Below are 56,113 nucleotides of genomic sequence, written 5' to 3'. Positions count from 1 at the left end.
GGATGAAGCACGCAATAAAGCAAATCAAGAAGTGAAACAAAAAACTAGAGAAGCAGAAAACATTTTACAAGAATTGCGAGATATGAGAGATAAATCTGGCGCTGAAGTAAAAGAACATGAATTAATTGAACGCAAAAAACGTTTAGATAACCAATATACTGCAGAATCCATTAAACAGAATGTACAGAAAGAACGTCATGATAAAATAGAAGTAGGTGACGATGTTAAAGTATTATCGTATGGACAAAAAGGTGAAGTCATTGATATTGCTAGTGATGAGGAAGCGATTGTTCAGATGGGTATTCTCAAGATGAAAATAGAAATTAAAGATTTAGAGAAACTAGATAAGAAAAAACAACAACCACAAAAAGTCGTGCCAAGAACCAATAGATCTACTATAAAAATGGATTTAGACTTACGTGGTTATCGTTACGAAGAAGCTATGATAGAATTAGACCAATATCTTGATCAAGCAGTTTTATCAAATTATGGTACAGTAAATATTATTCATGGTAAAGGTACTGGTGCGTTACAAAAAGGTGTGACAGAACATTTGAAACGACATCGTTCAGTCGACAACTTTAGGACAGGTATGCCTTCAGAAGGTGGATTTGGTGTTACTGTAGTGACATTGAAATAAGGAGGAAACATATTGGATAATTTTGATATGTATAAGCTTGCTAAAGTATTAATCGTTATTTCTGCTTTAACATTTATAGCAGGTATCGCTTATTTAATTTTCTTATAAGGAGAAGTGTCATGATAAAAACTAATATAGAACAAAATGTTTTGTTTATTGAACTTAATAATGGCCCTGTAAATGTTTTGAACGAAGCGGTTTTAAATCAAATTATAGGAGCTATAGAAGAAATAGGATTTGGCAATGATGTTAAAGTAATAGTAATTAAAGGGAATGAGAAATGTTTTTCAGCTGGAGCAGATATCAAATCATTCCTTGAACTATCCAAGCATGAAAGGTTAAATTTAGCTTCGACAAGTGCAAAACTATTTAGATTGATTAAAACATGTCACAAACCAGTAATTAGTTCTATTCACGGCGTATGCTTAGGCGGAGGTTTAGAATTGGCTTTAGCATGTGATATGAGAATTATAACGAATGACACTAAAGTAGGGTTACCAGAAGTTAATTTAGGTATTTTTCCTGGATTTGGTGGTGTGAGAAGGCTATCCGCAATGATAGGTCAACATAAAGCACTTCAAATCGCATTAACTGGAGAAATGATAAAGCCTGAAGATGTATCACATTTATTTAATGATATTGTTGAACAAAATGAATTAGATAATGTAATGAAAGAGTTAGCCTTTAACATAGCGAGTAAATCATCAGATTCTATTAAAGTAATTAAGCAAATGTCTAATCTGGATATATCATTAGAAAGTGATCAAATTGAGGAAAGACATTTTGTAGATATCATTGAAACAGAAAATGCTCAAGAAGGAATTGACGCTTTTATTTCAAAAAGAACACCTAATTTTAAGTGATTGATTAACAGTACATCATGAAGTACAATACAGTGTGAGCAAACAACATGCATCGGTCTATGAACCGTGCTATACTCACTATATCATTAATTATCAAGGAGGATATTTCCTATGGCATTAGTAAAAGCAACTGATTCAAACTTTGACGAACAAATTAAAGAAGGCGTTAATTTAGTAGATTTCTGGGCACCTTGGTGTGGACCTTGTAAAATGATTGCACCAGTATTAGAAGATTTAGCTAAAGACGTTGAAGGTAAAGCAAATATAGTTAAATTAGATGTTGATGAAAACCAAGAAACAGCAGCTAAATATGAAGTGATGAGTATTCCTACATTAATCGTATTTAAAGACGGCGAACCTGTTGATAAAGTTGTAGGTTTCCAACCTAAAGAACAACTAGAGCAAGTTTTAGCTAAACATTATTAATCTTAAATCCAATCATCAGGCTGGGACATTAATCAATGTCTCAGCCTGATTTGTTATATTGGCAATAGATGACTGACTGGCTTACTAATGCGTTCCATTAACGTTTTATCAATACTAGTTAGAATTGCTAGAGTGGGAGTATGAAATCTTATTTAAAAATTAGATTTTTATCCTACTCTTTTTACATTGTAAATAGAACGTATGTTTTGGTAGGCAGACGATTTATTGATATAATAATATTAAAAAGTTATAAAGGTAGGTGAATTTTGTGGAAGACTACCAAAAGAAAATTAAACAAAAACTAGAAGTTATACCTACAGAACCTGGTTGTTATATTATGAAAGATAGACACAATTCAGTAATATATGTTGGTAAAGCTAAACGTTTAAGAAATAGGGTTAGAAGCTATTTTACGGGAGCACATGATGAAAAAACAACACGTTTAGTCGGGGAAATAAGAGATTTCGAGTTTATCGTAACTTCTAGTGAAATAGAGTCTTTGTTACTAGAATTAAACTTAATTAAGAAGCATCAACCACGATATAATATTTTATTAAAAGATGACAAGAGTTATCCATTTATTAAAATAACAAATGAAGAACATCCACGTTTACTCGTAACACGCACAGTAAAGAAAAATTCAGGTAAATATTTTGGCCCTTATCCAAACGCATATGCAGCACAAGAAACTAAAAAGTTATTAGACAGAATATATCCACTTAGAAAATGCGTTACAATGCCTAATAAAGTTTGTCTTTATTATCATATCGGTCAATGTCTAGGTCCATGTGTTTATCCGGTTGAACAAGCTCAATATCAACAAATGATTAAAGAAATTACTGACTTTTTAAACGGTGATGATAAAACGATAGTGAATGATCTACACGATAAAATGAATGCAGCAAGTGAAGCATTAAAATTTGAAGAAGCAAAAGAATTTAGAGATTTAATTAAGCATATTGAAATGTTGAATTATAAACAAAATATGATGTCAGCTGACATGACAATGCGAGATATCTTCGGTTATTCAGTAGATAAAGGTTGGATATGTATCCAAGTATTTTTCATTAGACAAGGTAAACTAATTGAAAGACAGGCTTCTATGATTCCAATTATTCAAACTGCTGAAGAAGAATTCTATACATTTATTGGTCAATTTTATACGTTGAACCAACATTTAACACCGAAAGAAATTCACATTCCAAAAAATCTAGACAAAAAAACAGTAGAGTCTGTTGTTGATTCAAAAGTTATTCAACCACAAAGAGGTAAGAAGAAAGAAATGGTAGATTTAGCAATTAAAAATGCTAATATTTCATTAAATAATAAATTCGAATTAATTGCTAAAGATGAATCTAGAACAATTAAAGCTATTGAGGATTTAGGAGATTCAATGGGGATACAAACACCTATTAGAATAGAAGCTTTTGATAATTCTAATATACAAGGTGTTCATCCTGTTTCTGTTATGATTGCTTTCGTAGATGGAAAACCAAGCAAGAAAGATTATCGAAAGTATAAAATTAAAACAGTTGATGGACCCGATGATTATAAATCAATGCAAGAAGCAGTTCGAAGACGTTATACGAGAGTATTAAAAGAAGGTTTACCAATTCCTGATTTAATTATAGTCGATGGTGGTAAAGGACACATGTCTTCAGTAAGAGAAGTTTTAGAAAATGAACTAGGCTTAGATATTCCAATAGCAGGGCTTAGCAAAAATGATAAACATCAAACTTCTGAGTTATTATATGGTACGCAAGCAGAAATTATACCACTAAAGAAAAATTCTCAAGCTTTTTATTTATTACAAAGAATTCAAGATGAAGTTCATAGATTTGCTATTACATTCCATCGATCAACAAGACAAAAAACTTCTTTAAAATCTGTATTAGATGAAATAGAAGGTATAGGACCAAAACGAAAACAAAATTTATTAAAACATTTTGGTTCAATTAAAAAAATGAGAGAATCTAATGAAGAAGAATTTATGAAAATTGGATTGCCTCAGAAAGTCGCCCACAACCTAAAAGTAAAACTTGATAGTAAAGAGTAATATTACAATAGAAAATCCAATTATATGGGTATGAGAATAATTCTCATACCCAAAATCTTATGTAATAATGTTACAATATACATGTAATGCTCATTGTGTTTTTTTTAATACACATGTAATCGTTTTCAGTTATAAAAGAAAATATAGACACAATCGAGTTATAGATTAAAGTTAGGGGGGACTTCTTTTGGCGTCAAGCGAAAATCAGTTTATTTTACGTCGTATCCATTCAATGTTAGGTGTAATTCCTATAGGAATATTTTTGATTCAGCATTTGGTAATTAACCATTTTGCAACTATTAGTCCAGAGGCATTTAATAAAGCTTCAGACTTTATGTGGCATTTACCATTCAAAATCGTTTTAGAAGTGGTAATAATTTATATTCCTATATTATTCCACGCTATATATGGATTATACATAGCGTTTACAGCTAAAGAAAATGTAGGCAGACAATCATTATTTAGAAACTGGATGTTTTTATTCCAACGTATAACAGGTGTTATCTCGTTTATATTCATTGCTGTACACGTTTATCAAACGCGTATACAGGCAGCATTAGGACATCATATTGATTTTGATATGGTTTCAGATATATTATCTAATCCTATTTCAGTAACGTTATATGTTATCGGCGTATTAAGTGTTATATTCCATTTCTCAAATGGTTTATGGTCATTCTGTATCACTTGGGGGATCACACAATCGCCTAAGTCACAACGCTATATGACTTATGTAACATTATTCGTATTTATCGTTATTAGTATTATTGGCTTAAGAGCTATATTCGCGTTCGTATAAGATTTATACTTTTTAGGGGAGTGACAATTTTTATGGCAAACAACAAAATTATTGTTGTCGGTGGTGGTTTAGCTGGTTTAATGGCAACAATTAAAGCTGCGGAAAAAGGTGCACATGTTGACTTGTTCTCATTAGTACCAGTTAAACGTTCACACTCTGTTTGTGCTCAAGGTGGTATTAATGGTGCAGTTAATACTAAGGGTGAAGGTGACTCTACATCTATTCACTTCGATGATACTGTATATGGTGGGGACTTCCTTGCTAACCAAACACCGGTTAAAAGAATGACTGAAGCAGCACCAAGTATTATCCACTTATTAGATAGAATGGGCGTAATGTTTAACCGTACACCTGAAGGTCTTTTAGACTTCCGTAGATTTGGTGGAACATTATATCATAGAACAGCTTTTGCTGGTGCAACTACAGGACAACAATTACTATATGCATTAGATGAACAAGTTAGAAGATTCGAAGTACAAGGTTTAGTAACTAAATACGAAGGCTGGGAGTTTTTAGGCATTGTTAAAGATGACGAAGATGCAGCTCGCGGTATTATAGCTCAAAACTTAAAAACTGCTAAAATAGAATCATTTGGTTCAGACGCTGTTATTATGGCAACAGGTGGACCTGGTATTATCTTTGGTAAGTCAACAAACTCAATGATTAATACTGGTTCAGCTGCATCTGTTGTTTATCAACAAGGTGCTAAATACGCGAATGGTGAATTTATCCAAATTCACCCTACAGCAATTCCGGGCGATGATAAATTAAGATTAATGAGTGAGTCAGCTCGTGGTGAAGGTGGCCGTATTTGGACTTATAAAGACGGTAAACCTTGGTATTTCTTAGAAGAAAAATATCCTGACTATGGTAACTTAGTACCACGTGATATCGCAACTCGTGAAATATTTGATGTATGTGTAAACCAAAAATTAGGTATTAATGGCGAAAACATGGTATACCTAGATTTATCACATAAAGATGCTCATGAGTTAGATGTTAAACTTGGTGGTATAATTGAAATATATGAAAAATTCACTGGTGACGACCCTCGTAAAGTCCCAATGAAAATATTCCCAGCTGTTCACTATTCAATGGGTGGCATATGGGTAGACTTTGATCAAATGACCAATATTAAAGGTCTTTTCGCTGCAGGAGAATGTGACTTTTCTCAGCATGGTGGTAACAGATTAGGCGCTAACTCGTTATTATCTGCAATTTATGGCGGTATGGTAGCTGGTCCTAACGCAATGGAATACGTTAAAAATATCGAAACTTCATATACAGAGTTAGATGAAGAATTATATCAAAAACGTATTGACGAAGAACAAGAAAAATTCGATCACTTATTAAATCTAAAAGGTACTGAAAACGCATATAAATTACACAAAGAGCTAGGCGAAATTATGACGGCGAATGTAACAGTTGTACGTCATAATGACAAACTGTTAGAAACAGATAAGAAAATAGTAGAATTAATGGAAAGATATCAAGATATTGATATGGAAGATACGTCAACTTGGAGTAACCAAGCTGTATTCTTTACGCGTCAATTATGGAACATGTTAGTGCTTGCTAGGGTTATTACAATTGGTGCATACAACCGTAATGAATCTCGTGGTGCACATTACAAACCAGAATTCCCTGACCGTAATGATGAAGAATGGTTAAAAACTACAATAGCACAATTCAGAGGAGCTGAAGAGGCACCTGAATTTTCATATGAAGATGTTGATATTAGTCACATTGAACCTCGTAAACGAGATTACTCACAGAAATCTAAAGGAGGTAAATGATAATGGCAGACTCTCAAACAGTTGAACAAAATGCACAAGGACAAAATCAAGAAGACAAAACAATTACATTAATCATAACTCGTCAAGAAAATGACAAATCACAGTCATATGACGAAAAGTTTGTGATTCCATATAGACCAAACATGAACGTGATTGCAGCATTGATGGAAATCCAAAGAAATCCTGTTAACTCAAAAGGTGAGAAAACGACACCTGTGACATGGGATATGAACTGTCTTGAAGAAGTATGTGGTGCATGTTCCATGGTTATTAACGGTAAAGCGCGTCAATCATGTTCTGCAATAATTGATCAATTGGAACAACCTATAAAGCTTGAGCCAATGAAAGCATTCCCAGTAGTTCGTGATTTACAAGTAGATCGTTCTCGTATGTTTGATAACTTGAAAAAAGTACAAGCTTGGGTTCCAATCGATGGTACTTACGATTTAGGTCCTGGACCTCGTATGCCTGAGAAAAAACGACAAACAGCATATGAATTATCAAAATGTATGACATGTGGTGTTTGTTTAGAAGTATGTCCTAACATAAACGTAAATAATAATTTTATGGGGGCACAAGCTATTTCTCAAGTACGTCTTTTCAACTTACATCCAACAGGTAGTATGACAAAAGACGAAAGAATTAAAGCGTTGATGTCTGACGGTGGTATTCAAGAATGTGGTAGTTCACAAAACTGTGTGAATGCTTGTCCGAAAGGTATCCCATTAACTACATCAATTGCTTCAATGAACAGAGAAGCAACATTCCAAATGTTTAAATCATTCTTTGGTTCAGATCACCAAGTATATTAATATTATATATTAGTGCTGTGACATCATTGTCCAGTTTATATAAGCCAGTAAAAATTCTTGTATTTTTGAATTTTTACTGGCTCTTTTTATGCTTTAATATAAGGATGTTTATCTATACTAATAAGGCTTAATCAACGCATTTCATTAACTTCAAGTTATTTGATATGTTATTATAAAGTGTATAAGTAAGAAGTTGAAAAGAGGTACCATCGATTATGGAAGATATTACGAAACAGATTGAATATTCTCTAAGACATATTGTAGAAAGAACAAAATATACAGCGAGAACACAATTAAAACTTTATGATATTTCACCACCACAATTTATAACATTGCAATGGTTATATGAAAATGAAAATCTTACTATAGGTGAATTATCTAAAAAATTATTTTTAGCATATTCTACGACAACAGACATCATTGATAAATTAGAAAAGAAAGAGTTAGCAATGAGGATTCAATCTGTTGATGATAAAAGAGTTTTCCATGTTAAATTACTAGAAAAAGGCGAGCATTTAATTGACGAAGTGATTCACGCAAGACAAAGATATACTGAAGAATTATTGTCTGTTATGAATGACGAGGATAAAATCAAATTTAATGAAGCTTTAGATATCATGTTAAAAAGAATGAGAAGTGAAGACCAATGAACAAACCAATAGGCGTGATAGATTCAGGAGTCGGAGGCTTGACAGTAGCTAAGGAAATTATGAGACAATTACCAAATGAAACAATATATTATTTAGGTGATATTGGTAGATGTCCTTATGGTCCGAGGTCGAGAGAAGAAGTCAAAGAGTTTACTATACAGCTTGCTAATTTTTTAGTTAAAAAAGATATTAAAATGTTAGTTATAGCGTGTAATACAGCTACAGCTGTAGCATTAAAACCTTTACAGGAATTACTGTCTATACCAGTTGTAGGTGTAATAGATCCTGGTTCAAGAACTGCTATAATGACAACAAAAAATAATCGTGTTCTTGTATTAGGTACTGAAGGTACTATTAAATCTGAAGCATACAGAAGAAGTATTAAGACTATAAACCCTCAAGTAGAGGTAAAAGGCATTGCTTGTCCAGGATTTGTACCATTAGTTGAACAGATGAGATATAAAGACCCGACGATTACAAGTATCGTTATCCATCAGACATTGAAACAATGGAGATATGATGATTCAGATACAGTAATTCTAGGTTGTACACATTATCCATTGATTTATAATCAAATCAATCAATATTTTGATGGTGAAAAGTCTGTTATATCATCTGGTTTAGAAACAGCAAGGGAAGTAAGTGCGTTGTTAACTTTTAGCAATGAACATTCTTATTATACGCCAAACCCACAGCACAAATTCTTTGCCAATGGTGATGTTGAGCACATTACACGAACGATAACAGAATGGTTACATATAGAAAATGTAGAAGTAGAAAGAATAACATTGTAAGGGGAGACTACTATGAAAGACATTATAATAGCATCAAATAATAAAGGTAAAATTGAAGATTTTAAAGCGATATTTCCTAAAGCAAATGTGACAGGTATATCAGAAATTGCACCAGATTTTGATGTAGAAGAAACAGGTACAACTTTTGAAGAGAATGCTATCTTAAAATCAGAAACAGCTTCTAAAGCATTAAATAAAATTGTGATAGCAGATGATAGTGGATTGTCCGTTGAAGCTTTATACGGTGAGCCAGGTATATACTCAGCACGTTACGCTGGTGAACCTAAAGATGACCAAGCTAATATTGAAAAATTATTATCTAACTTAAAAGATAAAGAAAATAAAAATGCTGAATTTATATGTGCTATTGCTGTAAGTGAACCAGGAAAAGATACAGTAACTTATGTAGGAAAAGTACAAGGAGAAATAATAGATGAACAAAGAGGAGAGAATGGATTTGGTTATGATCCAATATTCTTTGTGCCATCGTTAGATAAAACTATGGCAGAGTTAACTGCAGCTGAGAAAAGTGCAATTAGCCATAGAGGAAATGCTATTAAACTTATGAATGAAGATATAGGGGAGCGATTTCAATGAAATGGATAATTGTTAGTGATAATCACGGAGAACAAGGTATACTTCATGAATTATATGACTATCATAAAGATGCAGATTTATTTTTACACTTAGGAGATTCTGAATTTAATTATGATGACAGTGAATTAAGTTTATTCAAGCGTGTAAAAGGGAATTGTGACTTTGACCCTCAATTTCCAATAGAAAATAGTGGAGAAATAGACAATATTAAATATTTCTATACACACGGGCACAGATATGATATTAAATCAAATAGAGAAGTTTTAAGTGCACATGCAGCAAATGAAGGTGCTCAATTTGCATTTTATGGTCATAGTCATGTTGCATTATGTGAATCTATAAATGGAGTATATTGTATTAATCCTGGTAGTATATCGCAAACTAGAGGAGATTGGGAAGAAACATATGCGATTTTAGAATTCGATGAAAAAAGAGAAAATGTAAATTTATCATTCTTAAATAGAGATCATAAAGAACTAGAAAAACAATCACTAGCTCTGTAATATACTTTAAAAAGATATAATATGATTTGTAAAAATTTAGTATAAATGAATAGTTATAAATAAAACATGAGATATTCAAGAGAATATCTCATTTTAATTACAATTAAAGAATAAACTTTCATTTGTAAAATAAATGTTTTATAATATGACTATTAATTCACAGTATATTTAAAAGATTTACAATTAATCAAAATCGGGAGCGGGTATAAATGGAAAGAACGCGTGTAACATCACTTATAAACAATGAAAAATTTTGTATAAATAAAGGTGAAGAAGATGAAGTACATCGTAATGAAAATATATACGTATTAAGCGCTTATGGACTTGTACATGCAAGTATAGTAGAAATCTTTGAAGATCAATCAATTTGCAGAGCAGATAAAGAAAATACAGTTAAAATAAATGATATCGTACTAACAGATTAATAAAAAAATCAAAATTTCACAAAAAGAGTGTAATAATACCTCGAAAGCGATTTAATAAACCTTTTTCTTTTTAAAAAGTATTGATTAAACTGCAGCAATTAGATATAATTATTCTTGTGTTAATAAATGAGTTAATAAATGTCCTGGTAGCTCAGTAGGATAGAGCAACGGCCTTCTAAGCCGTCGGTCGGGGGTTCGAATCCCTCTCAGGACGTAATTTGCCTATTTCCCGTTGTATCTCGTGTCTATAAACGTTGATATGACGGGATTTCTTTATATATGGATATACCTCGTTATATTCGGTAACTACACCAGAACTACACCAAAACTACACCAAGCTATAAAACTTTTAAGGCTTCTACTGCCTTTTTATTCTCTTCTTCGAAACTTTCTTCTAGTAGGTGCGAATACACTTCTAATGTTACTTTTATATTTTTATGGCCTAACCTTTTAGAAATATAATGTATAGATACGTCTTTGGATAACAAATAAGAGCAGTGAGTGTGCCTTATAGCATGTGTTGTAATTTGTTTAATACCTAATCGCTCACAATAGCCTTTTAAAGCCTTGTTTACTGCATTAGTACTTATACCATTACTGAATACATAACCGTCCATTGTAGCTGGTCTATGTTCCAATACTTTATATATATGGTCCATATCTTTTTTTGATACTTCTACTGTTCTAGGTGATGTAGTTGTTTTCTGTTCATTGATATAAATCGTTCTTTTGAATCTATCTATATAATCATATTTCAGATTGATAGCGCCGGAAATTCTACAACCAGTAACGACCATAATAAATAGTACTAATGATGAATCAGTATATTTTGTTTTCAATTCTTTCTTTAGATCTGAATATTGTTTTAAAGTAATAAATTTATCATCCTCATGTTGTGATTGGTTTTTACCAACATATTTTATTTTATATGTGAAGTTCTTTTTAAGTATTCCTTCATATATAGCATCATCTATTGAACTTCTTATTTTTCCATTCAATTTTCTAACTGACTCATCTGTATGTGTTTTAGCGAATTCATTTATAAATTTTTGATATTTCACTTTAGTAATATCTTTTAAAGGTGTTCTACCAATAGTAGCATTCTCTAAATGGTTCATTATTGTTGTGTATGATACATACGTTTTTTTACTCACATTTGGTTCCTTGTAAGTTTCAGCCCATTCTTTGAAATACTTGTGCAAAGTTACGTTATTGTCAAATTGAAAACCATCTAGTAAATCATTCTTAGCCTTTGTTTCAGCTTCTACTGCTTCACGTTTAGTTGTAAAGCCACTCTTTCTATATGTTTTGCCTTCGTGACCAAAAGCATATTGCCATGTACCACGTTCTTTTCTTTTTGTTACTGTCATTTCACGCCACCCTTTCTTAGTACAACTTGTACTGCTTCCTTAATATGGTCTGGTACAGGATAAGTAGCTGGATCTATCTGTTCACCATATTTGTTAAATACTCGAACCTTTTGTTTTAGCTTTGGTATCTTTTTCATAATTACACCTCCTTATAATAAAACCTCACGTGTTAGGTGAGGTGGTTTATTAATCTATTTTTGCTAATTCTTCTTCCATTTCTTCTTCAGTCATTAAACCAGCATCTATCCACGATTGGTATCTCTCTGCCATTTGGTCTTTTTTAGTTTCACCATTTTGGATTCCTTTAGAACTTTCATATGCAGCTTGTGCTGAACCTTCTGATACTGTTCCTTGTGGTATTACACCGTTAGAAACTGCACTGTTATATGCTTGAACCTTTTGTTCTTCACTAAAGTTACCGTTTAAAACGTTTTGCAACTGTACTTCATCAGTAATATTTGAAGTATTTACTTCTTCTTGCACAGGTTGTTGCTCTTGTGTTTGTTCTTCTGCTGTTTCTTCTTCAACTGATTGTGGCTCTTCTGTCGTATTTTCTTCTGTTGATTCTTCTTCAGTTTTCGGCTCTGATTTTTCAGTAGTTTCCTTATCTTCTTTTTTAGTTTCTTTCTTCGTATCTTTTCTTTCTGTCTTTTTTGTAGTTTCTTCTTTAGATGTACTTTCTTCTTTTTGTCCACATGCCCCTAATACTAATAAACTTGCGAATAATAAAAATAATACTTTCTTCACTCGATACTCTCCTTTATAAAAATTATTTTTCTTCACCTAACATATCGTAAAATTGTTGAGGTATTTCATCTTGATTTCTTGTTTTAGCAATTTTATTGTCATTTATATAATAATGGAATACAACACCATCTGATACATCATATAAAGATTCTGGATTATTTGGCCAGTTATCGAAGTTGATATCATCTATTGTTTCTTTAGAAACATAAGCAACTATTGCGACTATTTTTTCTTCGTTTCCTTTTTTATCTTCGAATTCCATAACATCTTTGAAGATTGCACCATTATCTATTTTTTTGTGGTCTTTTTTAAGTTTGTTACTCATTTCCATAGAAAAATGTTTTATAGAAGAATTTTCACTGAAAGGCATTCCTCCATCTCTTTCATACACGTCATATCCATCTTGTTTGTTGTGTTTAATGCTTTCTTTCTTTTTTTCTTTTTCTTTTGGTTTTTCTTTTTCTTTCTTCTTAGGAGTAGACTTTTCTTTTGGTTTTTCTTTTTTCTCTACACTTTGTTTTGTTGGTTCTTCAGATTGCTCATCTTCACTATCAGAAAAATTAGCAACTATAACTAAAACAATAATTGCACCAGTTACAAACCATCTAGTTTTATTATTCCATTTTTTAGAAACCCACATAAGTATTAATCCAACTGGAAATAAAATAATTAACATCAAAATTACAAACCAATTAGAAAAATACCATTTTTCATTTTTCATTACACATTCTCCTTTGTTATGTTGAACACTTCACGTATTAGGTGAGGTATATCATCAATCTAAATTATCTATAGCGTATTGTGCTTCTTCATTTGTATATTTATCTCCAGCATCAGAAGTTAACTGGTCAAATAATTCACTATCAGACATAGGCATAATGTCTTGGTAATTTTCAGCGGCTTTTAAAGCATTTTCTTTATAGTCCGCTTTTAAGTTATCTATAGCGTATTGAGCAGCATCCTCCGGATATTGGTCCCCAGCACTTGATGTTAATTGGTCAAATAATCCAGCTTTTGACATCGGCAGAATTTCTTGATAATTTTTAGCGCTATTTAACGCATTTTTATATTCTCTACTTACTTCATCATCATTATTATTATCTTCTTCTATTGTTTCGGAAGTTTTATCACTTTCACTTTCGATAGAAGTATCTGAATCGTTATAATCAATTTCTTCATCTTCATCAACTTCTTGATTTTCTTTTTCCTCAGTACCTTTTTGAGTAGTTTCAATAGTATTGTCAGATTCCTCAAAATCATCTCCAACAAGTATTACAGCACATGCACTAAAAATAATCACTAATATGATAAAAGCTCCTAAACATCCTCCACAACCCCATAGCCATTTTTTCTTATTAGAACTATTTTTTCCTTGGTGTTCTTGGAATTGTTCTAATTCTTCCAATCGTTCTTCTTTCATTCAAGATTCTCCTTTACTTTATATTTATATATTCAAACACCTGTAAAGGTTCGAATTTAACAACATAACCTTCATGATAGGTGGATAAACCAAACTTCATTTTATAATGTTTTAGTGTTTCAATTACGCACGATTCTGTTACTTCAAAATAATTTGCAAGTTCATATAGATTGTGTACGCCATTTTTATAAGCAGAAATAATACCGTCTAATGTGATTAGTAATTCATAACCATATCGACGGGCTTTTAATTCATATTTTCTATTCATTAATATTTTTTGATTTGTAATATCACCGTACGTCAATTCATGGTGCCCGATTTCTTCTGCTAAAATTTCATGCTTTTTTATAAGATCTAATTTGCTTTTTATATAAATTGTACCATCGAAATATAATCCGCTTTGAAAAGAGGGTAATAATCCTGTTTCCTCAATTTCAACTTCAGCTTCATGGTTTATTAAAAGATTCTCATATCCCATATTATCACCCTTTTTTATAAACTTCTTCAAAATATTTAGTAATTTCAAATTCAAGAATTAATTTAGTCATTAATGGATTGCTTTCATACTCTTCTTGTAATTCTTTTATTTTATCTATTAACAAATCTTCTTTAGTTTTTCTCATCTATTTTTTCTTCTTTTAATAATTTCAATGAATTGTTTAACCTCTTCTAATTCTTCTTCTGACAATTCTTCTTTATCAAAATGAGCTGCCGCTGTATACTGTTCTTCTTGTTCATCAAATCCCATAATGTATGAAGGAGAAACTTTCAAAGCTTTTGCTAATTTTACAATCTTATCTCTCTTCATATTTTCAATATCGCCGGTTTCCCATTTTCTAACGGTTGATTTTCCAACTCCGACAATATTACCCACTTCTTCTAGCGTTAGTCCTAACTCAAGTCTTCTTGATTTTATGTCTGGTTTCATAATAATTGCCCTCCTAATTGGTATGTTTCAATTATAATATTAAAGTTTCCTAAAAGCAACACTTAAATAGGAAATAACTCAAAAAGTTTCTTTTTAAGACACTTTAGTGTTGACATCTTATTATATCAACGGTAAGATAAATGTATCCTTTAAGACACAAAGGTGGTGACAAAATGCATCCGAATAAATTAAAATCTCATATGGCTTTAAAAGGAATATCTGTAAATGAACTATTAAATCTTATTAATGAAAAAGGCGTGAAGATGTCTAGAAACTCATTTTATAGACGAATGAACAAAGTTCATGAATTCGATAGAGCGGAGATATTAGCGATAGTCGAAATATTAAAGTTATCTGAGGAAGAAATGCTAGATATTTTTTTTAAACAATAAGTGTCCTAAAAGAAACTTAAAGGTGACGGATACTGAAAAAGTAAGGAGGGATAACCAATGTATACAAAAACTTGGTGGAGCATGGAAGATTTAATGAATGAAACGGGTCGTACTAGAAATTGGGTTAAAGATAATATTTTAAAAGTACCTAAATTCAGAAAAGAAATTGAAAAGTTCGCACATTATCCAATAAACAATAATGATCAATATCGTTTCGTAGGTTCTGAAATGCGAAAGTTCTTAGAAGATAATTTCAAAGAAATATTTGAAATGGAGGCAACCAAATGAGATATACAGCAACTTTAATGAGTGAGTTTGTCATAGCACTAATCGCAATATGGATATTCGACAATATCTTCTTAGCAGGACTGATAACAGTAATGGCAACATTCCTTGTATATCACGTATGGGATTCATTCTTCAACATGATTGAGGATGAAAAATTAAAAGAAGTGGAGGGGAAGTAGGATGGAAAACAAAATAACAATGACTATAGATTCTCAAATAAATATTAAAAACCGTAACGAACTCGATGAACTGTTAGCGGCAATGCAAGAGAATGTTACGGAATTAAACGCAAATCTTGATAAGTTAGAAAACTTTAAGTTCGACATTAGTTTTGAACAAGTAAATAAGGAGGAGAAGTAAATGGAAATTAAAAAGAAAGATTTTATAGGTATGCCTGAAGGAATGGAAGGTTTTGATATTAAAAATTGCTCTATAAGTTTATCTCATGATACATGGGACGATTCATATTCCGTATCGATAAAAGGACTTAGCGGTTTTCTTTTTGTCGAAAAACATGAATACGATTTTTTATTAAAGTTATTCGAAATTAACGAAGATGAGAATAAATAAAAAACTCTCACTGTTTGCAGACAGTAAGAGTAAAACGCATTATAAATTTTACTTACTTAAATAATACAACTAATCAAGGAGGTTATCAAGTATGCATCCATTAAATGTATTGCAACGTGTGAATAAAGAAGTGTTTCAATTCTTACACTTACATGGTTACACGTTCGAATACACGATTGATAACTATTATTCAGATATAGTTATCAAAATAAGAATTGATTTCCAAGATGAAACATACAAAGACGGTTTCATACTTGATGAAAAAGAATACGCATTTTTTAAAGCACGTATTGATGAACGATTTTTAAATGAACCAGGACGTTATGAAAGAGTGATGTCGTAATGGCAAAAGAAACAATCACATATATTATTTCGAAAGATAACTTATGGGTTACGAACAGACCTTCAAAAAGTGTTCCAACAATCAAATATTCTACTTCAAAAAGTGACGCTAGGAAGTTTGATGGTTTAGACGACTTAAGTATTGATTTAACTGGTCATAGAATTTTTAAACTTACACACATTGAAATAGATGAAGAGGAGGAAATTAAACTTGAGTAATTTTAATATCAAGAATGCAAAAGATATCACATTAGATAAATCAACTTACATGATATATGCGAAGCCTGGTACTGGTAAAACTCACACATTAAATTACTTACCTGGCAGAACATTATATCTAAATGTGGATAAATCAGAAAGACCGTTGAAAGGTAACGAAAACGTAGATGTGTTGGAATTTAACACACATGATGCTTGGAAAGAATGGACGGAACTAATGAAGTGGTTTAACGATAATAAAGAAATTGTAAATCAATATGACACAATCGCAATTGATAATATTTCAGAATTATTTAGATCAATGTTGGCAAACTTAGGACGCAACGGTAAAAACGAACGTGTACCAGAGATGTCTCATTATCAAAGAGTAGATTTCTTCATTATAGATAGTTTTAGATTTTTACAATCATTAGGAAAAAGGCTTGTATTCATTGCATGGGAAACAAACTACGACTTTTACACACCTGCAGGACAACAAATAACACAAAGTGTGCCAGACGTTAGAAAAACTATTCGAGATAACATCGCTGGATTATGCCAAGTCGTTGCAAAGTTAGTATTCAATGAACAGTCCGGTAATCGTGGTTTTATTTTAATGCCTTCAAACAACGTGTTTGCTAAGAACCAACTGGATGATAGAGAGCATTGTTTACAAGAAGATTTATTCAAAATTGGTGATAGCGATGATACAACTTCGTGATTATCAAATCGAGTTAATCGATGGCGTCTATCAGTCGATGGGCAAAGGTAATAAAAATATTATGGTGCAATCTCCTGCAGGCAGTGGTAAGTCAGTCACAATGTCAGAGATTGCTAAGAGAGCAACAGACAAAGGCAATAACGTGCTATTCGTTGTGCATCGCAGAGAATTAGTAGAACAAATAAAAGGTACGTTTATAGCAAATAATGTCGATATGAACTTGTGTCACGTTGGCATGGTACAGACAGTTTCAAGACAAATAAAAAACAATAAAGTAAAACAACCATCTTTGATATTAGTTGATGAAGGACATCATGCTTTAGCAAAAACTTATCAAAATATCTTTGATGAATTTCCAGATGCTTACGTTTTATCTTTCACTGCAACCCCTTGGAGGATGAGTAATAAAGGTTTCACAGAAGTATTTCAAGATTTGATATTAGGTAAATCTGTTAAATGGTTAATTGATAACAACAGATTAGCACCATATAAGTATTATTCTGTGAATTTAATGGAAAACATTCAACTCAAACACAATGCTACAGGAGAGTTCAGTAACACATCAATTGAAGAAGCCCTACAAAAAACAATATTCGGCGATGTGATAGAGAATTATCAGAAGTTTGCAGAAGATAAAAAAACGATTGTCTACACGCACAGTGTTGAGATGAGTAAGAAAGTTGCAGATAAATTTAATGCATCTGGATACAAAGCAATGCAAGTAGACGGTAAAACGCCTAAAGCTGAACGTGAATTAGCAATGAAATTGTTCAGAAGTGGCGAAGTAAAAATATTAGTGAATGCTGAATTATATGGAGAAGGTGTGGACGTACCGGATTGTCAGTGTGTAATTCTTTTACGACCTACAGAATCACTCACACTCTTTATACAACAAACGATGAGGTCGATGCGATATCAACCTAATAAACAAGCAATCATTATTGATCACGTCGGTAATTACTCAAGACATGGTTTACCCGATAGCGAGCATGATTGGTTAGAACACTTTAAAGGTTCTGATAAAAAATCAAATCAATCAGACGGTATACCTGTTAAAGAATGTGAATCATGTTACGCCGTTATCCCATCTGCTTATACAGTTTGTCCAGAGTGTGGCGAAGAATTTAAAGCTGAAGCTACGGACTATCACATTGATGAGTCGAGAGAGTTAGAAGAAATTACAGAAGAAAATATTATTAGGTTGAATTTCAAAGAACCTAAAGATTGTAAGAACATGGAAGAATTATATCAATTAGCAAAAGATAGACAATACAAACCCGGATGGGCATATTATCAAGGGAAATTATTAAATTTAATTTAAATAAAAGGAGAAATTAATTATGACAAACTTTACTTTAGACATGAACGATACTTTTGAAGGTGGCATTAAAGACGGTAAATACGAGGTAGTTATTACTAAATTTGAGGAAAGTGCAACACAATCAGGAACAGAATTTGTAGACGTACGATTAACAGTTAGAAATGATATTGATCAACCATATAAAAATCAAATCGTATTCCATCGTATTTGGAAAGCGAAAGCGACAGGTAAATATAATATGAAATTCTTTAACACAATTGGTGCAGCAGCTCAATTACAACAAGGCAAACAATATTCATCAATCGACGAGCTATTCCAAGACTTCTTAGGTAAACCGGTATTAGTTGCAGTTAAGAATGAAACATCAGAATACAACGATAAAACATATGAAAATTTAAATGTTAAGCGTTGGGAGAAAACAAACTTCCCAGAATTAGCACACAAATTTAAAACAGAAGAAGGTTCTAATCCTTTTGCAACTCAACAACAACAAGATGATACTGATTATCCGTTTTAAGAATAAAGGAGGCACTACCAGTGTACGAAAAAATTCCATATGAATTAACAGAATTAAATCATTGGTGTTGCTTCAAGATTGAAATGGGGGCTAATGGACGTTTAACAAAGCGTCCATACAACCCTAATAATCATGAAATGGCAAAGTCCAATGATGAACGTACATGGGTGAGTTTTGAAGATGCAGTAAGTCAGTCCGGAAACTATGATGGGATTGGCTTTTTCTTTAAAGCACCATATGTAGGAATTGATATAGACGATATAGAAAATGAAGTGAAAGAATATTTAAATAATCCAGATGCAAATAACATCATTTCAGAATTTATAAATGTGTTAGAAACATATGCAGAAATATCACCATCTGGAAAAGGTATTCATTTAATTACAAAAGGTAAATTACCACCTAAAGGCAGACGTAGAGGTAACGTGGAAATTTACGATGCTGGAAGATTTTTCACTATGACCGGTAAACAAATTGGTGGTTATAACTTTATAGATGAAGATGAATACGGTCAATTAAGTTTCTTACACAATAAATACATTATGAAACCAGAAACTGAAAAGCAAACACAAAACTTAACTAAAGGTTTCGGTAACGATTTAGGTATAGAGCAAATTATTGATACTGCTAAAAAGTCTAAAAATGGTTTAAGGTTTTCCACTTTATTTGAAGGAGATTGGTCACAGTTCTATGACTCACAGAGTGAGGCAGATATGGCATTCACAAGTGACTTAGCTTTCTGGACTGCACGTGATCCATACAAAATGGATACAATATTCCGTAAGTCTGTTTTATACAGAGATAAATGGGACGAGCAACGTGGCGATGACACATACGGCAACTTAACAATCAGTAAAGCAATCGAGAGTTGTCAGAACGAATTTATACCAGAAACAACTGATACAGATTTTCAAATTTATATAATGGACGATGCAGTGAAACCAGCTAAGAAAGATAAACGCTATTCATACGATGATACGGGGAACGCAGAACGTCTTAAAGATTTATTCGGAGATAACATTAGATATAACTATACTTCCAACGCATGGATGTATTATGACGGGAAACGTTGGAAACATGATGATACAGGAAAGATGAAGATTCTAGCCGATAAAGTTGTAAATAACATGAAAAATGAAAAGTTGTTTATTGCTGAGGGTGTAGACGAAGAAGAAATGAAGAAATTCAAACACAGGCATTGGAAAGACTCTCGTAACCACAATAAGAAAGTAAACATGATGAAAGAGTGTGAACACTTACTACCTGTGCAAAACAATGATTTTGATAAAGATTTCAATCTATTCAATGTACAAAATGGTTACATCGATTTAAGAAGTGGACAGTTAATTGATCATGATAGAAATAATTTCTTTACTAAAATTTCTAACGTTGAATTTACAGACAAAGCAGACTGTCCTAAATGGGAAGAATTTTTAAACGATATTTTTCTAGGTCGACAAGATTTAATAGATTTCATTCAAAGAGCAGTTGGGTATTCATTATCTGGTTACACAACAGAGCAAGTGTTATTTGTCTTACACGGTAATGGACGAAACGGTAAATCAGTATTCATTGAGGTATTAAATGAAATATTCGGTAACTACGCAACTAACATTACACCACAAGCCATTATGGCTAGTAAAATGGGCAACAATTCTGGTCCGACACCAGAGATAGCCAAACTAGATGGCGCTCGTTTTGTGACGACTACAGAGCCTAACGAAGGCGATAGATTTGACGAAGGTTTATTAAAACAAATCACTGGTGGCGATAAAATATCAGCACGTAAATTACATGAAAATAGTTTCGAATTTACACCTCAATTGAAATTATGGATGGCTACCAATCACAAACCATATGTACGTGGTCGTGATGAAGGTATATGGAGAAGATTTGTCATTATACCTTTCGAAAAACAAATACCTTTAAACGAAATAGATAAAGATTTAACAAAGAAATTAAAGCAAGAACTACCAGCAATCATTAAATGGTGTGTGGATGGTTATCTGGAATGGCAACGAATAGGATTGTCAGAGCCAGCAATCATTAAAGAGCAGAGAGATGAGTATCGTACAGAAATGGATTCGATCGCTGCATTCATAGATGAGTGTTGTGAAGTTGGTACTACTGGAAAAATTAAAAGCAGTTTAATGTTCGCCGCTTATGACGAATGGGCGAGAGAGAACAACCAGTACAGAATGACCAATACAAAATTCGGTATTGAAATGAGTAAGAAGTTTAAAAAAATAACATCGAATGGTGTTCATTATATCGGTGTTGGATTGTTGGATGATTATAATCCTAACAAAATACAATTGAAACTTTAAAAATGGAGGGGTTGTGGAAGGGTTATGGAGTAGTTTTATAAAAACCCTTCCGTCTTAAAACCCTTGATATAACTTACTTTATTACTCTTATATTTATTAATTGGAATAGTTGGAATAGTTATATAAGAAATAAACATATATAAAAATATAAGTTATATATAGTAATACAAACTTAAAAAAGGGTTCCAACTATTAAAAACTAATCCAAACCGTTGGGAGAGTAAGAGTTAACCCTTCCAACATAATAAAATAACCTTTCCAAACCCCTCCAAAAAGGAGTAGTAAATGGAAAAATCAGAGAATTTAATACAATCAGAGATATTAATCGAAGTAAATAAACGTGGACATAGATTATGGAGAACGAACGCTGGAAAGGTAACGACTAAAGATAACAGAATAGTCAAACTAATGCCGAAAGGTTATCCAGACTTAACTGGATTTAGAAAGTCAGACGGGAAGTTCATAGTGATAGAAGTTAAAAACGCAAGAGGTCGATTAAGACCAGAACAGATTAAATTTAAAGAATTCATTGAAAAGCAACCAGTCATCTACGGTGTAGCAAGAAGTGCAGAAGAAGCAATTAAAATTATCGAGGAGTGATTAAGTGAAACAGACTGAACGACATATAGGTATGGACGTTATAGCAAAAATAAGAGTGGAAATGTATGTGCCAGCTACTAGCGATGAAGAGGCAGAGAAGTACATCGAAAATTTAGCAAAGAATAAAATGTCAGATTTGATTGAAGGCAAAATTAAAGAACTTGATCCAAATATTCTTTGGATTGATTAAAGGAGAATGAATGATGAGCTTATACAGACATTACGCACCAGTCATTGACTGGACGGAAAAGAAAACAAAGTCCGTTAAATATAAGAAAGCAGAAGTTAAACCAGTAGCAAGAAGTAAGTACTACAACACATTATTTTATTCATGTTTTAAGGGGTGGGAATGATGGCGAATAACAGTTCGAGAGAAGAATTAATTTATATGTATATTCGTTTAGCAAAGAAGAAAAGACATGCTGATGAACAAGAAATATTTGAAATGTTAGAAGAATACTGTTTACCGAAAATACACGATAGCTACACATACTATTACGAGTTGTATAAAGAACAAGCGAAAGTACCATTCAAAACGTTTTACTATCGTTACTATTATTGCCGATTTGATAAATGGGATGCGTTAACACTTAGTAAGAAAGAAGCACAACGTGTGAAAGGTAAAAGACATTCCGAATCCATGAAAAAAAGATATGCAGCTAAAAGAGAAGTGGATAACGAAACAGAAGAAGATATCATACGATTCATTAAAAATGACTTACCACTTAACCCTAGACAACTTAAATACATTGAAAGTAATACAGAGTTTGCGAAGAAACTGAAGAAAGAAGGTATATGCTGATGGAATTCAAAGCAGGCGATAGAGTGCATGTGACGAGGTTGAATACTAATGAAGTAGATTTTTATGCGACTTTAAAAGATTATAATGATGGACACCCTTTTATCTTAAGTAATTGTAGTGACGGAAGATTTGAATGTTGTTCTGTATTCAAACCAAACACAGGGGAAGTCGGATTAAATAGGTGGGACTACTACGTCCTAGCAGAAGATGAAGAAGATACGGAAGAGCCAGTTATTCAACGCACAACAGACCCAGTCAACCATCCAGATCATTATAACTATGGTGAGATTGAGATTATAGATTTTATAGAACAGGTAACTCAACACTACAATTCAGACGTCGCTTATCACATTGGTAATGCTATTAAATATCTTGCACGTAGTCCACACAAAAATGGTAAGGAAGATATTGAGAAAGCCCGTTGGTACATTGAGCGTGCATATCAGAAGTGGAGTGATTAAATGAGACTATTAGAAAGTTATCACTTATACAATTCAGAAGGTAAAAAGATGTTTACAGTGATACCTGGTAAAGATACAAACACTTTACTGGGCATGCCGCATACAGCATTTGTGAACCAAGAACACCACTTCACAGAGAGTGAGTTAAGACAATTTAAAGCAGCACATAATTTGAAGTTGGAAGAAGAACTGAATGATCAGTTAAGTATATTTGATATATAGGAGGAAACAATATGCCGACAATAAAACGAAAAGTAGAGATGAATTTACCACAGTTGATTGAGTGGTTGTTAGAAAGTGGGAAGAGTGAGTGTATTGTGATTTCAAATATGAATAATATTGTTCAATTAGAACCTTATGGGGTGATTAGATTTTCTCAAGAAAAGTTTTATCCAGAAGAAACTTTCACAGTCGAAGTCGAGGAAGAATTAACGGAAGATACAGTGATAGATGAAATGTTACTGGTTTATGATAATGGCGTCACACATATAGCAGAAAATAAGAATTTAAGTTTTATAAGTAAAAGTAATTTAAAATCTGCATACTATATGAACGATGATTTAAGACTAATATTAATTTGGCGTGACGGAAAGTTGGTGGAGTAGATGTACAAAGTTGAATACACACAATATGACATAACTAAGTTAGAGAATGAACGAGATCAGTTTCAACTAGAAAGGGACTCACTTATCAAAGATGTGGAGAAGTTGAGGGAAGAAAAGGCAGCAATAGAAATGTACTTGGATGCAATTAAAACATATAAACCAATGTATGAATGTGTGAATGATAAATATAAATACCTAACTAACTATATCAAAGATAAAGCGTTACACAATCCAAGTGTAAGTAGATACATTGATCTGGTACATGTAATAGACGGATTAGAGAGGGAATGAGTGATTATGAAGAATAGAGAATATAAAGATACTTGGCATAAACTCAAAGATGAATTAATTAGTGATTTCTACAAAGAAACTGAACGATTAGAAAGAATTTCTAAAAATCCTAATAATAAAATTTCAGCATATATTCATGGCAAAGCTGAAGGGCAAAGAAATCAAACACTTTCACACTTGATGAAAATGGAAGATTTAGACGGTACTTGTTACTTTAAAAATTTACTACATGACATGAATAGAGAGGACGCAAACAATGAATAACTTAAACATCAAATTACTATCAGATAACGCAACAACACCAACTAGAGCGAATCCTACTGATTCTGGATTAGATTTATATATATCAGAAACAGTAAGTATACCACCAAAAACAACTATGATAGTTAAGACTGATATAGCAATTGAATTGCCAGTAGGATATGAGGGACAAGTTAGACCACGTTCTAGTACATCACTTAAAACTAAATTACGTGTAGCTTTAGGAACAATAGACCAAACATATCATAAAGAGATTGGAATCATCACAGACAATATAAGTGATAAACCAATCACAGTAGAAAAAGGACAAAGATTAGCACAGTTAGTGATTGCACCAGTGCAATATCCAGATGTAAATGTAGTTAAGGAGTTCAAGTATGAATCAGATAGATCAGGTTACGGAAGTACAGGAATATAAGGATAAGGGTGGCGAAAGCTCCCTAGACATCCTAGAACGAGTGAGAGAGGTTTTGGGAAGATAACCCACACTACTAGAGGAGGAATAAGGGATGGAAATAAAATTTGCTATATTTACAAAAAATAACAAAGTAATAAGATTAGCAGAAGCAGATATGCTTGAAGACGTTGCAAATGATTTGCTAAATGATTATTCAAAAAATATAGACGATTTCCCAAATGCTGAGGATGTTTTTCATTTCTTATCATCTAAAGGAATAAATACAGCTAAAGCTACAATTAATGTAGAAGAATAATAAGGAGGACACGCAATGAAATATTTAATCACATTATCACTAGCAGCATTAACACTATACGCATTTGTTAAACGCACATATAAGTATGCGAGCGTTCAAGATACAGTAGAGCCACCAATAGATTATGAAAGTACACAAAGTTATAAGGATAGCGAAGTGTGGTTTAGTGGAGTTGGTCGATATTGATATTCGCAGCAACACTATTTGTAGTAATTGTATTAGCACTAATTATTATGGCAGTAATGGAGGAGTAATCAAATGAGTAAATTATATATGTTTAGCACGTCACACTGTACGAAGTGTCCAGAAGTTAAGGAAGCATTAAGCAAGAAGGAGGTAGAGGTAGAATATATAGATGCAGAAGAAACACCAGAACTAGCAATGAGATATTTGGTCATGAGCGTGCCGACAATTGTCAATATAGATAATGCAGATAAATACTGGGGACAGGAACAATGTTTAGCGTTTGTGAATACGTTATAGGGAGTGTGAATAACATGTGGATAATTCTAACAATACTATTAGCGATAACATGTATGTGGTTGATAAAGGTTAATAAAGATTTGGTAAGAACTAATGAGGGACTATTAAATAGATTGGTAGATAGCTTACACGACTATGTAATGTTAGAGAAAGATATAAGGAACAAGGAGGACAACGAATGACTAAGATGAAGTATGGTTTAAGATTATCAACAGTTAGAAAGTTAGAGGATGAACTATATGATTATAAGAACTATGACAAAAGACTAAATGTTTTAAGAGAAGACATATTCAATCCATGGATACCAACTGATACAAATACAGGTGGAGAACATAAACCAAGTAACGCATCTATAACAGAGATGAGAGTTACCAATTACTTAACTGATATAAGAATAGCTAGACTTAAAGAGTTGTCCATTGCAATAGAGAGAGTATACAATACTTCATCAACTAAAGAGAAAGACTTCATAAAGAACTATTACTTCGACCAGCGAGGACGTTCACACATACAGGTATGTAATGACATATTCATAGGAGAAAGAACAGGACATAGAATCAAAGCTAAGGTTATAAAGAAATTAGCAGAGGAACTAGGAGAATGGTAAGTGGCAGTTATGTGGCAGTTTTTGATACCTAATCGGTGTTATTATGATAGTGTAGAAAAGATTATAGATAACAATTAACCAAACAATTACTTACTCCTTTCTAATATTATTTAATCAGATTATCTATAGTCAATCACAAGGGTTGTACTCATTCGAGTATAGTCCTTTTGTTTTGCTTACTGAAGCTGAAGGGATTGTGATCCGTTATGTTGATAACATATCTGGACTGATGAGCCTAACTCATAAGGTGGTTGATGTATGTGTTAAGTAAACAAGAATGTAGAATCTTCTACAATGGTATGGAGTGGCGTAACATGAATAGTTATATAAAGGATAGAGATAACTATGAATGCCAAGAGTGTAAGAGAAATGGTAAGGTGTCACTCGATATATATGAGAAGAATAAGAATGACAGGAAGAAGATAAAGCTTGTGGTTCATCATATTAAAGAGTTGAAAGATTATCCAGAACTTGCGCTTGATGAAAATAATTTAGAAACACTTTGTGTTGATTGTCATAATAAAATTCATGGCAGAAATTTTAAAACAAATTTTAAATATCGAGAACCAAAATGGAAAGATGAAACTTGGTGACACCCCCGGTCTTTTAGGTTTGCCTAAAAAATTTTTGAGGGAACCGGTGGAGGGTAGTCGACTCCGTAGATTAATTAAAAATGAATATACGTTAGGGGGGTACTAATGAAAAACGAAAAAGCACTCAAAGAGTATTTACTCGGTAAAATAGAGCAAGAAAACCCTATTCAATTAGAAAAAGTGGATAGATATATAAATTTATTAAAAATATTTTATAAGCTGGATGACAACATCAAGGAACATGGAACAATGGTTGAAACCGTTAATGCCTCCCAAACGTTTCTGAAAGCTAATCCAGCTGTAGCAGAGAAGAATAAAATTAACGGTTCATTACTAGCGATTGAAAAATCGTTTGGTTTTGATAAGGAACAAGACGAAATTGTTATTCGTCGTGACTTATTAGAATGATCAATAATAAATATATTGATGAATATATCGAATTATGGGAAACAGGAAAGATAAAGTTAAATAAAGAACGTATTTTATTAATAGAATATATCAAAAAACATGTTTTAACAAATGATGATTTATATTTTGATGAAAGACAAATCGAAAATTTTATCAAGTTCACTGAAAAATGGTACTTCCCATTGCAACCATTTCAAAAATTCATAATACCTTTTGTATTTCTGTTCGAAAAAGAAGGAGACTTCTTATATTTCGAGCAGTTTTTTATTACTTTAGGACGTGGTGGAGGTAAGAACGGTTTAATCACTGCTTTATCTAACTATTTCATATCATATTTACATGGTATACCAAACTATGACATATCAGTTGTAGCTAATTCAGAAGACCAAGCAAAAACTTCCTTTGAAGAAGCTTATAACATGATTGAACGCAATGAGTTAGAAGATATGTTTTATCTTACTAAATTAGTTATAACAGATAAGGAAACTAAATCGAGATTCAGATTTAGAACTTCAAACGCTGGTACTAAAGATGGCGGACGTGAAGGTTGCGTTATATATGATGAGGTACACCGATATGAAAATAGTGAAACGGTGGATGTATTTAGTTCTGGTTTAGGTAAAGTAGAACACCCACGTGAATTCTTTATAGGAACAGACGGATATGTTCGTGAAGGTTTCCTAGATAAAATGAAGGAACGTTCATTATCACTGTTAAAAGGTGAAACAACAGACGATAGAATATTCCCATTTATATGTAAGTTAGATGATCCTAAAGAAGTTGATAATCCAGATATGTGGGAAAAGGCTAATCCAATGTTTAGTAAACCAATGAGCAAATATGCGCAAGGTTTATTTAGGAAAGTTAAAAACCAATATAACGAAATGACGTTTAGTCCAAGTAAAAGACAAGAGTTTATGACAAAACGTATGAACCTACCAGAAATTGACTTGGAGAAAGTTGTTGCACCTTGGGAAGATATATTAGCTACAAATAGAGAATTCCCAATACTTGAAAATAAACAATGCATAGGTGGTCTTGACTACGCAAGTATTAAAGACTTCGCAGCAGTTGGTTTATTATTCAGAGATGGTGATGATTACATTTGGAAAACACACTCTTTCGTAAGAAAAGGCTTTTTAGATGTTGTTAAATTAAAACCACCTATTTATGAATGGGAACGAGATGGCTTATTAACTATTGTTGATGAACCATCAATAGACCCAAGGCATATAGTAATGTGGTTTGATGAAATGCGTAAAACTTATGGTCTAGAAAAGGTTATTGCAGATAATTTTAGGATGGATTTATTAAGACCACTGTTTGAAGAATACGATATAGAAATAGAAGTGATTAAAAATCCGAGAGCTATACAGTCTTTATTAGCACCTAGAGTAGAAACAATGTTCGCTAATCATAATTTAATTTATGGCGACAATCCACTCATGAGATGGTACACAAATAATGTTGCAGTCAAAATAAAACCTGATGGCAATAAAGAATATATTAAGAAAGATGAAGTCAGACGAAAAACTGATGGGTTCCAAGCATTGGTACATGCTTTGTATCGTGCAGATGAACTATTAGAAGAAGATATTACCGACAGTTTAGACTTTCTTAACGCAATAGACTTTTAGTAAAGGAGGGGAGTAAATGGCAGGATTTTTTGAAAAGATATTTGGTCGTCATGAAGAAGCTAGTTGGATGTATGATTTAGAATTTTTTCAAGATACAACAACAAATGCTTATTTAAAGAAAATGGCGTTACAAACTAATATTGAATTTTTAGCAAGAACAATTTCACAATCAGAATTTAGAGTGATGAATAAAAATAAATCTGTTAGAGATAAAAATTGGCATAAATTAAATGTTAGACCAAATACTGATTTATCTTCATCTGATTTTTGGCAAAAAGTAGTTTATAAACTTATTTATGATAATGAAGTGTTAATTGTGATAAATGATACTAGAGATTTATTAGTAGCAGATAGTTACGATAGAAACGAATACGCACTTTATCCAGACAAGTTTAAACATGTGATGGTTAAAGATTTTGAATTTGAGCGTTCGTTTGATATGGACGAAGTAATTTATCTAACTTATAACAATGAAAAATTAAGTTCATTTGTAGAAGGTCTGTTTGGAGATTATGGCGAGATATTTGGGCGAATGATTAGTGCTCAAATGCGAAACAATCAAATCAGAGGTATTGTGAATGTCGATTCATCTAAAAAAATGGATAATGAAGAAATTGAAAAAATGCAAAGCTATGTTAATAAAATTACAAATTCGTTTAGTACAAATGCTGTAGCAGTAGCACCATTATCAAAAGGTTTTGATTATCAAGAAGTATCCGGTAATGCTAAAGCAGGTTCGGCAAGTTTTGATGATCTAACAAAGTTAAAGAAATCATTACAAGATGATGTGGCAAAAGCAATAGGTATACCTCCGGCTTTAATTAATGGTGAATTAGCAGATATGGATAACGCAATGGAATCTTATATTAAATTCTGTATTCAACCATTAATCAAGAAAATAGAGGATGAGTTGAACGCTAAATTGTTTACTGAATCTGACGTGATCAATGGCAAGTCTATAAAAGTTGTTGGCATTGACAAAAAAGACCCATTAGAACACGCTGAATCGGTAGATAAGCTTGTTTCTAGTGGTACTTTTACTAGAAACCATGTAAGAGTCATGTTTGGAGAAGAACCTTCAGAAGACCCAGATATGGACGAATATTTATTAACGAAAAACTACACACTAGCATCGGAAGGTGGTGAAAATGATGAAGATTAACGTAAAAGGCGCTATTATTTCAAACAATGACAAATGGATATATGACATGTTAGAAATGGATGCTACTTCACCAAAAGATATAGTCGATGCGCTACCTTCTAATAATGAAGATATTGAGGTTATCATCAACAGTGGTGGTGGAGATGTTTTTGCCGGCAGTGAAATCTATACAACTTTAAAAGATTATGCAGGTAATGTAAACATTAAAGTAGTTGGAGTTGCTGCAAGTGCTGCATCTGTCATAGCAATGGCAGGTAATCATATTGAAATGAGTCCTACAGCTCAAATGATGATACACAACGCTAGTACAATGGCGTTTGGTGATGATAGAGCGATGGCATCAGCAAGCGAAATGTTAAACTCTGTGAATAGAGGTATCGCAAATGCTTATATTGAGAAAACAGGAAAGTCTGAACAAGAAGTATTAGACTTAATGAACCAAGAAACATGGTTTAGCGCTCAAGATGCTGTAGATTTAGGATTTGCAGACAGTAAAATGTTTGGTGAGGATACTCCTAAATTAGTTGCAAATTCCGGTCAAATGTTATCAAATGATGCAGTGAATAGAATTGCAACGCTTATGAGTAAAACACCAGAAATCAAAATTGATGTTGACGCAATAGCAAATAAAGTAATTGAAAAATTAGATGAAAAAGAACCTAAAAATGTTGAGTCAGAGATTAGCAAAATTCAATCTCAAAAACAAACACCTAGGTTCTTTTTTTAATACACAAAAATAAGGAGGGTCATAGAATATGACTATTAAATTATCAGACGATTTTAAAACAGCTCGTCAAGAATTTTTAAATGCCATTCAAAATGGTGAATCAGAAGAAGTACAAGCAGAATTATATAGTGGAATGATTAACGAATTATTTGAAGAAGCTAGAAAGCAAGCAAAACAAGAGGCTGAAACAGTTGCTTCATTACCTACACAAGACAGTAAGTTGACTGCTCAACAACGCAAATTCTTTAATGAAATCAACACAGAGGTTGGTTATAAAGAAGAAAAATTATTACCAGAAGAAACGATTGATCGTATCTTTGAAGATTTAACGACTGAACATCCGTTACTAGCAGATTTAGGTATTAAGAATGCTGGATTACGCCTTAAATTCTTAAAATCTGAAACAAGTGGCGTAGCAGTTTGGGGTAAAATCTTTGGAGAAATTAAAGGCCAATTAGATGCTGCATTCAGTGAAGAAACAGCTATCTCTAACAAATTAACTGCTTTTGTAGTATTACCTAAAGATTTAAAAGACTTTGGTCCTGCATGGATTGAGCGTTTCGTTCGTTTACAAATTGAAGAAGCTTTTGCAGTTGCTTTAGAAGCGGCTTTCTTAAATGGTACTGGTAAAGAACAACCTATCGGGTTAAATCGTCAAGTACAAGAAGGTGTATCAGTAACTGGTGGAGAATATCCAGAAAAAGAATCAGAGGGTACATTAACATTCGCTGACCCTAAAACAACTGTTAAAGAGTTAACTCAAGTATTTAAATTCCATTCAACAAATGAAAAAGGTAAATCAGTTCAGGTTAAAGGCAATGTAACAATGGTTGTTAACCCATCTGACGCTTTTGAAATTCAAGCACAATACACTCATTTAAATGCAAATGGTGTGTACGTAACAGCTTTACCTTATAACTTAAATATTATTGAGTCTGTAGCACAACCTGCTGATAAAGTATTAACTTACGTTAGAGGTCGCTATGATGGTTATTTAGGTGGCGGTATTAATATTCAAAAATTCGAACAAACATTAGCAATTGAAGATATGAACTTATATACTGCTAAACAATTTGCTTATGGTAAGGCAAAAGATAATAAAGTAGCTGCAGTTTATGACTTAGCGATTGATAAAGGCGAAGATACGCCCTAAGTCGCCCCAAAACGTTGAAGTAACAACTAACGCTAAGTCTGTTGTTATATCAGCAGAATAGGGGTTGATTAAATGATTACTGATAAACATGTTGAGCAATTTAAGGAAGACATGAGTATCTTTCATAAATCACAAGATGAAAAGTTTAAACGCAATTTAAGTTCATCTTATAGAGCAATACAGAATTTATGTGGTCCTTTTAATTTAGATAAAGATGAACTAGGTAAAGAATTAGTTTTTGAAAGAACAAGATATATGAACAATGATCAACTTGAATTTTTTGACGATAACTTCTCTACAATGATTAATGATTTTGGTATAGAAAACAAATTAATGGTGGGTGATATAGATGAACCAAGTGAGCTTTAATATAAAAAAGACTGTTTCTGGTGACTATAGAACCCCTGTTACCTTTTATGAATATAAAGACACAAGTCCTTATCCGGGAGAAAAAGAAAAAGAGAGACTTTATTTCTGTTTAGCAGAAATGTACAGTTTGTCAGTAAAAGATATGGAAATATTAAACGTGAGTACTTCTAAAACAGGTATGACAATCGTTATTCCAGATGCTTTAACTGATTATATACCTCGTTATAACCATGTTGTAGAAGTAGATGATTTCAGACTGGAACATAAAATGTATAACATTTTAGAGTTTAGACTTAATCAACCGGATAAAGGACAAATTACTATTGTGTTAGGTAATAGGCCATATGAGCGTTGAAGTAAAAGGTGTTAAAGAACTCATTAATCAATTAGAGAAAAAGTTTGGCGCAGAACACACAAAACAAGTGAGTGACAAAGCTTTAAAAAGTGCTGGTGGACATTTCGAAAAAGAATTAAAGAACGCTTTTGTAAGTTTTGAGGATACAGGAGCATCTAAAAATGAAATAAAACTATCTGAACCAATGAACATAAATGGTGTAAGAGGTATTAAAATTTATTGGGAAGGCCCAATGGATAGATATCGACTTATACATTTAAATGAGTGGGGTTACAGACGTAATGGCACTAAGTATTACCCTAAAGGTCATGCTGTTATTGCTAAAACGCTTAAGAGTTCTGAAAAAGTCTATAGAAACATCGTTAAAGATGAGATAAGGAAGAATTTACTATGAATATTTTAATGTATATACGTGAGTTGCTATTAAATGATCCATTCATAAAATCTCAAGTCGATGAAAGAATTCATTTTTATAAAGTCGGTGAAAATACTGATACTTCTCAACCATTTATAACGATTACACCTATTGATGGAGAACCAAGCACTTTTGTTTCGGATAAGTATTTATCTGAAACTTTTTTTGTGCAAGTTGACGTTGAAACATATAAACATCAAAAGTCTTTAGATATTGCAAATAGAATTAGAAACATATTATGGGTGAATGGTTTCAAACAAAAAGGAACAGAATTTGATGAGCCTTTTGAAGAAACAAAAAGATATGTTCTTGCAAGAAAATATTTAGGAATACCAAAAAACAAATATTACAAAGGAGAGCCTGTTGAATAACGTGCTCTTTTTTTATTCCAAGGAGGAAATAAATTATGCAAACATTCGGATTTAAACGCTTATTAGTTGGTGTATTTGATGAAGACGGTAAAAAAGTTGAAAAGAAATTAACGTGGGAAGATGCTGACGGTGGTACTGTAAATCTTAATATTTCCGGACTAAATCCAGAATCAGTTAAATTCCGTGCTTCAAATAAAACAGTTTGGCAAAAACGACAAGGTACTGATGAAGTTAAGTCTGATATGGACTTATTCAATGTGCCTACAGAAGATTTAAATACTGTTTTAGGTAGAGATGTAGACGGAAAAACTTCATGGGTTGGCGATGATACTCGTGCACCATATGTAGCAATGATTGGTGTATCAGAAAATCCAGTTACAGGAGAACCTATTTATTGTGCCTTAACTAAAGGTACATTAGGACTTGAGTCTATTGAAATGAAAACTACAGAAGAGAAAATCGAAGCACCTGAACCATTGAAGCTTGCTGGAGATTGGATGGGACGCACTATTGATGGTAAATCTCGTACTATTGGTTTCCATGAAGGTGATGAAGGAGCAGACGAATTCATTAGCACTGTGTTTGAAGGGCTAGAAGAAGAACCAGAAACACCCTAATAACCCCCAAAATGTAGTAGTGGATGCTGATACTAATTCGGCATCTATTACTGCTGAATAGGGGCAATCATTAAGGAGGTAAAAGAATGGCTGACACACTAAAAGTATACAAAGGCGATGATGTAGTAGGCACTGCTGAACATGGTGAAGATGGTAAAGCTAAAGTAACAGTTGACGGCTTAGACGCTAATACTGATTACGCTGCTGGTACTTACCAAGTATCATTTTCTAATGAGAATGGTGAATCAGATAAAGTAGACGTACCATCATTCAAAACAAAACCTATCGCAGTAACAGGCATAACAATTGCACCTAAAACTGCAAGCGTTGATGTAGACACAACAACTAAATTAAATAGTACGGTTGCACCATCAACTGCTACAAATAAATCAGTATCATATAAAAGTTCTGATGAAGCAGTCGCTACGGTATCAAGTAACGGTACAGTAACTGGTGTTGCAGAAGGTGACGCAACTATTACCGTTACAACACAGGACGGTAATAAATCAGATACTGCAACGATAACAGTTAACGCAGTTGAAGAGCCAGAACCGGAACCAGAACCAGAAGAATAACAATATAGAGGGCTTTATGCCCTCTTTTTTATTTGCGCAAATAAAAAACAAAACATCGGAGGAATATAAATGATTAAATTTGAAATTAAAAACCGTCAAACAGGTAAGAAAGAAGCTTATGAAAAAGAAGATATTAGTTTAATGGAAGCAGAAAGATTTTATGAGTTACAAGATAAACAAGAAAAAGAAAATGAAAAAGCTAGAAAAAAAGCAATTGAAGAAATAGAAAAAGAACATGGCAGTGAAAATGATTTTGAAAATCAAGATTTTTATTTCCAGTTAGTACAACAAAAATATTTACAAATTGTAGATGCTAAAAAATTAAGACAAATGGAACGTGAATATTTTGTAAGTTTATTTGCTGACCAAGGATTAACTGAAGACGACATATTACAAAGCATGAGTACAAAAGTTTACAACAAAATTTCTAAGGAGATATTTCGAGAAATCTCTGGAGAAGATGAAGAAAGTAATCAAGATGAATCAGAAGAATTGGGAAAGAACGGAGAACAATCACAATAAAAGACGTTTTATCGAATTTCGATAAAATCAGACACATTTGTGCAGAAAAGTATGGGTGGGATTTTAAAACAACTAATCAACAACCGTACTTACTTTTATTGAAGATGTTGAACTCAACTAATGATAAAGAAAATAGTCCTAAAAAAGAAACCAACAATCCTAAACAAGGTGGAGTCATAACAGGAAATGGATTAAAAGCGTTCTTTGGTGGATAGAAGGGAGGAATAAACTTAATGGCTAATGAAAGAATGGAAGGCTTAACTCTGGAGATGAAGTTAGACTCTATAGGTGTTAGTGAAGGGCTAAAAGGTCTTAAAAGAGAGTTAGGCGTTGTAAATAGTGAGATGAAAGCTAACCTATCAGCTTTTGATAAATCTGACCGTTCTATGCAGAAATACCAAACACGTTTAGATGGTTTGAATACTAAGTTAACTGTACAAAAGAAAATGTATAACCAAGCTAAACAAGAACTAGAAGATTTGAATACTAGCTATAAAAATGCTGGGACAGAAATTAAAAAAGTAGAAACCCAACTATCCAAACTGACTGATGAACATAAAAAGAACGACCAAGCACTAAAAAAATCAAATGATGAAATAAAAAAATCAAATGATGGACTTAAAAAGGCTAGAATGCAACAAAAAGTTGTGAACGATGAAAAAACTAAAGCTAAACAAAAGTTAGATCAATTAAGACAAGCAGAAATGCAATTACGTAATTCTGGCAAAGCGACAACAGACCAAATTAAGAAAGCGAGTAACGCAACAAAACAACAAAGACAAGTACATCAAAATTTGGTTGAACAGTACAAAAAAGAACGTGCTACGGTTAAACAATTATCAGATACACATAAGCGACTTAAAGGTGAAAATGATAAAGTTAAACAATCTTATAAGCAGTCTAGTGCAGAACTAAAGAATACACAAAATCAACATAAGAAGTTAAATAAAGAAATTCAAGATTATACTAAAAACCAAGCTGAAGCAACTAAAAAAATTAATAATGAAAAAGCATCATTAAATAATCTGGAAAAAGCTATTGAAAAAACTTCTAATGAAATGAAATTGTTCAACAAAGAACAAGCATTAACAAATAGTCATTTTACTAAAACAGCTGATAAGTTTGATAAGTTAAGTGATTCTTATTCACGTTTTGGAATGGGCTTACAGAGTGTAGGACGTAACATGTCTATGTATGTAACAACGCCAATAGTTGGAGCGTTAGGATATGCAAGTAAATTAGGTGTTGAATTTGATGATTCTATGCGTAAGGTACAAGCGACTTCTGGTGCTAGTGGTAAACAGTTAGACCAACTAAAAGCAAAAGCACGTGAAATGGGTGCTACTACAAAATTTAGTGCTACAGACAGTGCAGAAGCCTTAAACTATATGGCACTTGCTGGTTGGAAAACAAATGACATGGTAAAAGGTTTACCAGGTATTATGAACCTAGCAGCAGCGTCTGGTGAGGACTTAGCGCAAGTATCAGATATTGTAACTGATGGTCTAACGGCATTTGGTCTTAAAGCGAAAGATAGTGGTAGATTTGCAGACGTTCTAGCAGCTGCTAGTGCTAACGCCAATACAAACGTATTAGGCATGGGCGAAGCGTTTAAATATGCTGCACCAGTTGCAGGTGCTTTAGGCTATACAATAGAAGATACTTCTATAGCTATTGGTCTTATGAGTAATGCAGGTGTTAAAGGTCAAAAAGCTGGTACGGCTTTACGTACAATGTTTACAAACTTAGCTAAACCGACAAAAGCAATGAAGAACCAAATGGAAGAACTAGGTATAACGATTACAGATAGTAACGGTGAAATGTTGCCGATGCGTGATGTACTAGATCAACTAAGAGAAAAGTTCAGTGGTTTATCGAAAGACCAACAAGCTAGCGCAGCAGCAACTATATTCGGTAAAGAGGCTATGTCTGGTGCTTTAGCAGTAATTAACGCTTCTGAATCTGATTATACTAAATTATCTAAAGCAATAGATAAAAGTGAAGGTTCTGCAACTGCAATGTCCAAGACAATGGAAAGTGGACTTGGTGGTTCATTAAGAGAACTACGTTCAGCTGCAGAAGAATTAGGATTATCTATCTTCGAGAGTGTTCAACCTGCTTTAAAAGGCATGGTTAGTGGACTGAAAAACACTGTTGATTACTTAAATGGATTACCTAAAGGCGCTAAATTAGCTGCAGTTGGTTTTGGTGTTATAACTGCTGCAATTGGACCTTTACTACTTGGTACAGGTCTATTAATCCGTGGTATAGGTTCTGCTATGAAAGGTTATGCTGGATTAAACAGAGTAATGGCCAAGAATAGTGTCGAAGCTGGTATAAATGCTGCAGCACATTCTGCTGCTGGAACATCAATGGTTAAAACTACTGCCAAGAACAATAAAGGTTTATCAAGATTTACAAGTTTAATTGGTTTATCAGGTAAAAGTACTGGAAAACTAAGTACAGTTTTAAGAGTGGGTTCAAAAGGTTTAGGGGTATTCGGACTAGCTATTACTGCAGTTGCTGGTACATTAACGTATGCATATAAAAACATTGATTGGTTTAGAAGTGGAGTTCAAAGCTTAGGTACTTTTCTTAAAGAAGTTGGTAGTTCGATAGACTGGTCTTGGATAAGTGATTCTGCTAAATGGTTTAAAAAGGCTGGTAGTGCAACTAAAGATTTTGGAACTAAACTTTTAGAGTTAAATCCTTATATGCAACTAGCGAAATTGTATTTTGGAAAGCTAGATGATGCTGTTAGTAAATCAACTGATACTGTTGATATATATGGCGAAGGTGTTTCTAAAGGAACCAAAAAAGCGCTTAGTAAATATACCGATTTGTCGGAAAAAGCGAAAGTGAAGTTAGAAGAAATACGAATAAGCCATGATGTTATTGGTAAAGAACAGTATAAAACTGTATCTGATTTATATTCTAATATTAATAAAGAAGTAGAAAATCAGTTAGAGCAAAGACACGATAAAGAAATTGGTAAGTTAACTAAACTCTTTAAAGAATCTGACGCTCTAAGTGGAAAAAGAGAACAAGAAATTCTACAAAAAACCAAAGATGCTCATCAAAAAGAACTTGATGAAACTCAAAAAGTAAATGATCAGATTCAAGAAATTTATAAAACTGCTAAAGATGAAAAACGTGCTTTAACTGAAAAAGAAAATGAAAAAATTGCTAGTTTACAATCTCAATTAGATATAAAAGTAACCGAATCACTAAGTAATGGAGAGAAAGAACAAAAGGTTATTCTCGAAAGAATGAAAAATAATCAATCAGCTTTATCTATGGAAGCAGCATCTAACGTTATTAAAGAAAGTGCTAAATCTAGAGATAAGTCAATTGGAGACGCTAAGAAAAAACGTGATGATGTTATAAAATGGGCTATTGAACAACGTGATGAAGCTAAAACTTTATCTAAAGATGAAGCAGATAAAATAATAAAAGATGCTAACGATAAATATAAGGAATCGAAAGATAAAGCGAAATTACAACATAAAAAAGTTGTTAGCGAAGCACAGAAACAAAATAAAGGCGTTAAAGAGAATATAGATTCTCAAAACGGTCATGTACTATCATCTTGGGAGAAAACTAAAAATAAAGTTAGTAAACACGCTGGTAAAATGGCAGGTTCAGCTATAGGTAGCTTTTTAAGAACTTCTAAAGGTGCGACGAAGTGGCTAGGTAAAGCCACAGGTACTGCTGTAAGCAAATTCAAATCAATTTCTAAAGGAGCAGGAGATTGGTTAGGAAGAGCTGCAGGTACTGCTGCTGGTAAGTTTACAAGTATTAGTAGTAGTGCAGCAAAATGGCTAGGAAAAACTGCTGGAACTGCATTATCCAAATTTACAAATGTATCTAGTAGTGCTGGTAAGTGGTTAGGCAAGACCGCAGGAACAGCAACAAGTAAATTCACTACGGTGTGGAACTCTGCAAAAGATAGATTTAACAGAACTAGAGATAAGGCTGAAAGTTCTACTAAATCTGTTAGTAAAAGTGCTGGAAAATGGTTTGGTAGCGCAGCTGGAACAGCAAAATCAAGATTCGGTGAAATTTGGGGAAGTGCTAAAAGTAACTTTACCAATGTTGCTGAACATGGTTGGAATAAAGCAAAGTCTACTTATAACGGATTCAAAACATGGCTTGGCAGAACACTTAAATATATTCGAGATATAGGTTCAGATATGGGACGCGCAGCATCTGATTTAGGTATCAAAGTAGCTAATAACGCTATTGAAGGTCTAAATAAAATGATTGCTGGTGTTAATAAAATATCTGTTGCGATAACTGGGGACAACCTTATTAAAACTATCGATACTATTGGCAGTGCTGGTACGTTAGGAAGAAGATTATCTACTGGTACAGTTGGTAGTGATGTTTCAACTGATTCAGATGGTGCTTTAAAACAAGCTACTATGGCAATTGTGAATGATAAAGGACCAGGAAACGGAACAGGTGGTTTCACACAAGAAATCATCGAACGTAAAGATGGTTCTATGTATATGCCGAAAGGTAAAGATGTACCTGTAATGTTAGAGCCAGGTTCAAAAGTTCATAGTGGTAGTGTAACGCAACAATTAGCAAAATTAGGGTTATTGCCTAAGTTTAGTACTGGTACACCTAGAAAGAAACGTTTAGACGAACAGTTAGTTGGTGCATTTGGGAAGTTAACAGGTAAAACAGTAGGACATGGTGCAGAAGCATTAGATGGTATTGGCACACTTACTGATAAAGCCAAAGGAGAAGCAGGAAAACAAGTAGGAAAAGCTTCTGCTTTTGTATCTAAATCAGTTAAAGATGTTTGGGATTTTGTTGATAAACCTAAAGAATTAATCAAAAGAGTAATGAACGACTTTGGTGTTAACTTCAAAAGCATTCCAGCACATACTGGTGAGTTAGTAAGAGGCGCTTATAAGAAATTAAAATCAAGTCTGGCTGATAAAGTTACTTCTATGTTTGATGAATTTGGCTCATCTGGTGGCGGATATAACCCATTCGCAGATTGGCCTATAACACCTGGCCGTGGTTGGAAATCTGGAGGACATGCCGGTATTGACTACGCTGTACCTGCTGGAACGAAGATTCCTTCTCCAATAGATGGTGAAGTTATTCAAAGATGGTTTTCTCCGTATGGAGGAGGTAATGAAACTCAAGTCTATGATGGATCTAAATATACACATATATTTATGCACCAAAGTAAACAAATCGCTAAAAAAGGGCAACGTATTAATCAAGGAGACACGATTGGTTTAGTTGGTAATACAGGTAATTCATTTGGCGCTCACTTACACTGGCAAGTTAACAAAGGAAAAGGTTTCAGGAATAACCATCCAGACTCTATTAACCCATTAGATTGGGTAAAAGAGGCAATGGCAGCAGGTGGTGCAGGTGGAAAAGGTGCAGCTTATGCTAGAAAAATTATTAAACAAGCACAAAATATATTAGGTGGACGCTATAAATCACCTGCTATCACAGAACATATGATGAAACTTGCTAAGCGTGAATCTAACTTTGACCCGAAAGCGGTAAATAATTGGGATAGTAACGCTCAAAGAGGTACACCTTCTAAAGGTATGTTCCAAATGATTGAACCAACATTCAGAGCAAACGCTAAATCTGGATATAATAAGTTTGGTAATACATTACATGAAGCAATATCATCATTACAATACATTGTAAGAACTTATGGTTGGGGAGGTTTCCCGAGAGCAGCATCAGCAGCTTACGCAAATGGTGGTATATCATCCACTCATAAGATTGCGCAAATTAGTGAAGGTAACAAAGCAGAAGCAATTGTACCATTAACTAAACGTACAAGAGCAATACAATTAACTGAACAAATTATGGATTATCTTGGTATGGATACAGGAAAATCTAATGTAACAGTTAATAATGATACGAGCGTGATGGAGAAGTTGTTGAAACAATTAGTATCCTTGAATGACAAGTCTAATAGACAGACAGATGTCATTATTCAATTAATGAAACAGATTCCAGAAGGTACAGATATTAGTAAGTTAGAACCTATGATATCTACTTTACAAGGTAGCAGATTAAATAACGCTAATTACACAATGGGAGGTGCTAGATAGTGCTTGAAGATAGATGGCTGAAAATAATAAAACAAAATAGTACTGTTGATGCGCATGAACTATTACCTGGCTTTATGTTTTCTGAGTTGAGAATGGATTCACCAGAAGTAGTGAGTAATAACTTAACTATTTCTGGAAAAGATGGAGAAATGCCGGGGCAATTAACATTTGCCCCTTTTAATATTACATTAAAGTGTGGCTTTGACGGTTGGGATGAATCAGATGCTTATTTAGCAGAACTAAAGTTAAGAGAAATTTTCGCTTCACGTGAGAGGTATGTTGTCATTTCATCTCAAATGCCAGGTATAAAATTTCCGGTTGAGTATGTGTCTATTAATCAAAATCTTGAGCAAATTCCTTTTTTAGAATTTGAAATAACTTTAAAAGTATACAAAGGTTATTCCGAATCTTTATACGAAACAAACCAATACGATAAAACGTCTGATAAATGGCAATTCGGTAATGGATTGTTAGTGAATGACGACATTAAATATAAGCACAATACAACTAGTTTTAAAATATTCAATGGTTCATCTGATACGATTGCACCATTTCCTCATAGGCATAAACTTGTTATTAAAGTTAATATCAATGCACCTAATGGCTTTAAATTAATCAATCGTACTACTGGTGATGTGTTTGAATATAAGAAAGCTATTAAATCTAATCAACAACTGATTATTAACGGTGTATACCCTACTATTAATGGTAAGCGTGTAGGCATAAATACAAATCATGAATGGCTATCACTTGCACCTGGATATAATGATATTGAAATAATAGGAACGGATATAACACAATCGACTGTTGAATTTATATTCCCATTCATATATAGGTAGGTGACAATATGGACAACTTAATATTAACTAATCCAAGTAGAACCGTTGCTGAAGTCTTAATCGACTTTGACCTTAGCTCTTTTAAATATGAAAACGAAGATAACAACAGTCGGTCAATATCATTAACAGCTTTCAAAACAAATCTGAATTCTGATATTTACGATATGGTTCAAAATGAAGCTATTTTATTATTCAGAGGTCAAGAGTACGTTATTAAAACAACTGATCCAAAAAGTAATAACATTACGTTAATGAATGATATTACAGCACATCATATTATGTACGAGTTCCAAAATCACTACATCGATAAAGATTTAGAAAGTGAAGAAATGAATAATGAAAACGACGAAGAATTACCAACACCAACATGGACGTTAGAACAGTATTTAGATTTTGGGTTCAAAGGAAATAAATTAGGTTACAAATATAAAATCATAGGCACATTTGATAAACGAATTGCTATTGATGAAGTCGGCGATAAAAATGGTATAGAGTTCTTAGTTGAAGGTGCTGAACTATTTGGATATACCTTCTATGCAGATAATAAAACTATTTTTATTTGTGATGATGATACTTCACACAAAGTAACTGATGTTGAGTTGATTGGTGGTTATAACGTCGATGAGGCTAGTGTATCTATTAATACGCAAGAACAGAAAACGTATATTAGAGGATTTGGTAAGAAGAAAACGAAAGCTGAAACGAAAAACTATAACCCTATTAAGCCAACAGACTTAACGTATAACGGCACATTTGTTAAAGAAGGTACTTGGTATACAGAAAGAGTTGGCAATTCATTTACAAAGCAGATTAACTGTAAATGGGGTAATGAAACACTGACGTGGACTGTTAAAAAAGGTTCATTGGGTGGCATGGTTAGAGTGTATTTGGATAATGGAGTGATAGATAACTATAATACTTACAGTCGAACAACGACAACAGAACAAATTATCATTGCTAAAAACTTATCTAAAGGCAATCATACATTTAAAGTTGAGTTTGTTGGTCCCGTCAGTAATGTGGACTATAAGAATAAAAAACCTCGTATGTATGTAGGTACTGAAAAATCAACAACATTAAATTTAACTGCTGTTCTAAAAGGAACTGATTTATACCATGTAACAGATGAATATTATTCACCATACTATGATAAAAATAATCCAAAAGTAGCACCAACACTGTATGACGATAATATATTAGATAAAACAGAGCTTAGAAAACGCTTGATTGAAGAATTAAACGATGAACCAGTAGTCGAGTTATCAACAAATTATTTAGATACAGAACCGATACATGAGCGTGAAATGGTTTACTTCAAACACAATGGTCTAGGCTTCGATACGATGTTGAAAGTAGTTAAAATAACCGAATCACATCCATTGTTAAATTTACCTGTAGAAGTTGATTTCAGTAATAAGAAAACAGACATTATCAAAATACAACAAACAATTAATAGAAGAATTAAAAATGTAGATAAACAAATCAAGTCGGGTACTCTTGGAGGCTCGACTTTTGTTATGCCTAATTTATATTCAGATTCAGTAGGGGTGGTGCTATTAGATGGCTAAAGTAAATATTAGATATTTAAGAGATTTAGATGGTGATAGATACTTTCCTATGACACATGTTGATGCCTTAGTTGGTCTTGAACAATTTGACGATAGCGAAGATATAGAAAGTTTAAGTGGCTTAGTTAACAAGCTAAATATTAGGGTGTCGGCACAAGAAAGTGAAATCACAACTTTAAAAAATGAAAATAGATTAATAAAGGAAGAAATTAAAGAAATTAAGACATTGCTTGATGAATTAAAAGAACCACCAAAAGAGGAGGGCGACAAATGAGAATAAAACTTAACTTTCCAATCGAATTAGGCCAAAAGTTTAGACGATTGATTATAGATAACTATAGGTTAATAAGTCAAAAGTTTGATTACTTAGATAGCTATTTAAAAAAGCATAGAACAGAAGAAAAGAAAGCGCACAAATCATCTCAAATAGATCATGATGGGAACAGTCTTGATAGAGAAATTAAACAAATGCAAGGAGAATTCGACAATGTTATTATCACAAACAACGGAGATGGCATTGCAGAAGTTACACAAGCACAAGTGGATATGGTAGGTACGAGACATGAAGTATTAGCTAAACGATTAAGAGCTGACTTTTTAAACTTAGAGAGGCAAGTTGACGAAACGAATAAAGAATTAGAAAAGTCTAAAGTTATACGTTCTGCTTATGACTTTGATGTTTATCCAGACCAAGATATAGATTCGAGTAAAGGATTACAAGATTGGCTTGATTGGAATAACCATCGTGGTGGTGGCACAATCATACTACCATATGGTGAGTATTTGATAGAAAAACAACTGACGATTTATCGGAACACAACAATCTTAGGCTATGGTGCAAAGATAATAAGAAGTGGTGACAATCGAGGTTGGCTAACTAACTTACCAGATGGAGAGTTGCCATATAAATATGAAGGTGAAGGCAACATAAAAATATGTGGTTTAACATTTGATGGCAATCATGAATTAACAACAAATATGAATGGTGTACTACTTGCTCATGGTGAAAACATCGTTTTTGAAGATTGTTTATTTAAAAACGTTGCTGGTACACATGCTATCGATTTAAGTGGATGTAAAGATGTACTGATTAAACAATGTAGTTTTAAAGGTCAAAGAGATGCAGTTGATGGCAACAAAGAAGCAATACAAGTATCCATCGCTAGTAAAGATGGTATTGGCGAACAGTATAGCAGTTCATTCGATAGTACACCATCAGTAAATGTAGTCGTAGAAAACTGTTACTTTGGACCTTCTGAAGAATTTGGAGGCTGGGCTACAGCAATAGGCGATCATTTTTCTGTATATGATAAATGGGTGTCTAATGTACGTATTTCAAATAATTTTATTGAAGGAACGACAGACTATGCTTTACGTGTGTATAAATTTAAAAATACTACTTTAAGTGGAAATATTATTAATAACTGTAATGGTGGGATATTTGCTACACCCACACCTGGTGGCTATTTATCTTCTCATAATGCCGAAGGTGTGCAAACGGGTGAAGCTCAATCTGGAGAAGATTTAAAACTTATAAACAATACGATTACTAATATTCAAACGAACGGTATTCACGTTTCAGCATATCCGAATAAAATTGACGAGGAAACGAACGAATCGTTTAGTTTCGTTGATATTAAAGATAACACTATTCGAAATTGTCAAAGAGTTGGTATATATGTACCTGAATCTGACAGAGTGAAAATAACAGGAAACTCAGTAGATAAAGTAAATGTTGGTATTCAATCATACGGAACGTGGCAATTGTTGGTTTCTAACAATATCGTATCGAATACAAACACTATAGGGATATTCGTTTCTAATAATAAAAAATTAGAATCAGGTAGCGTTCAAAACCATGCAACAATTACTGGAAATCAAGTCTATAATACAGGTCAAGATGGTATAAGAGTTTCAGAAGGTGCAATTTATATTAAGGTCGATAATAATGATATATCTAATTATGGATTAGATGCTACACAAAGTTGGATAATTGCAGGTATTTATTATGTTGATGTTCACAACGGATCTATCACTAATAATATATTAAATAATGCAGCGAAAAACTTTATAGACGCTGTTAGAGTTTCAGAAGAAAGTACTGATATACAAGTATGGAATATACAACCAGGCAATGGCACAATTACTGTTTTAAGTAAAGATAAAAACTATTATGGCTTTAGAGATATTGACGGTAACATAATTCGATATGATGGAGGCGTTAAATAATGGCGATTAAAAAAATTGGAACGTTAAGACAAGATGTAAACGCACATTATAAAGAATTGCACAATACAAACATCATGTTTTATAACATGGATATAAACACTTCAACACTAAAATTCATTATAACGAGAAATAAAAAAACATTACCATTAGGCAAGAATAATGTAGATACTTACATTTATTTAGAGGCAGAAGATGGTTCTTTTATTCAAGATGATGTAGTTATAACAGATGAACTAAATGGAATTTGTGAATATGATATACCAAAAGAATTTTTAAACCATACCGGTAAAGCTACAGGTCAATTTTATATCAGTGTTGATAATAAAGAAGATACAGTCACAAATATAGACTTCACTTTTAATATAAAAGACAGCTTAATAAATACAATACCTTCCAATGTAAAAGTGAATTATATTCGTAAGTATGATGAGTTAGAAAAAACATTGAAAGAAAAAGTACAAAATATTGAAGATGATTATAAAGCGATTGATGATTATATCACTAAAGTTCGAGACGCTTCCGAAGAAGGCGTTCAAAACGTTAACGAAACAAAGGAAATCGCCTTAACCCAAATCAATAGTGTTCAAGACGATAATATTAACCAAATTAACACAAAAGGTACACAATATGTTGAAGAATTAACAGGAGTACGTGATGGTATACAGGATAAAATAGATCAATTTAACACTGATGTAGAATCTGTAAATTATGTTAAAGAGGAAGAAGTCGAGAATTGGCAAAAGTATAAAATAACTAATGATGACGGGAAAAGACCTTATTTGCTAAAGGGTTCTTTTAGTAATGTAAATGATTTACCACCCGGCTCGTATGAGACAGTGGGTGCTAATGATGCTACAACACAAAACTTACCTGCTATAACTAGCAATGCCTTTATAGAAATTGATGTGACAGAAAGTGAAAGTGGTGGACGTAAACAAATTTACGTCCTCATTAGCTATAGCAAACGTCTATTCTTGAAAACACTCCACACAAGTAGTACAGATAGAGGATGGACTGAATTTGTTACAAAAAATGAAAATGAAGAAATAGAAACCGAAGAAGGCTCTCAATTCAAATCAAATAAAGCATTGGAAGATGCTAAAGAATATGTTGATATTAGTCTAAAAGAAAGGCATGTCACATTATTTTTAGGCGATGCTAGAGAACGTAATTCTATTTTTTCAATCAATGAAAGTTACAAAAACTTTAGTTATTTATTAATTAAATATAGAACTTCTGGAGGAGCTAAGACGCTCCCAATAGTTGTTGATGAAGATAAGAAAATACCAATACATGATTTTAACATGACAGATACATCTGCTGATAATCCAAGACTCTTCGAAATGGGATTAATATTTAATGATGATACAGAAATAGAAGTGACTCACAACAACACTTTTGATGTAAAAGGCTCTAGGAATCTATATGACGATAACGATATAGTCATTAAAGAAATTATAGGGGTGAGATAATGCAAATTGTTATAAACAATAGAAACGAAATCACATCATATGCTTTAGTTGGCAGTTATAAAGATGGTATAGAAATTAACGACATTCCAAGTAGATTTATCATAGATTTTAAACCACGCTTATATGTATATTCAAACGGACAAATAGTCTTAAATGAAAATTACTCAAGTGGTAATAATGAACAACCTATTCAACCACCTAACATAAGTATGCCTGGTAGTGATGAAGAGTTAAGAAAAATGTTTGCTGAAATGCAAGTTCAGTTAGTTCAAGCAAATATGATGGTTATGCAATTATCACAACAGAATGCTCGATTATCTCAAGAAATGGTAGTAATCAATCAAAAATTAGAGGAGGTAACGAACAATGAAGATGTTATTCCCAAAGTTTGAAGATATTAAAACAATGTATGGTTGGGGTTGTTATAGTAATGACCAAATAAAATGGTTTGTAGATATGCAAGTTATCGACAAAGAAGAATACGCACTTATCACAGGTGAGAAATATCCAGAATAAACCACAAGGCGCTTACTTAGGTAGGCGTCTTTTTATATATAAATAAATTACAGAGAGTGGGTGTTGTATGAACAAGATGTCCTTACCAGAAATGATCTCAAGCACACTACTGTTCGGTTTAGGTGTCTTTAGCTTATGGCGTGGTTTATTCTTTGCTATTCAACAAGAAACAGTATTAAATGATTCAGAATTTTATAAAGCCTTACATCAATTTATGCCTATTTGGATATGGGGAATATTGATGGCTATATCAAGTTTATTTTTAATTTATTCAAGTTGGTTGATACCTAAACGCAATCGCCTTTTTCATTGGACGTTGTTTTTAGGAGGCGCGACATGTTCATTTATGTACCTAATGATGACAAGCGCAGGTTTATTCAATGCGATTAATTGGCTAGCACCTATGCAATTTGCGACATTAAGTGCTATTTGTGGTGTTGTAGCGTTTTTCGGGGGTGCAGAGATTTATGCCAGACGAAAATAGATATGTATTAAAAACTGATCATATCGCTGATATAAGCAAACTAACGGGTCGTATTAAAGATGTTGATAGCAAACACATGGAATTGCACAATGATTTAAAACTTACTATAAACACCCTGTCAATTAGTACGCAAGCATTGACTGAAACGAGCAAGAAAACAAACCATATTTTAGAATCAATTGATGAAAAGATGGATGGATATAATGATCGTATTAAAAATGTAGAATTTAACGTTGAAACGACTACTAAACGTGTAGATGATATTGAACATTCAGTATCGGAACGCAAACAAGGCAACATACAGTTGTGGGTGGCAATAATCGGTACATTAGGAACTGTTATTGTTGGGGCTTTAGCGTTTGCACAAGTATTTTTCTAAGGAGGATAACTAATGAAAATCAACTGGAAAGTTCGTATTAAACAAAAATCATTCTGGGTAGCCATTATCTCGGCTATCCTTTTGTTTGCTCAACAAGTATCGGGTGCATTTGATTACGACATCACGGTATATACAGACCAAATCACTAATATCGTAAACAGTGTGTTAGGTGTGTTGGTATTACTAGGCGTGGTGCAAGATCCAACTACAAAAGGGATAAATGACTCAACAAAAGCTCAACAATATAACGAACCAAAATAAGTCGGCTAAATAGTCGGCTTTTTTAATACAATAAAAGGAGTGTTATTAATGACTGCGAAACTAACACAAAAAGAAGCAGTGAAATATGCACTATCAATGGTAGGCAAAGGATATGATTACGATAATGCCTATGGCTGGCAATGCTTCGATACAGCCAACTATTATTGGCATCAATTATTTGGTCATGGATTAAAAGGTGCAGGCGCTGCTGATATACCTACACACAATAACTTTAAAGGCGAGGCTACTGTATATGAGAATACTAAATCATTCTTAGCTAAACCAGGAGACTTAGTTGTATTTAATCGTAACTATGGTGGTGGATATGGCCACGTATCTATTGTTGTAGGGGCAACATTAAACCAACTTGATGTGGTTGAACAGAATTGGCTTGGTGGAGGACTGAACAAAACAGAAGTTACAGCACGAAGAAAACATAACTATGATTTTCCAATGTGGTTTATTCGTCCAAACTTTAAAGTAGAATCCAAGAAAACGACACCTAAGAAAGAAACTGCTAAGAAACCTACTAGCAAACCAGCGACAAGTAAGAAGAAAGGTAAAACATTAAAGTATAACCGTGACGAAGTTAAAGGATATAAATTACCTAAACGTGGTTATAAACCGAAATTTATTGTTATACACAACGATGCTGGAAATGCGTCAGCTATGCAATATCGACAATCATTAGTAAATGCACCATTATCACGTTTAGAGAACGGTATAGCGCATAGTTATATTAGTGGCGACACAGTATGGCAGGCATTACCAGAAGGGCGTGTAGCATGGCATACAGGAGAGAATACAGGTAATACTAATGGTTATGGTATTGAAGTATGTCAGTCCATGTCTGCTAGTGATAAAGACTTTTTGAATAACGAGCAATCAACATTCCAAGAGGCGGCACGCATGTTAAAAAAATGGGGACTACCAGTAAATAGATCTAGTGTTAAGTTGCATATGGAATTCGTTTCTACTGCCTGTCCTCATCGTAGTATGAAATTGCATACAGGTTGGGACCCAGTAAAACAAGGTAGACCATCACAAGCGACTATAAATAAGTTGAAAGATTACTTCATCTCACAAATCAAACAATACTATAAAGGGGAAATTCCTAAAGGTAGTACAGTATCTGGTAGTAAGCCAAGTCCTAGTACAACTAAACCAGTAAGCACTGCAAATAACGGTTGGCAGTTAAACCAATATGGTGCATGGTGGAAGAAAGAATCTGCTACATTCACATGTGGTGGTAGTCCAATATTAGCAAGAATAGACGCACCATCATTAAAAGCTGCTGATGGTTATTGGTTCCAACCAGGTGGATATACTCCATATGACGAGGTTTGTATAAGAGATAACCATGTATGGATAGGTTATACTTGGAAAGGTGTAAGATATTATTTACCTGTAAGAACTGCAAAAGGTACGCCTCCACGACATTCAGTCGGTCCATTATGGGGGTCTATTAGTTAACTTGCTTTATCCCCTAGATATAGTATAATATATATACTGCTAGACTTGATTGCCATAAGTTAAGTCGTCATTACTATATTATAAAACCCTAGCTTACCAAAACAGGCTAGGGTTATTTTTTGTGCTATAATTCAGATAATTAAGGAGGGGATATTTATGAGTCAAAATTTTACACACTGTATAACTTGTGGTGAGAAAGTTTTCGAAAACGATAAGCACTATAACATTAGTATGTGCGAGAGTTGTGTTGAGCATCAAATGAAGGAAAAATAATATATAATTAAACCCACCAATTAAGGTGGGTTATCTATTTATAATTATACTGAAGCAATAAAGCAATTGGAATAAAGCAACTTAAATTTAAAACTCTAACAAAAAGTCTGTGATTTCTTTAGCTATTATTTTATATTCTTCTTCTGTGTTGCCTTCTCTTGCTTTTTTATATTTCATTTTTAAATTATTTAATAATGCTTTTTGTTTTTTAATTTTCTTTCTAATATTTTTTCTTTTGCCTATGTTTTCTTTTTGTTCTAATTCGTAATATAAAAAGTTATTAAATTCAGTGATTATATCTATTATGTGGGTTGAAGCTCTTTTGTATCGATCATCATCTTTATATGTATTATTTGCTTGTTTAATAATTCGTTTGTGAAATGCTTTGCTTTTTTGATTTAAATATTCTTTATATCGTTTGTGGTCAAAATAAATTTTTATAAAGGGAAATATCATCGTAAATATACCAGCTAATCCGGCTATTATAGTTGCTATTGCTAGAATGGTCTCCAAATATTATCACCGCTTTTTTGTTTTTTTGAAACGAGTTTCTTCTTGTCTTGAGAATATCTAAACCACCCAAACATTTCAATGTGTGGTGTTTTTTTATGTTATAATTTAGTATAAATACCTTTTAATACATTGATTAAATCGTTAGGCAAGGACTTGTCTGTAGATTTTTGCACTGGTTTATACAAATCTTTTTTACTTTTACTTAAATCTAATTCTATAGAATAATTATATTGTTGTTTTAAAGTAGCATATTTATAACTTATATTTAAATTTCTATTATAATCATCTTTTTTTATCCAACAAGTAATTTTTTGTCCTGGCATGATAGTTCTGTTTTCCATTTGTTTAAAGAATTCAACTACATAATTTGGTAAATCGTCATTATATTCTACATTTAAAATTTTACCTTCAGACTTACCAAAATTTTTAAACACGAGAACTTTTTCAAAACTTTCTATATAGTAACTGTCAAAGTAAAATGCGATGTAAGCTTTATTATCTTCAATAAATGTTAGTTTAGCATAATAAGCAGAAATCATATTTGCAATACATACAAACAAAGTAATTAACATAGCACATATTGCTACTATCAATTCCCAATTCATAAAAATCATCCTTTTTATTATAATCTTACTCTATCTCCATAATACAATCCATATCTAAATACATAATACCTTTATCTTCATAATTAATAACCTGCAATGAGTTCATCATCTTATCAAATTTGTGTATCTCACACTTCAATTCTTTAATATATCCATTATGCCAGTATTTTATAGTAGAAACTGGATTATAAAACATCTTTTCTAACAATACATGGTTTAAATCGGCTAGGGCTGATTCGCTTAATTCTGGTTTCTCAATTTTATCTTGATCACGTATGTGTTGATTAATTTCTTCATATTGTTGTGGCATAGTCGCAAATGGTGCCCATTTTATCATTCCACGTCCGTGTGGTATACGTGGATTAAGATATTCTCTTGGTATCTTTCTATAATCTGTTTCGTATTTATATAGTTCTGGCATATCATGGTTAATGACTTTCATATAATCACCTCATAAACATTATACGAACAAGTGTTCTGTTTTGTAAAGGAAAGATAAATTAATCTACTACACCAGAACTACACCAAACACGCATAAACATTGGTGTTGTGGCATTTGAGGAATCCCTCTCAGGACGCTAATAAGTAAATTCCGTTACATCTCGTTACTAAAAACGAAGATGTAACGGGATTCTTTGTTTATAGTGAATTACTGTTTACTAACGTAATTGCTCCGAAACTACACTAAAATAATTAGAATACTCAACGTCAATAAAGCAATTGGAATAAAGTAATATTTTTATTTATTATTTTCTTTTTTATTGCTTATAAATCTGAATAGTAAGCCAATAATTGCCATAATAATTAGGATAAAAGTGCTGATATTAATTATTGTTTTAAGTTGTTGATTGCTTACGAATATTGAATTAATGATTATACTAAGAGAAATAATGATAAATATTATTGTGAAAAATTATAAAGTTTATTAATATTTCATCAAATTCTTTCTACATTTTTCCAATTATGATAATGTAATACTTGAAACTATATAAAAATTGAAGAAGAATCTGTTGAAACTTTGCCAGCTAAAAAACGTGGATGATATGAATGGGCAGTTGGTACATTATGTGGTACTGGCGGAGTAGGTGGAATTTGGGCAGTAGCTACTGCATTTGGCATTACTACAGGTTGGGGTGTATTTACATTAGCCAAAGTTTGCGGTCTAATAACATCTCTTGGTTGTGCCGGGGCAACAAACTATATTTATAAATAAGAAATAGGCGATTACATGACAATGTTTATAATGATATTTCTTTTAGTATATTCAATTATAATTACTTTAATGTATTTCAATAAAAAGAAATAACTGATTTTATTGTGAGCATTATTATGCTTATTATTAAAGGTATTATAAAGACTTTTAGGATTTCTATATTTTTTTGAAGTATTGTCTCAACTATGATGTATATTATTATTAAGGAAGTTCAGGTTTTAGATCATCTAATTATTCTAATTATAGTGATTGTATAACTGATGAAGTTAGAAATAGTGTTAGTGTTTTAATTTCGACTAATACAGCAGCTACTGGTACTTTAACACAGGCAACAGTAGTTAAATTGTTAAAACAAGCTGGAAAATCAGCTATAAAAGGTAATATCTATGGAATTGCAGCTCAAATTACGTGGGCAGATGCTAACTGTTCCTATCATCATTCAAAAGTCGGTCAAGCTTTAGGTAGCTAGAATATAAAAAAAACGGTTTTATTTATCTTGATATAAGGAAGTGTAATTTCTGTGAATAATGAAGAATTAGAGTCTAGACTTTTATTGATCAAACAATCAATTGATGTTTTACAAGAAGAGTTAGCACCTAACTTAAAAACAAGAGATTTAGTCTTGCTACGTTATGGTTTAACTGTTTATGAAATAAAAAAGTTAGATAATTATTTATTTAATTTAATGATGGATGAGTGTGATCTTACAAAGAAAGATTTTAAAGAAAAGCTATGTCAAATAAGAGAAGTCCCAGAACTTCCAGACAGACAAGTTGATGATATTTTGGAAGGTTATAAAAATAGTGGGCTTTATATAGAATTGATAGATAATATTTTAAAAGATGGTAATTAATTTTAGGGCTTTGTACGATTTCGTACAAAGCCTTTTTTAAAACAAATGAAACGAATTTATTCTTGCTTTGATACTATGTAAACTACCCAGTGATAAGGGCGGTAATTTTTTACGTTATCATATACATAGAAAAAGTGCATATCTACAGAGTGTAATTGAAGTAAACTGTTACTGACGTTTGGTCTTTTTTATTTTCAAGCTATCTCCATAATACAATCCATATCTAAATACATAATACCTTTATCCTCGTAATTTATAACTTGTAACGAGTTCATCATCTTATCAAACTTGTGTATCTTACATTTAAATTCTTTAATATACCCGATATGCCAGTAGTTAATAATAGAAACTGGGTTATAAAACATTTTTTCTAACAGTACATGATGTAGGTCAGATTAACTTAATTCTCGTTTCTCAATCTTATTTTGATTATATAAGTGTTGATTAATTATTTCATATTGTTGTGCATAGTCTCAAATGGAGCCCACTTATTTATTCCACGTCCATTTGGTTTAGTAATGGGCTTATTGTTTTATACAAGTCATTTATGAGATTGCTCGCTTAATTATTAAAATGGCTATAATTATAACACTTGCACCGATTAGAAATTCTTTCTTTTCTTTTTTAGTTGTCTTGCGTACATTGATTTTTACTTTCATTGTTTTACTCACTGTTTGTCACCTCCGTATATATTAATAATATAACGTTAGTATGCAAACGCAACTAAATTAAGTGTTTTATTATTTGCCAGTGGATCATCCTTTGTACAAGATTACTATATATTCTAAACTTCAACTTCGTTTAATTGCTTTACATCTAATGTCCAATTAAATATATCATCTGCTTTGCCTGTTTGTATGTCCTTATATGCTTTATATAATTGTTGAGTAATGCGTGATTTTTGATTGCTATTAAGTATTATCTCGTTATTTAAGTGTGTAATTCTATTTACGGGTGTAATTGCATTTAATGTGTCTGTGCAGAATACTTCAGTTAAAATACCTTTGTCATTTGCTAATACGATATCTTCTATAGCTATTTCTTTTTCTGATACTTGATATCCGAGGTTATTGGCGAGTTTGATTATAGTTTGGCGCATAATTCCTGGTTTAATACTCCCATTTAATTTTGGAGTTACAATTTCATTATTGATTACGAAAAAGATGTTTTTGTTACTAACTTCTTCTATATATTTCTTTTCTATACCGTCTAACCATAGTACGTTATCATATCCTTTTTCTTGAGCTTGCTTTTGTGCTAAAAATTGTGAAGCAAAGCTGCCTCCAAATTGTGTGTAACCTGCGTCTCCTCTTATTGATTTTACAAGTTCTTGTTCCACATATAATGAAATAGCGTTTGGTAACGATTGATCTGATTGTTTTGGAATAGTTGAAACTATAATATTGAAATTATATTCTTCAGATTTGCTTACACCTAATTTACTTTCTGTAGCATACATAAAGGGACGTATGTATATTGAGTTTTCTTCATTAATGTTTATAGAGCTATCAACATTGAGTAATTGGATTAGGGTATTAATCACAGGTTCTACTGGAATGGTGGGCATTTCTAATCTTGTTAAAGAATGATTGAATTTATTTAAGTGATCATATGGTTTGAAAATGGAGAAGTTATTTTTATCATTAAAGGCTATCATATCTTCGAAAACTGTTTGACCGTAATGTAAACATTGCGCGCTAGGTGAAATTGTTATGGGGGCATAAGGTCTTATTACGGGTTTTGACCAACCTATATCTGAGTGATACGACATGTTGATCATATATTCGGAAAATTTATTATTCGATTCATCATTCATTGTTATTGCCTCCTAAAAAGTTTATGTAATGTTGAATAGTATATCAGCTACATTGACCTAATACAATACGTTATTTGAATATTCTGATAATTAATAAAATGATTTTATTCTTTATTTTATGAATATTTTTCATTATGATGATATACTTTTATTGTTATGAGTAATGGGAAGGGGTGAGCATAATGACAGTGGGTATTGTTTTTTTAATAATATTTTTATTGAGTTTTAAAATAGAATTTCGCCAATATAAAAATGTTTATTTTCTAGCTATTATTTTTATGTCGGTTTT

Annotated in this window: 78 protein-coding genes, 1 tRNA gene and 1 pseudogene (2 of these 80 cut by a window edge); 66 read left to right on the top strand and 14 right to left on the bottom strand. The window is 32.6% G+C overall.

What is annotated here, in order from left to right:
* From LQ682_RS01310 to LQ682_RS01250, 13 genes are all read left to right on the top strand, one after another.
* Positions 1-640, top strand: partial view of an endonuclease MutS2 gene (locus LQ682_RS01310; protein WP_239723759.1) — the end only. It extends 1,709 nt beyond the left edge of the window; the window shows 640 of its 2,349 coding nt (coding positions 1,710-2,349); its start codon lies beyond the left edge, outside the window; it ends in the stop codon at positions 638-640.
* A gap of 119 nt (positions 641-759) precedes the next feature.
* The gene (locus LQ682_RS01305) at positions 760-1,503 is read left to right on the top strand and encodes an enoyl-CoA hydratase/isomerase family protein (protein ID WP_239723758.1); all 744 of its coding nucleotides are present in this window, start codon (positions 760-762) and stop codon (positions 1,501-1,503) included.
* 111 nt (positions 1,504-1,614) lie between these two features.
* Complete coding sequence (gene trxA, locus LQ682_RS01300; protein ID WP_017000523.1) at positions 1,615-1,929, top strand: thioredoxin; 315 nt, start codon at positions 1,615-1,617, stop codon at positions 1,927-1,929.
* Between the two features lie 268 nt (positions 1,930-2,197).
* A complete protein-coding gene (uvrC, locus tag LQ682_RS01295) occupies positions 2,198-3,985 on the top strand; it encodes an excinuclease ABC subunit UvrC (RefSeq protein WP_017000524.1) in 1,788 nt (595 codons plus the stop codon).
* Between the two features lie 187 nt (positions 3,986-4,172).
* Positions 4,173-4,784, top strand: a complete 612-nt coding sequence (locus tag LQ682_RS01290; RefSeq protein WP_017000525.1) for a succinate dehydrogenase cytochrome b558 subunit — start codon at positions 4,173-4,175, stop codon at positions 4,782-4,784.
* Positions 4,785-4,816: 32 nt separating this feature from the next.
* A complete protein-coding gene (gene sdhA / locus LQ682_RS01285; protein WP_017000526.1) occupies positions 4,817-6,580 on the top strand; it encodes a succinate dehydrogenase flavoprotein subunit in 1,764 nt (587 codons plus the stop codon).
* 2 nt (positions 6,581-6,582) lie between these two features.
* Complete coding sequence (gene sdhB / locus LQ682_RS01280; RefSeq protein ID WP_017000527.1) at positions 6,583-7,392, top strand: succinate dehydrogenase iron-sulfur subunit; 810 nt, start codon at positions 6,583-6,585, stop codon at positions 7,390-7,392.
* A 215-nt stretch (positions 7,393-7,607) separates the two neighbouring features.
* The gene (locus tag LQ682_RS01275) at positions 7,608-8,042 is read left to right on the top strand and encodes a MarR family winged helix-turn-helix transcriptional regulator (RefSeq protein WP_064204083.1); all 435 of its coding nucleotides are present in this window, start codon (positions 7,608-7,610) and stop codon (positions 8,040-8,042) included.
* On the top strand, positions 8,039-8,836 hold the full coding sequence (gene racE / locus LQ682_RS01270) for a glutamate racemase (protein ID WP_017000529.1): 798 nt from the start codon (positions 8,039-8,041) through the stop codon (positions 8,834-8,836). Before LQ682_RS01275 ends, racE begins: the two co-directional genes overlap by 4 nt.
* 12 nt (positions 8,837-8,848) lie before the next feature.
* Positions 8,849-9,433 (top strand): XTP/dITP diphosphatase, encoded by a 585-nt coding sequence (locus LQ682_RS01265; RefSeq protein WP_239723757.1) that lies wholly within the window; start codon positions 8,849-8,851, stop codon positions 9,431-9,433.
* Entirely contained in the window at positions 9,430-9,936 is a 507-nt protein-coding gene (locus tag LQ682_RS01260; RefSeq protein WP_135020771.1) for a metallophosphoesterase family protein, read from the top strand. Before LQ682_RS01265 ends, LQ682_RS01260 begins: the two co-directional genes overlap by 4 nt.
* Positions 9,937-10,145: 209 nt before the next feature.
* Complete coding sequence (locus LQ682_RS01255) at positions 10,146-10,361, top strand: hypothetical protein (RefSeq protein ID WP_017000532.1); 216 nt, start codon at positions 10,146-10,148, stop codon at positions 10,359-10,361.
* 140 nt (positions 10,362-10,501) lie between these two features.
* Positions 10,502-10,575 (top strand) — tRNA-Arg (locus LQ682_RS01250).
* Positions 10,576-10,699: 124 nt separating this feature from the next.
* Here the strand turns inward: LQ682_RS01250 and LQ682_RS01245 are convergent.
* The 8 genes from LQ682_RS01245 to LQ682_RS01210 are packed head-to-tail and all read right to left on the bottom strand — an operon-like array spanning position 10,700 to position 14,826.
* On the bottom strand, positions 10,700-11,731 hold the full coding sequence (locus tag LQ682_RS01245; RefSeq protein ID WP_239703877.1) for a tyrosine-type recombinase/integrase: 1,032 nt from the start codon (positions 11,729-11,731) through the stop codon (positions 10,700-10,702).
* Positions 11,728-11,868 (bottom strand): hypothetical protein, encoded by a 141-nt coding sequence (locus tag LQ682_RS01240; protein ID WP_239703876.1) that lies wholly within the window; start codon positions 11,866-11,868, stop codon positions 11,728-11,730. Before LQ682_RS01240 ends, LQ682_RS01245 begins: the two co-directional genes overlap by 4 nt.
* Before the next feature lie 49 nt (positions 11,869-11,917).
* A complete protein-coding gene (locus LQ682_RS01235) occupies positions 11,918-12,478 on the bottom strand; it encodes a hypothetical protein (protein ID WP_239706106.1) in 561 nt (186 codons plus the stop codon).
* Positions 12,479-12,500: 22 nt separating this feature from the next.
* Positions 12,501-13,199 (bottom strand): hypothetical protein, encoded by a 699-nt coding sequence (locus LQ682_RS01230; protein ID WP_239706107.1) that lies wholly within the window; start codon positions 13,197-13,199, stop codon positions 12,501-12,503.
* Positions 13,200-13,253: 54 nt separating this feature from the next.
* Complete coding sequence (locus LQ682_RS01225; protein ID WP_239706108.1) at positions 13,254-13,898, bottom strand: Ltp family lipoprotein; 645 nt, start codon at positions 13,896-13,898, stop codon at positions 13,254-13,256.
* 13 nt (positions 13,899-13,911) lie between these two features.
* Complete coding sequence (locus LQ682_RS01220; RefSeq protein WP_239723756.1) at positions 13,912-14,376, bottom strand: ImmA/IrrE family metallo-endopeptidase; 465 nt, start codon at positions 14,374-14,376, stop codon at positions 13,912-13,914.
* Positions 14,377-14,380: 4 nt separating this feature from the next.
* Complete coding sequence (locus LQ682_RS01215) at positions 14,381-14,521, bottom strand: hypothetical protein (RefSeq protein ID WP_239723755.1); 141 nt, start codon at positions 14,519-14,521, stop codon at positions 14,381-14,383.
* Positions 14,518-14,826 carry a helix-turn-helix domain-containing protein gene (locus LQ682_RS01210; protein WP_135020781.1) on the bottom strand — a complete coding sequence of 103 codons (309 nt, stop codon included), beginning with the start codon at positions 14,824-14,826 and terminating at the stop codon, positions 14,518-14,520. Before LQ682_RS01210 ends, LQ682_RS01215 begins: the two co-directional genes overlap by 4 nt.
* 173 nt (positions 14,827-14,999) lie before the next feature.
* On the opposite strand from LQ682_RS01210, the gene LQ682_RS01205 reads away from it, so the two are divergent.
* The 50 genes from LQ682_RS01205 (at position 15,000) to LQ682_RS00960 (ending at position 50,551) form a co-directional block, all read left to right on the top strand.
* Positions 15,000-15,218, top strand: coding sequence for a BetR domain protein (locus LQ682_RS01205; protein ID WP_135020783.1), 219 nt, complete (start codon positions 15,000-15,002; stop codon positions 15,216-15,218).
* Positions 15,219-15,275: 57 nt separating this feature from the next.
* The gene (locus LQ682_RS01200; protein ID WP_135020785.1) at positions 15,276-15,506 is read left to right on the top strand and encodes a DUF771 domain-containing protein; all 231 of its coding nucleotides are present in this window, start codon (positions 15,276-15,278) and stop codon (positions 15,504-15,506) included.
* The gene (locus LQ682_RS01195) at positions 15,503-15,685 is read left to right on the top strand and encodes a hypothetical protein (RefSeq protein WP_239706057.1); all 183 of its coding nucleotides are present in this window, start codon (positions 15,503-15,505) and stop codon (positions 15,683-15,685) included. The genes LQ682_RS01200 and LQ682_RS01195 overlap by 4 nt, the downstream gene beginning before the upstream one ends.
* Before the next feature lies 1 nt (position 15,686).
* A complete protein-coding gene (locus tag LQ682_RS01190) occupies positions 15,687-15,866 on the top strand; it encodes a hypothetical protein (RefSeq protein ID WP_239723754.1) in 180 nt (59 codons plus the stop codon).
* Positions 15,867-16,076, top strand: coding sequence for a hypothetical protein (locus tag LQ682_RS01185; protein ID WP_239723753.1), 210 nt, complete (start codon positions 15,867-15,869; stop codon positions 16,074-16,076).
* Between the two features lie 91 nt (positions 16,077-16,167).
* Positions 16,168-16,419, top strand: coding sequence for a hypothetical protein (locus LQ682_RS01180; protein ID WP_239723752.1), 252 nt, complete (start codon positions 16,168-16,170; stop codon positions 16,417-16,419).
* A complete protein-coding gene (locus tag LQ682_RS01175; protein ID WP_239723751.1) occupies positions 16,419-16,637 on the top strand; it encodes a DUF2483 family protein in 219 nt (72 codons plus the stop codon). The genes LQ682_RS01180 and LQ682_RS01175 overlap by 1 nt, the downstream gene beginning before the upstream one ends.
* The gene (locus LQ682_RS01170; protein ID WP_275591493.1) at positions 16,630-17,337 is read left to right on the top strand and encodes an AAA family ATPase; all 708 of its coding nucleotides are present in this window, start codon (positions 16,630-16,632) and stop codon (positions 17,335-17,337) included. The genes LQ682_RS01175 and LQ682_RS01170 overlap by 8 nt, the downstream gene beginning before the upstream one ends.
* Positions 17,321-18,658 (top strand): DEAD/DEAH box helicase, encoded by a 1,338-nt coding sequence (locus tag LQ682_RS01165; RefSeq protein WP_239723750.1) that lies wholly within the window; start codon positions 17,321-17,323, stop codon positions 18,656-18,658. Before LQ682_RS01170 ends, LQ682_RS01165 begins: the two co-directional genes overlap by 17 nt.
* 19 nt (positions 18,659-18,677) lie before the next feature.
* A complete protein-coding gene (locus LQ682_RS01160) occupies positions 18,678-19,175 on the top strand; it encodes a DUF669 domain-containing protein (protein ID WP_239723749.1) in 498 nt (165 codons plus the stop codon).
* A gap of 20 nt (positions 19,176-19,195) precedes the next feature.
* Positions 19,196-21,502 (top strand): phage/plasmid primase, P4 family, encoded by a 2,307-nt coding sequence (locus LQ682_RS14230; RefSeq protein WP_239723748.1) that lies wholly within the window; start codon positions 19,196-19,198, stop codon positions 21,500-21,502.
* 285 nt (positions 21,503-21,787) lie between these two features.
* On the top strand, positions 21,788-22,102 hold the full coding sequence (locus LQ682_RS01150; protein WP_239723747.1) for a VRR-NUC domain-containing protein: 315 nt from the start codon (positions 21,788-21,790) through the stop codon (positions 22,100-22,102).
* A gap of 4 nt (positions 22,103-22,106) precedes the next feature.
* Positions 22,107-22,292 (top strand): hypothetical protein, encoded by a 186-nt coding sequence (locus tag LQ682_RS01145; protein WP_239723746.1) that lies wholly within the window; start codon positions 22,107-22,109, stop codon positions 22,290-22,292.
* Between the two features lie 13 nt (positions 22,293-22,305).
* Complete coding sequence (locus tag LQ682_RS01140; protein WP_239723745.1) at positions 22,306-22,455, top strand: hypothetical protein; 150 nt, start codon at positions 22,306-22,308, stop codon at positions 22,453-22,455.
* Positions 22,455-22,904 (top strand): hypothetical protein, encoded by a 450-nt coding sequence (locus LQ682_RS01135; protein ID WP_239723744.1) that lies wholly within the window; start codon positions 22,455-22,457, stop codon positions 22,902-22,904. Before LQ682_RS01140 ends, LQ682_RS01135 begins: the two co-directional genes overlap by 1 nt.
* Positions 22,904-23,365 carry a DUF3310 domain-containing protein gene (locus LQ682_RS01130; RefSeq protein ID WP_239723743.1) on the top strand — a complete coding sequence of 154 codons (462 nt, stop codon included), beginning with the start codon at positions 22,904-22,906 and terminating at the stop codon, positions 23,363-23,365. The genes LQ682_RS01135 and LQ682_RS01130 overlap by 1 nt, the downstream gene beginning before the upstream one ends.
* Positions 23,366-23,587, top strand: a complete 222-nt coding sequence (locus tag LQ682_RS01125) for a DUF3269 family protein (protein ID WP_239723742.1) — start codon at positions 23,366-23,368, stop codon at positions 23,585-23,587.
* An 11-nt stretch (positions 23,588-23,598) separates the two neighbouring features.
* On the top strand, positions 23,599-23,970 hold the full coding sequence (locus tag LQ682_RS01120; protein ID WP_239723741.1) for a hypothetical protein: 372 nt from the start codon (positions 23,599-23,601) through the stop codon (positions 23,968-23,970).
* Complete coding sequence (locus tag LQ682_RS01115) at positions 23,971-24,261, top strand: hypothetical protein (protein ID WP_239723740.1); 291 nt, start codon at positions 23,971-23,973, stop codon at positions 24,259-24,261.
* Between the two features lie 6 nt (positions 24,262-24,267).
* On the top strand, positions 24,268-24,525 hold the full coding sequence (locus tag LQ682_RS01110; protein WP_239723739.1) for a hypothetical protein: 258 nt from the start codon (positions 24,268-24,270) through the stop codon (positions 24,523-24,525).
* Positions 24,518-24,940: a dUTP diphosphatase gene (locus tag LQ682_RS01105; protein WP_239723738.1), complete on the top strand. Its 423-nt coding sequence runs from the start codon at positions 24,518-24,520 to the stop codon at positions 24,938-24,940. The genes LQ682_RS01110 and LQ682_RS01105 overlap by 8 nt, the downstream gene beginning before the upstream one ends.
* 91 nt (positions 24,941-25,031) lie before the next feature.
* Positions 25,032-25,235: a hypothetical protein gene (locus LQ682_RS01100; protein ID WP_239723737.1), complete on the top strand. Its 204-nt coding sequence runs from the start codon at positions 25,032-25,034 to the stop codon at positions 25,233-25,235.
* Positions 25,236-25,250: 15 nt separating this feature from the next.
* Positions 25,251-25,421 carry a hypothetical protein gene (locus tag LQ682_RS01095; protein ID WP_239723736.1) on the top strand — a complete coding sequence of 57 codons (171 nt, stop codon included), beginning with the start codon at positions 25,251-25,253 and terminating at the stop codon, positions 25,419-25,421.
* A 72-nt stretch (positions 25,422-25,493) separates the two neighbouring features.
* Positions 25,494-25,718 (top strand): thioredoxin family protein, encoded by a 225-nt coding sequence (locus LQ682_RS01090; RefSeq protein ID WP_239723735.1) that lies wholly within the window; start codon positions 25,494-25,496, stop codon positions 25,716-25,718.
* A 178-nt stretch (positions 25,719-25,896) separates the two neighbouring features.
* The gene (locus LQ682_RS01085; protein ID WP_135020830.1) at positions 25,897-26,325 is read left to right on the top strand and encodes a transcriptional regulator; all 429 of its coding nucleotides are present in this window, start codon (positions 25,897-25,899) and stop codon (positions 26,323-26,325) included.
* Between the two features lie 314 nt (positions 26,326-26,639).
* Positions 26,640-26,918 (top strand): HNH endonuclease, encoded by a 279-nt coding sequence (locus LQ682_RS01080; RefSeq protein ID WP_239723734.1) that lies wholly within the window; start codon positions 26,640-26,642, stop codon positions 26,916-26,918.
* 105 nt (positions 26,919-27,023) lie between these two features.
* On the top strand, positions 27,024-27,326 hold the full coding sequence (locus tag LQ682_RS01075; protein WP_135020837.1) for a P27 family phage terminase small subunit: 303 nt from the start codon (positions 27,024-27,026) through the stop codon (positions 27,324-27,326).
* On the top strand, positions 27,323-28,963 hold the full coding sequence (locus LQ682_RS01070; protein ID WP_239723733.1) for a terminase large subunit domain-containing protein: 1,641 nt from the start codon (positions 27,323-27,325) through the stop codon (positions 28,961-28,963). Before LQ682_RS01075 ends, LQ682_RS01070 begins: the two co-directional genes overlap by 4 nt.
* 16 nt (positions 28,964-28,979) lie before the next feature.
* The gene (locus LQ682_RS01065) at positions 28,980-30,125 is read left to right on the top strand and encodes a phage portal protein (RefSeq protein WP_239723732.1); all 1,146 of its coding nucleotides are present in this window, start codon (positions 28,980-28,982) and stop codon (positions 30,123-30,125) included.
* Entirely contained in the window at positions 30,115-30,852 is a 738-nt protein-coding gene (locus tag LQ682_RS01060; protein ID WP_239723797.1) for a head maturation protease, ClpP-related, read from the top strand. Before LQ682_RS01065 ends, LQ682_RS01060 begins: the two co-directional genes overlap by 11 nt.
* A 28-nt stretch (positions 30,853-30,880) precedes the next feature.
* Entirely contained in the window at positions 30,881-32,005 is a 1,125-nt protein-coding gene (locus LQ682_RS01055; protein WP_135020843.1) for a phage major capsid protein, read from the top strand.
* Positions 32,006-32,077: 72 nt separating this feature from the next.
* Complete coding sequence (locus tag LQ682_RS01050; RefSeq protein WP_147640881.1) at positions 32,078-32,374, top strand: phage gp6-like head-tail connector protein; 297 nt, start codon at positions 32,078-32,080, stop codon at positions 32,372-32,374.
* Positions 32,355-32,729, top strand: coding sequence for a hypothetical protein (locus tag LQ682_RS01045; protein ID WP_239723731.1), 375 nt, complete (start codon positions 32,355-32,357; stop codon positions 32,727-32,729). Before LQ682_RS01050 ends, LQ682_RS01045 begins: the two co-directional genes overlap by 20 nt.
* Positions 32,719-33,123, top strand: a complete 405-nt coding sequence (locus LQ682_RS01040; protein ID WP_239723730.1) for a hypothetical protein — start codon at positions 32,719-32,721, stop codon at positions 33,121-33,123. The genes LQ682_RS01045 and LQ682_RS01040 overlap by 11 nt, the downstream gene beginning before the upstream one ends.
* On the top strand, positions 33,120-33,515 hold the full coding sequence (locus tag LQ682_RS01035) for a hypothetical protein (protein WP_135020851.1): 396 nt from the start codon (positions 33,120-33,122) through the stop codon (positions 33,513-33,515). Before LQ682_RS01040 ends, LQ682_RS01035 begins: the two co-directional genes overlap by 4 nt.
* Before the next feature lie 35 nt (positions 33,516-33,550).
* Positions 33,551-34,132 carry a phage tail protein gene (locus LQ682_RS01030; RefSeq protein WP_239723729.1) on the top strand — a complete coding sequence of 194 codons (582 nt, stop codon included), beginning with the start codon at positions 33,551-33,553 and terminating at the stop codon, positions 34,130-34,132.
* 86 nt (positions 34,133-34,218) lie between these two features.
* Positions 34,219-34,707 (top strand): Ig-like domain-containing protein, encoded by a 489-nt coding sequence (locus LQ682_RS01025; protein ID WP_239723728.1) that lies wholly within the window; start codon positions 34,219-34,221, stop codon positions 34,705-34,707.
* Positions 34,708-34,776: 69 nt separating this feature from the next.
* Positions 34,777-35,229 (top strand): hypothetical protein, encoded by a 453-nt coding sequence (locus LQ682_RS01020; protein ID WP_135020859.1) that lies wholly within the window; start codon positions 34,777-34,779, stop codon positions 35,227-35,229.
* Between the two features lie 233 nt (positions 35,230-35,462).
* Positions 35,463-41,330, top strand: coding sequence for a phage tail tape measure protein (locus LQ682_RS01015; protein ID WP_239723727.1), 5,868 nt, complete (start codon positions 35,463-35,465; stop codon positions 41,328-41,330).
* Complete coding sequence (locus LQ682_RS01010; protein ID WP_239723726.1) at positions 41,330-42,169, top strand: phage tail domain-containing protein; 840 nt, start codon at positions 41,330-41,332, stop codon at positions 42,167-42,169. Before LQ682_RS01015 ends, LQ682_RS01010 begins: the two co-directional genes overlap by 1 nt.
* Positions 42,170-42,177: 8 nt before the next feature.
* Complete coding sequence (locus LQ682_RS01005) at positions 42,178-43,737, top strand: prophage endopeptidase tail family protein (protein WP_239723725.1); 1,560 nt, start codon at positions 42,178-42,180, stop codon at positions 43,735-43,737.
* Positions 43,730-44,011, top strand: coding sequence for a hypothetical protein (locus LQ682_RS01000; protein WP_239723724.1), 282 nt, complete (start codon positions 43,730-43,732; stop codon positions 44,009-44,011). Before LQ682_RS01005 ends, LQ682_RS01000 begins: the two co-directional genes overlap by 8 nt.
* Positions 44,008-45,966: a right-handed parallel beta-helix repeat-containing protein gene (locus LQ682_RS00995; RefSeq protein WP_239723723.1), complete on the top strand. Its 1,959-nt coding sequence runs from the start codon at positions 44,008-44,010 to the stop codon at positions 45,964-45,966. The genes LQ682_RS01000 and LQ682_RS00995 overlap by 4 nt, the downstream gene beginning before the upstream one ends.
* Positions 45,966-47,438 (top strand): BppU family phage baseplate upper protein, encoded by a 1,473-nt coding sequence (locus LQ682_RS00990; RefSeq protein ID WP_239723722.1) that lies wholly within the window; start codon positions 45,966-45,968, stop codon positions 47,436-47,438. The genes LQ682_RS00995 and LQ682_RS00990 overlap by 1 nt, the downstream gene beginning before the upstream one ends.
* The gene (locus LQ682_RS00985; protein WP_239723721.1) at positions 47,438-47,830 is read left to right on the top strand and encodes a DUF2977 domain-containing protein; all 393 of its coding nucleotides are present in this window, start codon (positions 47,438-47,440) and stop codon (positions 47,828-47,830) included. Before LQ682_RS00990 ends, LQ682_RS00985 begins: the two co-directional genes overlap by 1 nt.
* Positions 47,805-47,954: an XkdX family protein gene (locus LQ682_RS00980; RefSeq protein WP_204252911.1), complete on the top strand. Its 150-nt coding sequence runs from the start codon at positions 47,805-47,807 to the stop codon at positions 47,952-47,954. The genes LQ682_RS00985 and LQ682_RS00980 overlap by 26 nt, the downstream gene beginning before the upstream one ends.
* Positions 47,955-48,021: 67 nt before the next feature.
* The gene (locus LQ682_RS00975; protein WP_239723720.1) at positions 48,022-48,438 is read left to right on the top strand and encodes a G protein-coupled receptor family protein; all 417 of its coding nucleotides are present in this window, start codon (positions 48,022-48,024) and stop codon (positions 48,436-48,438) included.
* The gene (locus tag LQ682_RS00970; RefSeq protein ID WP_107590646.1) at positions 48,422-48,817 is read left to right on the top strand and encodes a hypothetical protein; all 396 of its coding nucleotides are present in this window, start codon (positions 48,422-48,424) and stop codon (positions 48,815-48,817) included. The genes LQ682_RS00975 and LQ682_RS00970 overlap by 17 nt, the downstream gene beginning before the upstream one ends.
* Positions 48,818-48,829: 12 nt before the next feature.
* Positions 48,830-49,078 (top strand): phage holin, encoded by a 249-nt coding sequence (locus tag LQ682_RS00965; RefSeq protein WP_107617784.1) that lies wholly within the window; start codon positions 48,830-48,832, stop codon positions 49,076-49,078.
* A gap of 48 nt (positions 49,079-49,126) precedes the next feature.
* A complete protein-coding gene (locus LQ682_RS00960) occupies positions 49,127-50,551 on the top strand; it encodes an SH3 domain-containing protein (protein WP_239723719.1) in 1,425 nt (474 codons plus the stop codon).
* Positions 50,552-50,911: 360 nt separating this feature from the next.
* Here LQ682_RS00960 and LQ682_RS00955 read toward each other — a convergent pair whose 3' ends face one another.
* From LQ682_RS00955 to LQ682_RS00945, 3 genes are all read right to left on the bottom strand, one after another.
* On the bottom strand, positions 50,912-51,337 hold the full coding sequence (locus LQ682_RS00955) for a hypothetical protein (RefSeq protein ID WP_239723718.1): 426 nt from the start codon (positions 51,335-51,337) through the stop codon (positions 50,912-50,914).
* Between the two features lie 98 nt (positions 51,338-51,435).
* Positions 51,436-51,942 (bottom strand): hypothetical protein, encoded by a 507-nt coding sequence (locus LQ682_RS00950; RefSeq protein ID WP_239723717.1) that lies wholly within the window; start codon positions 51,940-51,942, stop codon positions 51,436-51,438.
* Between the two features lie 25 nt (positions 51,943-51,967).
* Positions 51,968-52,384, bottom strand: coding sequence for a YolD-like family protein (locus LQ682_RS00945; RefSeq protein WP_239723716.1), 417 nt, complete (start codon positions 52,382-52,384; stop codon positions 51,968-51,970).
* Between the two features lie 570 nt (positions 52,385-52,954).
* On the opposite strand from LQ682_RS00945, the pseudogene LQ682_RS14225 reads away from it, so the two are divergent.
* Both LQ682_RS14225 and LQ682_RS00935 read left to right on the top strand, forming a co-directional pair.
* Positions 52,955-53,155: pseudogene (locus LQ682_RS14225) on the top strand (halocin C8 precursor-like protein); the annotation flags it as partial.
* Between the two features lie 520 nt (positions 53,156-53,675).
* Positions 53,676-54,008, top strand: coding sequence for a 14-3-3 family protein (locus tag LQ682_RS00935; RefSeq protein WP_239723714.1), 333 nt, complete (start codon positions 53,676-53,678; stop codon positions 54,006-54,008).
* 194 nt (positions 54,009-54,202) lie between these two features.
* On the opposite strand, the gene LQ682_RS14265 is transcribed toward LQ682_RS00935, so the two are convergent.
* From LQ682_RS14265 to ilvE, 3 genes are all read right to left on the bottom strand, one after another.
* On the bottom strand, positions 54,203-54,373 hold the full coding sequence (locus tag LQ682_RS14265; RefSeq protein WP_147640602.1) for a hypothetical protein: 171 nt from the start codon (positions 54,371-54,373) through the stop codon (positions 54,203-54,205).
* 180 nt (positions 54,374-54,553) lie between these two features.
* Positions 54,554-54,679 carry a hypothetical protein gene (locus tag LQ682_RS14110; RefSeq protein ID WP_261797321.1) on the bottom strand — a complete coding sequence of 42 codons (126 nt, stop codon included), beginning with the start codon at positions 54,677-54,679 and terminating at the stop codon, positions 54,554-54,556.
* A 113-nt stretch (positions 54,680-54,792) separates the two neighbouring features.
* Entirely contained in the window at positions 54,793-55,824 is a 1,032-nt protein-coding gene (gene ilvE / locus LQ682_RS00930; protein ID WP_239723713.1) for a branched-chain-amino-acid transaminase, read from the bottom strand.
* A 182-nt stretch (positions 55,825-56,006) separates the two neighbouring features.
* Between ilvE and LQ682_RS00925 the strand changes: the two genes are divergently transcribed.
* Positions 56,007-56,113 carry the 5' portion of a YdcF family protein gene (locus tag LQ682_RS00925; RefSeq protein ID WP_239723712.1) on the top strand. Its footprint extends 883 nt past the window's final position, so only the first 107 of its 990 coding nucleotides appear in the window; it begins with the start codon at positions 56,007-56,009; the stop codon falls past the right edge of the window.

The sequence above is a fragment of the Mammaliicoccus sp. A-M4 genome (assembly GCF_022386955.1).
GTDB lineage: Bacteria > Bacillota > Bacilli > Staphylococcales > Staphylococcaceae > Mammaliicoccus > Mammaliicoccus lentus.
This window is presented reverse-complemented; position numbering and strand designations above follow the sequence as displayed.

Excerpts from the sequence above, each read along its gene's own strand:
- LQ682_RS00995 (WP_239723723.1), top strand. The coding sequence starts at position 44,008 with ATGAGAATAAAACTTAACTTTCCAATCGAATTAGGCCAAAAGTTTAGA.
- LQ682_RS00970 (WP_107590646.1), top strand. The coding sequence starts at position 48,422 with ATGCCAGACGAAAATAGATATGTATTAAAAACTGATCATATCGCTGAT.
- LQ682_RS01210 (WP_135020781.1), bottom strand. The coding sequence starts at position 14,826 with ATGAAACCAGACATAAAATCAAGAAGACTTGAGTTAGGACTAACGCTA.
- LQ682_RS01115 (WP_239723740.1), top strand. The coding sequence starts at position 23,971 with ATGTACAAAGTTGAATACACACAATATGACATAACTAAGTTAGAGAAT.
- LQ682_RS01140 (WP_239723745.1), top strand. The coding sequence starts at position 22,306 with ATGAGCTTATACAGACATTACGCACCAGTCATTGACTGGACGGAAAAG.
- LQ682_RS01175 (WP_239723751.1), top strand. The coding sequence starts at position 16,419 with ATGGCAAAAGAAACAATCACATATATTATTTCGAAAGATAACTTATGG.
- LQ682_RS01240 (WP_239703876.1), bottom strand. The coding sequence starts at position 11,868 with ATGAAAAAGATACCAAAGCTAAAACAAAAGGTTCGAGTATTTAACAAA.
- LQ682_RS01105 (WP_239723738.1), top strand. The coding sequence starts at position 24,518 with ATGAATAACTTAAACATCAAATTACTATCAGATAACGCAACAACACCA.
- LQ682_RS01275 (WP_064204083.1), top strand. The coding sequence starts at position 7,608 with ATGGAAGATATTACGAAACAGATTGAATATTCTCTAAGACATATTGTA.
- LQ682_RS01265 (WP_239723757.1), top strand. The coding sequence starts at position 8,849 with ATGAAAGACATTATAATAGCATCAAATAATAAAGGTAAAATTGAAGAT.
- sdhB (WP_017000527.1), top strand. The coding sequence starts at position 6,583 with ATGGCAGACTCTCAAACAGTTGAACAAAATGCACAAGGACAAAATCAA.
- ilvE (WP_239723713.1), bottom strand. The coding sequence starts at position 55,824 with ATGAATGATGAATCGAATAATAAATTTTCCGAATATATGATCAACATG.
- LQ682_RS01000 (WP_239723724.1), top strand. The coding sequence starts at position 43,730 with ATGGCTAAAGTAAATATTAGATATTTAAGAGATTTAGATGGTGATAGA.
- LQ682_RS00945 (WP_239723716.1), bottom strand. The coding sequence starts at position 52,384 with ATGAAAGTCATTAACCATGATATGCCAGAACTATATAAATACGAAACA.
- LQ682_RS01100 (WP_239723737.1), top strand. The coding sequence starts at position 25,032 with ATGGAAATAAAATTTGCTATATTTACAAAAAATAACAAAGTAATAAGA.
- LQ682_RS01220 (WP_239723756.1), bottom strand. The coding sequence starts at position 14,376 with ATGGGATATGAGAATCTTTTAATAAACCATGAAGCTGAAGTTGAAATT.
- LQ682_RS01180 (WP_239723752.1), top strand. The coding sequence starts at position 16,168 with ATGCATCCATTAAATGTATTGCAACGTGTGAATAAAGAAGTGTTTCAA.
- LQ682_RS01045 (WP_239723731.1), top strand. The coding sequence starts at position 32,355 with ATGAACCAAGTGAGCTTTAATATAAAAAAGACTGTTTCTGGTGACTAT.
- racE (WP_017000529.1), top strand. The coding sequence starts at position 8,039 with ATGAACAAACCAATAGGCGTGATAGATTCAGGAGTCGGAGGCTTGACA.
- LQ682_RS01085 (WP_135020830.1), top strand. The coding sequence starts at position 25,897 with ATGACTAAGATGAAGTATGGTTTAAGATTATCAACAGTTAGAAAGTTA.
- LQ682_RS01065 (WP_239723732.1), top strand. The coding sequence starts at position 28,980 with ATGGCAGGATTTTTTGAAAAGATATTTGGTCGTCATGAAGAAGCTAGT.
- LQ682_RS01245 (WP_239703877.1), bottom strand. The coding sequence starts at position 11,731 with ATGACAGTAACAAAAAGAAAAGAACGTGGTACATGGCAATATGCTTTT.
- LQ682_RS01130 (WP_239723743.1), top strand. The coding sequence starts at position 22,904 with ATGGAATTCAAAGCAGGCGATAGAGTGCATGTGACGAGGTTGAATACT.
- LQ682_RS01305 (WP_239723758.1), top strand. The coding sequence starts at position 760 with ATGATAAAAACTAATATAGAACAAAATGTTTTGTTTATTGAACTTAAT.
- LQ682_RS01095 (WP_239723736.1), top strand. The coding sequence starts at position 25,251 with ATGAAATATTTAATCACATTATCACTAGCAGCATTAACACTATACGCA.
- LQ682_RS01025 (WP_239723728.1), top strand. The coding sequence starts at position 34,219 with ATGGCTGACACACTAAAAGTATACAAAGGCGATGATGTAGTAGGCACT.
- LQ682_RS01060 (WP_239723797.1), top strand. The coding sequence starts at position 30,115 with ATGAAGATTAACGTAAAAGGCGCTATTATTTCAAACAATGACAAATGG.
- LQ682_RS01205 (WP_135020783.1), top strand. The coding sequence starts at position 15,000 with ATGCATCCGAATAAATTAAAATCTCATATGGCTTTAAAAGGAATATCT.
- LQ682_RS01260 (WP_135020771.1), top strand. The coding sequence starts at position 9,430 with ATGAAATGGATAATTGTTAGTGATAATCACGGAGAACAAGGTATACTT.
- LQ682_RS00950 (WP_239723717.1), bottom strand. The coding sequence starts at position 51,942 with ATGAATTGGGAATTGATAGTAGCAATATGTGCTATGTTAATTACTTTG.
- LQ682_RS01185 (WP_239723753.1), top strand. The coding sequence starts at position 15,867 with ATGGAAATTAAAAAGAAAGATTTTATAGGTATGCCTGAAGGAATGGAA.
- LQ682_RS00985 (WP_239723721.1), top strand. The coding sequence starts at position 47,438 with ATGCAAATTGTTATAAACAATAGAAACGAAATCACATCATATGCTTTA.
- LQ682_RS01125 (WP_239723742.1), top strand. The coding sequence starts at position 23,366 with ATGAGACTATTAGAAAGTTATCACTTATACAATTCAGAAGGTAAAAAG.
- LQ682_RS01120 (WP_239723741.1), top strand. The coding sequence starts at position 23,599 with ATGCCGACAATAAAACGAAAAGTAGAGATGAATTTACCACAGTTGATT.
- LQ682_RS01070 (WP_239723733.1), top strand. The coding sequence starts at position 27,323 with ATGATCAATAATAAATATATTGATGAATATATCGAATTATGGGAAACA.
- LQ682_RS01150 (WP_239723747.1), top strand. The coding sequence starts at position 21,788 with ATGGAAAAATCAGAGAATTTAATACAATCAGAGATATTAATCGAAGTA.
- LQ682_RS01195 (WP_239706057.1), top strand. The coding sequence starts at position 15,503 with ATGAGATATACAGCAACTTTAATGAGTGAGTTTGTCATAGCACTAATC.
- LQ682_RS01015 (WP_239723727.1), top strand. The coding sequence starts at position 35,463 with ATGGCTAATGAAAGAATGGAAGGCTTAACTCTGGAGATGAAGTTAGAC.
- LQ682_RS01075 (WP_135020837.1), top strand. The coding sequence starts at position 27,024 with ATGAAAAACGAAAAAGCACTCAAAGAGTATTTACTCGGTAAAATAGAG.
- LQ682_RS14265 (WP_147640602.1), bottom strand. The coding sequence starts at position 54,373 with ATGTTTTATAACCCAGTTTCTATTATTAACTACTGGCATATCGGGTAT.
- LQ682_RS01165 (WP_239723750.1), top strand. The coding sequence starts at position 17,321 with ATGATACAACTTCGTGATTATCAAATCGAGTTAATCGATGGCGTCTAT.
- LQ682_RS01160 (WP_239723749.1), top strand. The coding sequence starts at position 18,678 with ATGACAAACTTTACTTTAGACATGAACGATACTTTTGAAGGTGGCATT.
- trxA (WP_017000523.1), top strand. The coding sequence starts at position 1,615 with ATGGCATTAGTAAAAGCAACTGATTCAAACTTTGACGAACAAATTAAA.
- LQ682_RS00975 (WP_239723720.1), top strand. The coding sequence starts at position 48,022 with ATGAACAAGATGTCCTTACCAGAAATGATCTCAAGCACACTACTGTTC.
- LQ682_RS00980 (WP_204252911.1), top strand. The coding sequence starts at position 47,805 with ATGAAGATGTTATTCCCAAAGTTTGAAGATATTAAAACAATGTATGGT.
- LQ682_RS01135 (WP_239723744.1), top strand. The coding sequence starts at position 22,455 with ATGGCGAATAACAGTTCGAGAGAAGAATTAATTTATATGTATATTCGT.
- LQ682_RS01020 (WP_135020859.1), top strand. The coding sequence starts at position 34,777 with ATGATTAAATTTGAAATTAAAAACCGTCAAACAGGTAAGAAAGAAGCT.
- LQ682_RS00960 (WP_239723719.1), top strand. The coding sequence starts at position 49,127 with ATGACTGCGAAACTAACACAAAAAGAAGCAGTGAAATATGCACTATCA.
- LQ682_RS01090 (WP_239723735.1), top strand. The coding sequence starts at position 25,494 with ATGAGTAAATTATATATGTTTAGCACGTCACACTGTACGAAGTGTCCA.
- LQ682_RS01030 (WP_239723729.1), top strand. The coding sequence starts at position 33,551 with ATGCAAACATTCGGATTTAAACGCTTATTAGTTGGTGTATTTGATGAA.
- LQ682_RS00990 (WP_239723722.1), top strand. The coding sequence starts at position 45,966 with ATGGCGATTAAAAAAATTGGAACGTTAAGACAAGATGTAAACGCACAT.
- LQ682_RS00965 (WP_107617784.1), top strand. The coding sequence starts at position 48,830 with ATGAAAATCAACTGGAAAGTTCGTATTAAACAAAAATCATTCTGGGTA.
- LQ682_RS01035 (WP_135020851.1), top strand. The coding sequence starts at position 33,120 with ATGAATATTTTAATGTATATACGTGAGTTGCTATTAAATGATCCATTC.
- LQ682_RS01200 (WP_135020785.1), top strand. The coding sequence starts at position 15,276 with ATGTATACAAAAACTTGGTGGAGCATGGAAGATTTAATGAATGAAACG.
- LQ682_RS01230 (WP_239706107.1), bottom strand. The coding sequence starts at position 13,199 with ATGAAAAATGAAAAATGGTATTTTTCTAATTGGTTTGTAATTTTGATG.
- LQ682_RS01055 (WP_135020843.1), top strand. The coding sequence starts at position 30,881 with ATGACTATTAAATTATCAGACGATTTTAAAACAGCTCGTCAAGAATTT.
- LQ682_RS01005 (WP_239723725.1), top strand. The coding sequence starts at position 42,178 with ATGGACAACTTAATATTAACTAATCCAAGTAGAACCGTTGCTGAAGTC.
- sdhA (WP_017000526.1), top strand. The coding sequence starts at position 4,817 with ATGGCAAACAACAAAATTATTGTTGTCGGTGGTGGTTTAGCTGGTTTA.
- LQ682_RS01225 (WP_239706108.1), bottom strand. The coding sequence starts at position 13,898 with ATGAAAGAAGAACGATTGGAAGAATTAGAACAATTCCAAGAACACCAA.
- LQ682_RS01050 (WP_147640881.1), top strand. The coding sequence starts at position 32,078 with ATGATTACTGATAAACATGTTGAGCAATTTAAGGAAGACATGAGTATC.
- LQ682_RS01110 (WP_239723739.1), top strand. The coding sequence starts at position 24,268 with ATGAAGAATAGAGAATATAAAGATACTTGGCATAAACTCAAAGATGAA.
- LQ682_RS01080 (WP_239723734.1), top strand. The coding sequence starts at position 26,640 with ATGAATAGTTATATAAAGGATAGAGATAACTATGAATGCCAAGAGTGT.
- LQ682_RS01190 (WP_239723754.1), top strand. The coding sequence starts at position 15,687 with ATGGAAAACAAAATAACAATGACTATAGATTCTCAAATAAATATTAAA.
- LQ682_RS01215 (WP_239723755.1), bottom strand. The coding sequence starts at position 14,521 with ATGAGAAAAACTAAAGAAGATTTGTTAATAGATAAAATAAAAGAATTA.
- LQ682_RS01040 (WP_239723730.1), top strand. The coding sequence starts at position 32,719 with ATGAGCGTTGAAGTAAAAGGTGTTAAAGAACTCATTAATCAATTAGAG.
- LQ682_RS01255 (WP_017000532.1), top strand. The coding sequence starts at position 10,146 with ATGGAAAGAACGCGTGTAACATCACTTATAAACAATGAAAAATTTTGT.